The organism is Sphingopyxis sp. GW821-FHT02C12 (genome assembly GCF_059421785.1).
This window is the reverse complement of the sequence record NZ_JBWKVQ010000001.1, coordinates 170153-224953: the sequence shown is the minus strand read 5'-3', so window position 1 is coordinate 224953 and position 54801 is coordinate 170153. Positions and strand designations below refer to the sequence as shown.

The 54801-nt window shown below is 66.3% G+C and carries 59 protein-coding genes and 1 tRNA gene (2 of these 60 only partly in view); 40 read left to right on the top strand and 20 right to left on the bottom strand.

Annotated elements, in window-relative coordinates; all coding sequences use genetic code 11:
- The 6 genes from panB to AC07U1_RS01010 all read left to right on the top strand — a co-directional run.
- On the top strand, positions 1-15 hold the final stretch of the coding sequence (gene panB, locus AC07U1_RS01035) for a 3-methyl-2-oxobutanoate hydroxymethyltransferase (RefSeq protein ID WP_056343565.1). 849 nt of this gene lie to the left of the window's left edge; 15 of the gene's 864 nt are visible here — the last part of the coding sequence; the start codon falls outside the window, past its left edge; its stop codon occupies positions 13-15.
- Positions 16-130: 115 nt separating this feature from the next.
- Positions 131-898 carry a tetratricopeptide repeat protein gene (locus AC07U1_RS01030; protein ID WP_495178622.1) on the top strand — a complete coding sequence of 256 codons (768 nt, stop codon included), beginning with the start codon at positions 131-133 and terminating at the stop codon, positions 896-898.
- Complete coding sequence (locus tag AC07U1_RS01025; protein WP_495178621.1) at positions 898-2229, top strand: outer membrane protein assembly factor BamB family protein; 1332 nt, start codon at positions 898-900, stop codon at positions 2227-2229. Before AC07U1_RS01030 ends, AC07U1_RS01025 begins: the two co-directional genes overlap by 1 nt.
- A 40-nt stretch (positions 2230-2269) precedes the next feature.
- Entirely contained in the window at positions 2270-3658 is a 1389-nt protein-coding gene (der, locus tag AC07U1_RS01020) for a ribosome biogenesis GTPase Der (RefSeq protein WP_495178620.1), read from the top strand.
- A 14-nt stretch (positions 3659-3672) separates the two neighbouring features.
- Positions 3673-3876, top strand: a complete 204-nt coding sequence (locus tag AC07U1_RS01015; RefSeq protein ID WP_262408148.1) for a sulfurtransferase TusA family protein — start codon at positions 3673-3675, stop codon at positions 3874-3876.
- 97 nt (positions 3877-3973) lie between these two features.
- Positions 3974-4396 (top strand): Hpt domain-containing protein, encoded by a 423-nt coding sequence (locus AC07U1_RS01010; RefSeq protein ID WP_056343545.1) that lies wholly within the window; start codon positions 3974-3976, stop codon positions 4394-4396.
- Here the strand turns inward: AC07U1_RS01010 and AC07U1_RS01005 are convergent.
- A complete protein-coding gene (locus AC07U1_RS01005) occupies positions 4390-5646 on the bottom strand; it encodes a DUF418 domain-containing protein (RefSeq protein WP_495178619.1) in 1257 nt (418 codons plus the stop codon). The two genes, AC07U1_RS01010 and AC07U1_RS01005, sit on opposite strands and share 7 nt — an antisense overlap.
- A 192-nt stretch (positions 5647-5838) precedes the next feature.
- Here AC07U1_RS01005 and AC07U1_RS01000 point away from each other — a divergent pair, with 192 nt between their 5' ends.
- Complete coding sequence (locus AC07U1_RS01000) at positions 5839-6618, top strand: Coq4 family protein (protein ID WP_056343541.1); 780 nt, start codon at positions 5839-5841, stop codon at positions 6616-6618.
- Between the two features lie 70 nt (positions 6619-6688).
- Here AC07U1_RS01000 and AC07U1_RS00995 read toward each other — a convergent pair whose 3' ends face one another.
- The 7 genes from AC07U1_RS00995 to AC07U1_RS00965 form a co-directional block, all read right to left on the bottom strand.
- The gene (locus tag AC07U1_RS00995) at positions 6689-7039 is read right to left on the bottom strand and encodes an endonuclease domain-containing protein (protein ID WP_492742725.1); all 351 of its coding nucleotides are present in this window, start codon (positions 7037-7039) and stop codon (positions 6689-6691) included.
- 95 nt (positions 7040-7134) lie between these two features.
- The gene (locus tag AC07U1_RS00990) at positions 7135-7536 is read right to left on the bottom strand and encodes a hypothetical protein (protein ID WP_495178618.1); all 402 of its coding nucleotides are present in this window, start codon (positions 7534-7536) and stop codon (positions 7135-7137) included.
- Complete coding sequence (locus AC07U1_RS00985) at positions 7533-8267, bottom strand: DUF72 domain-containing protein (protein WP_495178617.1); 735 nt, start codon at positions 8265-8267, stop codon at positions 7533-7535. Before AC07U1_RS00985 ends, AC07U1_RS00990 begins: the two co-directional genes overlap by 4 nt.
- A gap of 23 nt (positions 8268-8290) precedes the next feature.
- A complete protein-coding gene (gene purL, locus AC07U1_RS00980) occupies positions 8291-10546 on the bottom strand; it encodes a phosphoribosylformylglycinamidine synthase subunit PurL (protein WP_495178616.1) in 2256 nt (751 codons plus the stop codon).
- 82 nt (positions 10547-10628) lie between these two features.
- Positions 10629-10919 (bottom strand): hypothetical protein, encoded by a 291-nt coding sequence (locus AC07U1_RS00975; protein ID WP_056343528.1) that lies wholly within the window; start codon positions 10917-10919, stop codon positions 10629-10631.
- Between the two features lie 131 nt (positions 10920-11050).
- Complete coding sequence (locus AC07U1_RS00970) at positions 11051-11464, bottom strand: DUF2177 family protein (protein ID WP_495178615.1); 414 nt, start codon at positions 11462-11464, stop codon at positions 11051-11053.
- Positions 11464-12123, bottom strand: a complete 660-nt coding sequence (locus AC07U1_RS00965; RefSeq protein WP_495178614.1) for a hypothetical protein — start codon at positions 12121-12123, stop codon at positions 11464-11466. Before AC07U1_RS00965 ends, AC07U1_RS00970 begins: the two co-directional genes overlap by 1 nt.
- A gap of 83 nt (positions 12124-12206) precedes the next feature.
- Here AC07U1_RS00965 and AC07U1_RS00960 point away from each other — a divergent pair, with 83 nt between their 5' ends.
- The 9 genes from AC07U1_RS00960 to tgt all read left to right on the top strand — a co-directional run bounded on the left by AC07U1_RS00960 (position 12207) and on the right by tgt (position 20597).
- Complete coding sequence (locus AC07U1_RS00960; RefSeq protein WP_187141051.1) at positions 12207-12482, top strand: exodeoxyribonuclease VII small subunit; 276 nt, start codon at positions 12207-12209, stop codon at positions 12480-12482.
- Between the two features lie 5 nt (positions 12483-12487).
- Positions 12488-13405 (top strand): polyprenyl synthetase family protein, encoded by a 918-nt coding sequence (locus tag AC07U1_RS00955; RefSeq protein ID WP_495178613.1) that lies wholly within the window; start codon positions 12488-12490, stop codon positions 13403-13405.
- Complete coding sequence (gene coaD / locus AC07U1_RS00950) at positions 13405-13911, top strand: pantetheine-phosphate adenylyltransferase (RefSeq protein WP_056343510.1); 507 nt, start codon at positions 13405-13407, stop codon at positions 13909-13911. The genes AC07U1_RS00955 and coaD overlap by 1 nt, the downstream gene beginning before the upstream one ends.
- 87 nt (positions 13912-13998) lie before the next feature.
- On the top strand, positions 13999-14724 hold the full coding sequence (locus AC07U1_RS00945) for a peptidylprolyl isomerase (protein ID WP_495178612.1): 726 nt from the start codon (positions 13999-14001) through the stop codon (positions 14722-14724).
- Between the two features lie 13 nt (positions 14725-14737).
- Positions 14738-15763 (top strand): tRNA preQ1(34) S-adenosylmethionine ribosyltransferase-isomerase QueA, encoded by a 1026-nt coding sequence (gene queA, locus AC07U1_RS00940; protein ID WP_495178611.1) that lies wholly within the window; start codon positions 14738-14740, stop codon positions 15761-15763.
- 154 nt (positions 15764-15917) lie between these two features.
- The gene (locus tag AC07U1_RS00935) at positions 15918-18038 is read left to right on the top strand and encodes an EAL domain-containing protein (RefSeq protein ID WP_262408147.1); all 2121 of its coding nucleotides are present in this window, start codon (positions 15918-15920) and stop codon (positions 18036-18038) included.
- 55 nt (positions 18039-18093) lie between these two features.
- On the top strand, positions 18094-18855 hold the full coding sequence (locus tag AC07U1_RS00930; protein WP_495178610.1) for a tetratricopeptide repeat protein: 762 nt from the start codon (positions 18094-18096) through the stop codon (positions 18853-18855).
- 70 nt (positions 18856-18925) lie between these two features.
- On the top strand, positions 18926-19414 hold the full coding sequence (locus AC07U1_RS00925; protein WP_495178609.1) for a hemerythrin domain-containing protein: 489 nt from the start codon (positions 18926-18928) through the stop codon (positions 19412-19414).
- Between the two features lie 46 nt (positions 19415-19460).
- Positions 19461-20597: a tRNA guanosine(34) transglycosylase Tgt gene (gene tgt, locus AC07U1_RS00920; protein ID WP_495178608.1), complete on the top strand. Its 1137-nt coding sequence runs from the start codon at positions 19461-19463 to the stop codon at positions 20595-20597.
- Positions 20598-20603: 6 nt separating this feature from the next.
- Here tgt and AC07U1_RS00915 read toward each other — a convergent pair whose 3' ends face one another.
- Complete coding sequence (locus AC07U1_RS00915) at positions 20604-20714, bottom strand: NepR family anti-sigma factor (protein ID WP_162248534.1); 111 nt, start codon at positions 20712-20714, stop codon at positions 20604-20606.
- Between the two features lie 259 nt (positions 20715-20973).
- Between AC07U1_RS00915 and AC07U1_RS00910 the strand changes: the two genes are divergently transcribed.
- The 9 genes from AC07U1_RS00910 to AC07U1_RS00870 all read left to right on the top strand — a co-directional run bounded on the left by AC07U1_RS00910 (position 20974) and on the right by AC07U1_RS00870 (position 30419).
- Complete coding sequence (locus tag AC07U1_RS00910) at positions 20974-21768, top strand: response regulator (protein WP_495178606.1); 795 nt, start codon at positions 20974-20976, stop codon at positions 21766-21768.
- Positions 21769-21835: 67 nt separating this feature from the next.
- The gene (locus AC07U1_RS00905; protein WP_495178605.1) at positions 21836-24520 is read left to right on the top strand and encodes a bifunctional [glutamine synthetase] adenylyltransferase/[glutamine synthetase]-adenylyl-L-tyrosine phosphorylase; all 2685 of its coding nucleotides are present in this window, start codon (positions 21836-21838) and stop codon (positions 24518-24520) included.
- Positions 24521-24551: 31 nt separating this feature from the next.
- The gene (locus AC07U1_RS00900) at positions 24552-25016 is read left to right on the top strand and encodes a peroxiredoxin (RefSeq protein WP_495178604.1); all 465 of its coding nucleotides are present in this window, start codon (positions 24552-24554) and stop codon (positions 25014-25016) included.
- A gap of 102 nt (positions 25017-25118) precedes the next feature.
- Positions 25119-25910, top strand: coding sequence for a ferritin-like domain-containing protein (locus AC07U1_RS00895; protein WP_495178603.1), 792 nt, complete (start codon positions 25119-25121; stop codon positions 25908-25910).
- Positions 25911-26086: 176 nt separating this feature from the next.
- Complete coding sequence (locus AC07U1_RS00890; protein WP_156377556.1) at positions 26087-26725, top strand: M23 family metallopeptidase; 639 nt, start codon at positions 26087-26089, stop codon at positions 26723-26725.
- A 334-nt stretch (positions 26726-27059) separates the two neighbouring features.
- On the top strand, positions 27060-27401 hold the full coding sequence (gene erpA / locus AC07U1_RS00885) for an iron-sulfur cluster insertion protein ErpA (RefSeq protein ID WP_495178602.1): 342 nt from the start codon (positions 27060-27062) through the stop codon (positions 27399-27401).
- A 39-nt stretch (positions 27402-27440) separates the two neighbouring features.
- Complete coding sequence (xth, locus tag AC07U1_RS00880; RefSeq protein WP_495178601.1) at positions 27441-28211, top strand: exodeoxyribonuclease III; 771 nt, start codon at positions 27441-27443, stop codon at positions 28209-28211.
- Positions 28208-29200 (top strand): cyclic nucleotide-binding domain-containing protein, encoded by a 993-nt coding sequence (locus AC07U1_RS00875; protein ID WP_495178600.1) that lies wholly within the window; start codon positions 28208-28210, stop codon positions 29198-29200. Before xth ends, AC07U1_RS00875 begins: the two co-directional genes overlap by 4 nt.
- 28 nt (positions 29201-29228) lie before the next feature.
- Positions 29229-30419 carry a serine hydrolase domain-containing protein gene (locus AC07U1_RS00870; protein WP_495178599.1) on the top strand — a complete coding sequence of 397 codons (1191 nt, stop codon included), beginning with the start codon at positions 29229-29231 and terminating at the stop codon, positions 30417-30419.
- 194 nt (positions 30420-30613) lie between these two features.
- Here the strand turns inward: AC07U1_RS00870 and AC07U1_RS00865 are convergent, their stop codons facing one another.
- Positions 30614-31135 carry a hypothetical protein gene (locus AC07U1_RS00865; protein WP_187142022.1) on the bottom strand — a complete coding sequence of 174 codons (522 nt, stop codon included), beginning with the start codon at positions 31133-31135 and terminating at the stop codon, positions 30614-30616.
- Positions 31136-31187: 52 nt separating this feature from the next.
- On the bottom strand, positions 31188-33152 hold the full coding sequence (gene acs / locus AC07U1_RS00860; protein WP_495178598.1) for an acetate--CoA ligase: 1965 nt from the start codon (positions 33150-33152) through the stop codon (positions 31188-31190).
- Positions 33153-33342: 190 nt separating this feature from the next.
- Here acs and amaB point away from each other — a divergent pair, with 190 nt between their 5' ends.
- Positions 33343-34842 carry an L-piperidine-6-carboxylate dehydrogenase gene (gene amaB, locus AC07U1_RS00855; RefSeq protein ID WP_495178597.1) on the top strand — a complete coding sequence of 500 codons (1500 nt, stop codon included), beginning with the start codon at positions 33343-33345 and terminating at the stop codon, positions 34840-34842.
- A 10-nt stretch (positions 34843-34852) separates the two neighbouring features.
- On the opposite strand, the gene AC07U1_RS00850 is transcribed toward amaB, so the two are convergent.
- The 4 genes from AC07U1_RS00850 to fsa all read right to left on the bottom strand — a co-directional run bounded on the left by AC07U1_RS00850 (position 34853) and on the right by fsa (position 38923).
- Positions 34853-35731, bottom strand: coding sequence for a YwqG family protein (locus AC07U1_RS00850; protein ID WP_492736318.1), 879 nt, complete (start codon positions 35729-35731; stop codon positions 34853-34855).
- Between the two features lie 83 nt (positions 35732-35814).
- Positions 35815-37317, bottom strand: a complete 1503-nt coding sequence (locus tag AC07U1_RS00845) for an acetyl-CoA acetyltransferase (RefSeq protein WP_495178596.1) — start codon at positions 37315-37317, stop codon at positions 35815-35817.
- Between the two features lies 1 nt (position 37318).
- Positions 37319-38122: an enoyl-CoA hydratase-related protein gene (locus AC07U1_RS00840; RefSeq protein ID WP_056343400.1), complete on the bottom strand. Its 804-nt coding sequence runs from the start codon at positions 38120-38122 to the stop codon at positions 37319-37321.
- A gap of 150 nt (positions 38123-38272) precedes the next feature.
- Positions 38273-38923 carry a fructose-6-phosphate aldolase gene (gene fsa / locus AC07U1_RS00835; protein WP_056343398.1) on the bottom strand — a complete coding sequence of 217 codons (651 nt, stop codon included), beginning with the start codon at positions 38921-38923 and terminating at the stop codon, positions 38273-38275.
- Between the two features lie 220 nt (positions 38924-39143).
- Between fsa and radA the strand changes: the two genes are divergently transcribed.
- Genes radA through AC07U1_RS00815 form a run of 4 tightly spaced genes read left to right on the top strand, consistent with a single transcriptional unit; the run spans position 39144 to position 43393 of the window.
- Complete coding sequence (gene radA / locus AC07U1_RS00830; RefSeq protein ID WP_495178595.1) at positions 39144-40505, top strand: DNA repair protein RadA; 1362 nt, start codon at positions 39144-39146, stop codon at positions 40503-40505.
- A gap of 10 nt (positions 40506-40515) precedes the next feature.
- Positions 40516-41085: a CvpA family protein gene (locus AC07U1_RS00825; RefSeq protein ID WP_495178594.1), complete on the top strand. Its 570-nt coding sequence runs from the start codon at positions 40516-40518 to the stop codon at positions 41083-41085.
- Positions 41082-41510: an iron-sulfur cluster assembly scaffold protein gene (locus AC07U1_RS00820; RefSeq protein ID WP_056343392.1), complete on the top strand. Its 429-nt coding sequence runs from the start codon at positions 41082-41084 to the stop codon at positions 41508-41510. Before AC07U1_RS00825 ends, AC07U1_RS00820 begins: the two co-directional genes overlap by 4 nt.
- Positions 41507-43393 carry a cation:proton antiporter domain-containing protein gene (locus AC07U1_RS00815; protein WP_495178593.1) on the top strand — a complete coding sequence of 629 codons (1887 nt, stop codon included), beginning with the start codon at positions 41507-41509 and terminating at the stop codon, positions 43391-43393. Before AC07U1_RS00820 ends, AC07U1_RS00815 begins: the two co-directional genes overlap by 4 nt.
- Here AC07U1_RS00815 and aroB read toward each other — a convergent pair.
- Positions 43390-44496 carry a 3-dehydroquinate synthase gene (gene aroB, locus AC07U1_RS00810; protein WP_056343385.1) on the bottom strand — a complete coding sequence of 369 codons (1107 nt, stop codon included), beginning with the start codon at positions 44494-44496 and terminating at the stop codon, positions 43390-43392. The genes AC07U1_RS00815 and aroB overlap by 4 nt on opposite strands.
- A complete protein-coding gene (locus AC07U1_RS00805; protein WP_082544812.1) occupies positions 44484-45059 on the bottom strand; it encodes a shikimate kinase in 576 nt (191 codons plus the stop codon). The genes aroB and AC07U1_RS00805 overlap by 13 nt, the downstream gene beginning before the upstream one ends.
- Here AC07U1_RS00805 and AC07U1_RS00800 point away from each other — a divergent pair.
- The 5 genes from AC07U1_RS00800 (at position 45032) to AC07U1_RS00780 (ending at position 50675) form a co-directional block, all read left to right on the top strand.
- The gene (locus AC07U1_RS00800; protein ID WP_200937982.1) at positions 45032-45340 is read left to right on the top strand and encodes a hypothetical protein; all 309 of its coding nucleotides are present in this window, start codon (positions 45032-45034) and stop codon (positions 45338-45340) included. The two genes, AC07U1_RS00805 and AC07U1_RS00800, sit on opposite strands and share 28 nt — an antisense overlap.
- Complete coding sequence (locus tag AC07U1_RS00795) at positions 45337-47148, top strand: hypothetical protein (RefSeq protein WP_495178591.1); 1812 nt, start codon at positions 45337-45339, stop codon at positions 47146-47148. The genes AC07U1_RS00800 and AC07U1_RS00795 overlap by 4 nt, the downstream gene beginning before the upstream one ends.
- 2 nt (positions 47149-47150) lie before the next feature.
- Positions 47151-48092, top strand: coding sequence for a tyrosine recombinase (locus AC07U1_RS00790; protein ID WP_495178590.1), 942 nt, complete (start codon positions 47151-47153; stop codon positions 48090-48092).
- 10 nt (positions 48093-48102) lie between these two features.
- Positions 48103-49050, top strand: coding sequence for an acetyl-CoA carboxylase carboxyltransferase subunit alpha (locus AC07U1_RS00785; protein WP_495178589.1), 948 nt, complete (start codon positions 48103-48105; stop codon positions 49048-49050).
- Positions 49051-49184: 134 nt separating this feature from the next.
- Positions 49185-50675 (top strand): M48 family metalloprotease, encoded by a 1491-nt coding sequence (locus AC07U1_RS00780; protein WP_187142032.1) that lies wholly within the window; start codon positions 49185-49187, stop codon positions 50673-50675.
- A 104-nt stretch (positions 50676-50779) separates the two neighbouring features.
- On the opposite strand, the gene AC07U1_RS00775 is transcribed toward AC07U1_RS00780, so the two are convergent.
- Together AC07U1_RS00775 and AC07U1_RS00770 are read right to left on the bottom strand one after the other, a co-directional pair.
- Positions 50780-50944, bottom strand: a complete 165-nt coding sequence (locus AC07U1_RS00775) for a Flp family type IVb pilin (RefSeq protein ID WP_056343372.1) — start codon at positions 50942-50944, stop codon at positions 50780-50782.
- 146 nt (positions 50945-51090) lie between these two features.
- Positions 51091-51264: a Flp family type IVb pilin gene (locus AC07U1_RS00770; protein WP_492736334.1), complete on the bottom strand. Its 174-nt coding sequence runs from the start codon at positions 51262-51264 to the stop codon at positions 51091-51093.
- Positions 51265-51520: 256 nt separating this feature from the next.
- Here AC07U1_RS00770 and AC07U1_RS00765 point away from each other — a divergent pair, with 256 nt between their 5' ends.
- A complete protein-coding gene (locus tag AC07U1_RS00765; protein ID WP_495178588.1) occupies positions 51521-51904 on the top strand; it encodes a (deoxy)nucleoside triphosphate pyrophosphohydrolase in 384 nt (127 codons plus the stop codon).
- A 4-nt stretch (positions 51905-51908) separates the two neighbouring features.
- Here AC07U1_RS00765 and AC07U1_RS00760 read toward each other — a convergent pair whose 3' ends face one another.
- Positions 51909-52760, bottom strand: a complete 852-nt coding sequence (locus tag AC07U1_RS00760; protein ID WP_495178587.1) for a methyltransferase domain-containing protein — start codon at positions 52758-52760, stop codon at positions 51909-51911.
- Positions 52761-53122: 362 nt separating this feature from the next.
- On the opposite strand from AC07U1_RS00760, the gene AC07U1_RS00755 reads away from it, so the two are divergent.
- The 4 genes from AC07U1_RS00755 to AC07U1_RS00740 form a co-directional block, all read left to right on the top strand.
- Positions 53123-53935 carry a double zinc ribbon domain-containing protein gene (locus AC07U1_RS00755; protein WP_495197728.1) on the top strand — a complete coding sequence of 271 codons (813 nt, stop codon included), beginning with the start codon at positions 53123-53125 and terminating at the stop codon, positions 53933-53935.
- A 4-nt stretch (positions 53936-53939) separates the two neighbouring features.
- Complete coding sequence (grxC, locus tag AC07U1_RS00750; RefSeq protein WP_056343365.1) at positions 53940-54200, top strand: glutaredoxin 3; 261 nt, start codon at positions 53940-53942, stop codon at positions 54198-54200.
- Positions 54201-54203: 3 nt separating this feature from the next.
- Positions 54204-54683 carry a DUF1178 family protein gene (locus tag AC07U1_RS00745; protein ID WP_492736342.1) on the top strand — a complete coding sequence of 160 codons (480 nt, stop codon included), beginning with the start codon at positions 54204-54206 and terminating at the stop codon, positions 54681-54683.
- Between the two features lie 49 nt (positions 54684-54732).
- A tRNA-Arg gene (locus tag AC07U1_RS00740) sits at positions 54733-54801 on the top strand (it continues 8 nt past the right edge of the window).

The following is a 54801-nucleotide window of genomic DNA, read 5'->3' as shown; positions in this document are numbered from 1 at the left end:
ATCTACGCCGGTTGATCCGGCATAAGGCGGTGTGCGCGGGCCAAGTGAAAAGCTTGGCCTTTTCGGGTGCCGTCGCTAAGGAAACCACCGGCGGGCGTCTTCGTGCCTGCCCGGTCTATGGAGAATATGTGTGGCGTTGAGCCCGACGAACAATGCGGCCCTGTTGCAGGAAGTGGATGAGGCTGTCCGCAAGGACCAGCTCGACAGCATCTGGCAGCGGTTTGGCATCTGGATCTTGGTCGGGGTCGTCGCGGCGTTGATCGCGTTCGGCGGCTACCTTTATTGGGGCCATATGCAGGAAACCAAGCGCGGCGAGAATGCCGAGCAGCTGCTCGCGGCCTTCGACAAGTTGAAGGCGGCGCAGCCGACTGCGGCGACCGCCGAGCTGACCAAGATCGAGGCTGACGGCGGCCCCGCCTATCGCGCCGTCGCGCTGTTCCAGCAGGCGAACATGAAGGCCGAACGCGGCGACCTGAAAGCCGCTGCCGCGCTGATGGCCAAGGCCGCCGCCGACACCAAGCTCGACCCGTCGCTGCGTGATCTGGCGCTGATCCGCCAGACCGCCTTCGAATATGACACGCTGAAGCCCGAAGTGGTGATCGCGCGAATGAAACCGATGGTCGATGCCAAGGATCCCGCGTCGAGCTGGTTCCCGAGCGCCGCCGAACTGTCGGCAACCGCGAATTACCAGCTCGGTCAGTTTAAAGAGGCGGGCGCGCTTTACGGCCGGATCGCCGACACCCCCAATATCCCCAAGTCGCTGCAGTCGCGCACCGTCCAGATGGCCGGCATGCTGGGCGTCGACGTCGTCAAGGATCGCGCGGCCGAGAGCGCCGCGAAGGAACAGAAGGGCAGCGTCGCACCGGCGGCCGCCGGACCAGCCGAGGAAAAGAAATAATGCGGAAAGCCAATTTTGTCGGCGTGGCGCTGATTGCGCTGGCGCTTTCCGGCTGCGGCGTGCTCAAGGGCAATGGCGGGCCGAAAACCCCGACCGTCGGCGACCGCGTCTCGATCCTGTCGAACGACAACAGCGTCAAGGTCGATCCCGCCACGGCGTCGGTCGCGGTCGTGCTGCCCGATCCCGTCGTGAACGCGAACTGGGCGCAGTCGGGCGGCAACGCGTCGAAATCGATGGGGCACCCCGCGCTCGGCGCGTCGCGCAGCCAGATCTGGACCGCCAGCATCGCCGGCGGCAACAACAAGCAGCGGCTGGCCGCGGCACCGGTCGTTTCGGACAACCGGCTGTTCGTGGTCGGCACCGATGCTGTCGTGTCGGCTTTTTCGGCCGACACCGGCGCGTCGCTGTGGAGCGCGTCGATCGGCACCACCGGCAAGGATTTCAAGGATTCGCTGTTCGGCGGCGGCGCGTCGGTCGACGGTAGCGTCGTCTATGCGACCAGCGGCGTCGGCGATGTCGCCGCGCTGAACGCGGCCGACGGATCGATCCTGTGGAAGGTGAAGCCCGCGGGGCCGCTGCGCGGCGCCCCGACGATCGCCTTCGGCGGCGTCTATGTCATCACCCAGGACAATCAGATCATCGCGCTCAACGCCGCCGACGGCGCGGTGCTGTGGCAGGCGACGGCGTCGCTCGAAGCCGGCAGCATCTTCGGCGCCGGATCGCCCGCCGCGGGGCAGGGCACGATCGTCGCCGGCTTCTCGTCGGGTGAGGTGCAGGCCTATCGGTACGAGAATGGCCGCGACCTTTGGGAAGATGCGCTGGCGCGCACCTCGATGGCGCTGTCGGTGTCGACCTTGTCCGACGTCGATGCCGACCCGGTGATCGACCGCGGCCGCGTCTTCGCGCTCGGCCAGGGCGGCCGCATGGCGAGCTACGAACTCGTCACCGGCCAGCGCAGCTGGGAAATTTCGATCGCCGGCATTTCGACGCCCTATGTGGTCGGCGAATGGGTCTATGCGATGACCGACGACGGCAAATTGTTGTGCGTCGCGCGCGGCACCGGCAAGGTGCGCTGGCTCCAGCAGCTCGCACGTTTCCGCGTCGAAACCGAAAAGAAGAAGAAGGACCCGATCCGCTGGACCGGCCCGATCCTCGCCGGTGGCCGCCTGATCGCGGTGAACAGCGAGGGTCAGCTTTCCGAATTTTCGCCCGCCGACGGGTCGCTGATCGCGACGACCGAGTTCAAGACGTCGCTGTCGCAGTCGCCGATCGTCGCGAACAATGTCCTCTATATCCTGGCGGACGACGGACGCATCACCGCCTGGCGCTAAATTAAATAGGGACTGTCCCTATTTATTGAAGGAATATGAAATGGCGCGATCCGCAACGATCGCCATTGTCGGCCGACCCAATGTCGGCAAATCGACGCTGTTCAACCGGCTCGTCGGCAAGCGCCTGGCGCTGGTCGACGACCAGCCGGGGGTGACGCGCGACCGGCGCGAAGGCGACGGCGAACTGCTGGGACTGAAATTCACGATCGTCGATACCGCGGGGTTCGAGGATTATGACGCGGCGACGCTGCCCGGCCGGATGCGTGTGCAGACGGAGAAAGCGGTGCGCGAGGCCGACGCTGCGCTGTTCATGATCGACGGCCGCGCCGGCGTGACTCCGCTCGACGAGGAAATCGCGCGCTGGCTGCGCAGCGAGGACACGCCGATCATCCTCGTGGTCAACAAGGCCGAGGGCAAACAGGGCGAAAACGGCCTCAACGAAAGCTATTCGCTCGGCTTCGACAATCCGATCGCGCTCAGCGCCGAACATGGCGAGGGCATCGTCGACCTGTTCGACGCGCTGCGCCCGATCGTCGAGGGATTCGATGCCGCCGCGGCTGAAGTGCTGCCACCGCCCATCGAAGGCGAAGAGGATGAAGATGCGCCGCTCGGTCCGCTGAAGCTGGCGATCGTCGGCCGCCCCAATGCGGGCAAATCGACGCTGATCAACCGCATGATCGGCGAGGACCGGCTGATCACCGGACCCGAGGCGGGGATCACGCGCGATTCGATCCGCGTCGACTGGCGGTGGGAAAATGACGGGGAGGTCCACGAGATCCAGCTGTTCGACACTGCGGGCATGCGCAAGCGCGCCAAGGTGCAGGACAAGCTGGAGAAACTGTCGGTGATGGACGCGCTCCACGCGGTCGATTTCGCCGAGGTCGTGGTACTGCTGCTCGACGCCACCAAAGGCCTGGAATCGCAGGATCTGCACATCGCCGACCGGGTACTGCAGGAAGGCCGCGCGCTGATCGTCGCGCTCAACAAATGGGACGTAGCCGAGGACCCGTCGTCGCTGTTCAACGGCGTCCGAGGCGCGCTCGAGGACGGACTCAGCCAGGTCAAGGGCGTCCCGGTACTCACCATTTCGGGCGCGACGGGCCGGGGAATCGACACGCTTGTCCGTGTCGCCTTCGAACAGCGCGCGATCTGGACCAACCGCGTCTCGACCGCACGGCTCAACCGCTGGTTCGAAAGCGCGGTCGAAAACAACCCGCCGCCCGCGCCCGGCGGCAAGCGCATCAAGCTACGCTATATCACCCAGGCGCGCACCCGCCCGCCGACCTTCGTCGTTTTCGGCACGCGCACCGACTCGCTGCCGGGCAGTTACGAGCGCTATCTGGTCAACGGCATGCGCAAGGAACTGGGGTTTCAGGGCGTGCCCGTGCGGCTGAATTTCCGCAATTCGCGCAATCCCTATGACGAATGACGGCCGCTGAAAACTTGGATACGGTAATCGTCGATGCGCGCGGCATGAAATGCCCATGGCCGGCGCTACGGCTCGCCCGCGCGATGCGTACCGATCCCGCTGTGATCCTGCTCGCCGACGATCCGCAGGCGGAGCGCGAAGTCGCGGCGCTGGCGGGCGAACATGGCTGGACCGTCACGACCGAAGCCGCAGGCCGCTGGCTGGTCCGCCGCACCTGACCCAAAACGGGCCGCATCGGAAGCGGACGTCCCCATCGTAACGGCTTTTTTACCGGATTCGCGGCATGACGGGGCTGGGACCAAAGACCGAATTTTGATGCCAAGGGACAAACGAGTGGACGATATCCTGGTCGATTGGGATGAATTCCGCGCGACGCGCACGCAGCTCGGCGCTGCTTTCGTGCGGATATTGGGCTATTTTCGCGAAGACGGCACCAAATCGGTCGTCGCGATCGAGGAAGCGATGCGCGCCCGCGACGCACGCGGGCTCGTCATGCCCGCGCACACGCTGAAGGGCGAATCGCGTCAGTTCGGAGCCGAAAAACTCGCCGACCTTGCCGAAGATATCGAAACCTTCGCGCGCCATTGCATCGAAAGTCAGGTCAGCCCCGAAGAATATCTGCCACGCGTGGTCACGCTGCGCCCGCTGTTCGAGGAAACGCTGGCTGCGCTGGAAAAGGAAGCCAATCCGCTTGTCCAGCGCCGCGCTCCCGGTTTCGGGCGCGCCGTCGGTTACTGAACCGCCGCGCCTTTCCGCATCGGTTGCAGGCTGAAGCGCGACAGGCTGCGCCACAGCCATTCGAGCGGCCCGTAGTGGAAGCGGGCGAGCCAGGGTTTCGACCAGAACAGCATCGCCGCCCACATGCCGAAGCAGAACAGGTAAAGTCCGGCGCGCCCGACGCTGCCGAACAGGCCCAGTCCATAGCCGTAGAAGATCGTCGTCATCACGATCGTCGTCACCAGATAATTGGTGAAGGCCATGCGCCCCGTCGCGGCGAGGCGCGCCCGGACCGCGGCGCTGGCGCGGGTCTGGATCAGCAGCATGATCAGCGCCGCCCAGCCGACGGTCATCAGGATGTCGAACGGCGTCGAGAAGACGAGGCTGGTTCCGAACACCGTCATCGTCGCGAAGCCCGTCTGCGCGCTGTGCCACGCCATCCATGCCAGCACGGGTGCCGCGATCGCGAAGCAGGCGGTGGCCCATTTGGTGTAGCGCTCCGGGCTCCATTCGCCGGTCAGCATGCGCGACTTGAACAGCGCCATACCGATCAGCATCAGCGCCATGCTCTCCCACAGGGACAGCATGACCTGCACCAGCGGTTCGGCGGCGTCGGAACCCATGCGGGTGCCCGCGATCTCGCGATAGCTGCCGAGGAAATGGGCGACGTCGGCGGCATAGGTCGGCGAGTTCGGTCCCATCATCGCGTTGAATTCGGCCATCTGCTGACCCATGGCGGCGGCGGTTTCGGGCGGGAGATTGCCGGTGTCGAGCATCGCGATCGACAGCCAGGTCGATCCCAGGAACAGCAGCGAGACGAACAGGAAGGCCATCGCCCAGATAAGCAGGGCGCGGATCGACAGGTTTCGGAACAGGAACAGCAGCAGCCCGCACGCGGCATAGAGCGACAGGATGTCGCCGAACCAGAAGAGGTAATAGTGGGCGAGGCCGAACAGCCCGAGCCAGAACATTCGCGCATAATGCGTACCGGCCGCGCCGCGCCCGCTCGCCTCGGCGCTCTGGATCACCAGCAGGGTGCTGGCGCCGAACAGCACCGAAAACAGCCCGCGCATCTTGGAATCGACGAACACAAAATTGAACGCCCAGGTTGCAAGGTCGCTCGTGCCTGGCGCTCCGCCGGCGGCGGGATTGAAATAGGCGCTCATCGGCAATGCGAAGGCGACGATGTTCATCGCCAATATGCCCATCACAGCGACGCCGCGAATGGCGTCGAGACTTTCGTAACGCGTTGCTGCCGCTTGCCCGTTCATACCGTTCCCCTGTCGATCGAAGGTCTTCGCAACTTCTCGATCATCGCGCACATCGCCGATGCTGTATTATGATGGTATAACGGTTCGGAGGCCAGTCCGTCCAGCCCGTCGAGACGCTATTGACATGTATGTCAGTAATGCTATCTGGACAGCGTCAGATGATTCGCCAGAGTCCGCCGAAAGAGAGCCGCCATGACCCCGACCATCTTCTCCCATCCCGCCCGCCAGCCCGCTAAGTTCCGCCCGTTCAAGGCGCTGTCGCACTTTCGCAAGCTGATCAAGGACAAGGAAGACACCGAGCAGGTCTTCCACATCTTCGAGAATCTTCCGCGCAAGGGCTTCATGGATGATGCGCGCGCCTTCGTCGAAAGCGATTTCGGCCAGCGGCTGATGGCGAGCGAGCCCTATCTGCCCGATCTGCTCGACGATCATGGCTGGATCGACGCACTGCCCGAAGGCACGGTGGGCCACGCCTATGTCACCTTCATGCGCCGCGAAGGCCTGTCGGCGGCCGGCCTGGTCGCCGAGGCCGACAAGATGGGGCGCCCGAAGTTCGACGACCAGGTGCAGTGGTATGCCAACCGCCTGCGCGACACGCACGACCTGTTCCACATCCTGACCGGCTATGGCCGCGACGCACTCGGCGAGCAGTGCGTGCTCGGCTTCACCTATGGCCAGACGGGCAATTACGGCAATTTCTTCATCGCCTATGCCGGCGGTTACGAACTGAAGCGCAGCGTCAAGGGCGACGCGCCGGTGATGGGCGCGATCCGCCAGGGCCAGCGTCACGGCAAGGCGTCGAAGGCGATCATCGAGCAGGATATCCGCTCGCTGCTCGCCGAACCGCTCGACGCCGCACGCGCGCGGTTGGGGATCGGGGAACCGACGCTTTATAAGGAAGCGCACCGGGCATACCGCAGCCGCGGCATCGACCCCTATAATTTCCTCGCGGCGCAGGCCGCGGCGGCGTGACCGAATAGATCCTCCCCTTGGCGAAGCCATGGGGAGGGGGACCGCTCGCGTAGCGAGTGGTGGAGGGGTTTTACCTCTCGGTACAGAGCCGCACGATGCTGTCTGCGACAGCGACGGGGTTGGCGAGGACGTCCTTCGCGGCGATACGCAGCATCCGCACTCCTTGCGATTCAATCCACTGGTCGCGCGTCTCATCGCGGTCGGGCCTGTCGCCCATGTCGTGGGCGATGCCGTCGATCTCGATCGCGAGCTTTAGTTCCAGCACATAGAAGTCCAGCACATATCGGCCGATCGGGTGCTGGCGCCTGAATTTGATATAGCCGGGCTGCTTTCTGAGGATTTGCCAGAGCAGCACTTCGGGGAGCGACATCTTGCGGCGCAACCGTTTCGCGTTCCTGTAGGCGTTGTTGCTTGGCGGCACGCGCGACCCCTCCACCACGCCCTGCGGGCGCGGTCCCCCTCCCCAACGCTTCGCGAAGGGGAGGATCTATTTAGCCCGACCGTCGCTTTTGTCGATCAGCGCAGCTTTTTCCGCACCATCAGCTTCAGCCCCGACCAGACCGCGTCCACCGCGCAGACCTTCACATCGACCCAGCCCATCGGCAGGCAGATGTCACGGATGACGTCCTCGCTGATGTCAGTGGGGACCTTCGAGGCTTTCTTGGGCCAGCTAACCCAGACGAAACCCGCAGGATCGATGAGGGTGCGCAGTTCGCGGAGCATCCGGTCGAGTTCGGCGCGTTCCGTCGTGAAGATATGCGCGGCCTGCAGGCCCGCCTCGGGCGCGGCGCGTTCGTCGAGCGCGACATCGCCGATCTCTTCGCGCACGCTGGCGGGCATCGCGTGGAACCACGCGGTCATCCCGTCCTTCAGCGACAATTTCTTCGCGAGCGGGGTGCCCGAATAGCCGGCACTCATAGCCGCGCGATCAGCGCCTGTGCGGCCACGGGATTGCGGACCTTCGCGCCCGAGATGAAGAAGAGGAAGACGTCGCGGTCGCCCTTGGTCCAGTCCTTCGCCTGGGCAGCCCATTTGCCTAGCGCCGCCGCGTCGTAGCCGGTTTCGACATCCTCCTGGCTGCGTTGCAGGCGGGCGTAGGTGAAGTCGGCGGTCTGCTCGTCGATGCAGGGGAATTCGTCGCTGTCGGCATAGACGACCGCCATGTTGCGCTCGCGCAGCATGGCGGTGAAGGCAGGGTCGCGGAAGCTTTCGTGTCGGACCTCGATCGCGTGACGGAGGGGGAGGCCGTCCTGGCTGTCGGGCAGCAGGTCGAGGAAGCCGGCGAAATCGTCGCGGTCGAACTTCTTGGTTGCCATGAACTGCCAGTGGATCGGGCCGAGACGGTCGCCGAGCCGCGTCAGCCCCTGCGTCAGGAATTTCTCGATCGATCCGGCGCCTTCGGCCAGTATCTTGCGGTTGGTGGTGAAGCGCGAGGCCTTGACGCTGAACTTGAAGCCGTCGGGGACCGAGGCCGCCCAGCTCGCGAATGTCTCGGGCTTCTGGCTGCCATAATAGGTGCCGTTGATCTCGATGCCGGTCAGATGCTGGCCGGCATATTCGAGCTCGCGTTTCTGTGCGAGGCCGGCGGGGTAGAAGGGGCCGCGCCACGGTTCGAAGGTCCAGCCCCCGATTCCGACATGGATGCTCATCGGCCCCTCTCTTTCGTGACTGGTTATGCGAGCGCCGCGTCGGCCCCCATCAGCGTCGGGAAGAAACCTTCATGCGCGTCACGCAGCTCGGCGAGCGTCACGCTATGGTCGCTGCCTTCCAGTTCGAAGACGATGCGGTCCTTGATCGTGCGCCCGACCGGATCGACGGGCACATCGGCGCGGCCGGCAGCGTCGAGGAAATCGGCGAGGCAGGTGTCGCAGACGGTGACGAGGTAGAGGCCCTGATCCTCGCCGAAGAAGCTTTCGGCGACGCCGAAAGGCTGTTCTTCGCTGACCAGCACGCCGATGTTCGACTTGAGCGCCATTTCGGCGAGCGTCACCGCCATACCGCCGTCGGAGACGTCGTGGCAGGCGGTGATCCAGCCAGCGTTGATCGCACCGCGGATGAAATCGCCGGTGCGCTTTTCGGCGCGCAGGTCGACGGGCGGCGGCGGACCTTCCTCGCGGCCCAAAATTTCGCGCAGCCAGACCGACTGGCCGAGATGGCCGGCGCGCTCGCCGACCGCCAAGACGATGTCGCCGGTGCGCTTGAAGCCGATCCCCACGGCGCGGTTCAGATCCTCGATCACGCCGACGCCGCCGATCGCGGGGGTGGGCAGGATCGCGCTGCCGCCGCCGGTCGCCTTGCTCTCGTTATAGAGGCTGACGTTGCCCGAGACGATCGGATAGTCGAGCGCGCGGCACGCCTGCGCCATGCCGTCGAGGCAGCCGGTGATCTGGCCCATGATTTCGGGGCGCTGCGGGTTGGCGAAATTGAGGCAGTTGGTGATCGCCAAGGGCGTGGCGCCGACCGCGCTGATGTTGCGCCAGGTTTCGGCGACCGCCTGCTTGCCGCCCTCGACAGGGTCGGCGTAGCAATAGCGCGGGGTGCAATCGGTCGACATGGCGAGCGCGCGGTTGGTGCCATGGATACGAACAAGCGCGGCGTCGCCACCGATCTGCAGCGTGTCGCCGCCGACCTGGCTGTCATATTGTTCGTAGATCCAGCGGCGGCTGGCGATGTCGGGGGTGCCCATCAAGGTCTTGAGGTCGGCGGCGACATCGGTCGTTTCGGGGACGTTCGTCAGTTCGGGCTGCTTCGGCGTCGGGACGTGCGGCCGGTCGTAGAGCGGCGCGTCGTCGGCGAGCGGGGCGAGCGGAATGTCGCAGACGATCTCGCCCTTATGCTCGAGCACCATGCGGCCGGTGTCGGTGACGGTGCCGATGACCGCGAAATCGAGTTCCCATTTGTGGAAGATCGCGGCGGCGAAATCCTCGCGGCCGGGCTTCAGCACCATGAGCATGCGTTCCTGCGATTCGGACAGCATCATTTCATAGGCGGTCATGCCGGTTTCGCGCTGCGGCACATCGTCCATCTTGAGGTGGAGGCCAACACCGCCCTTCGACGCCATTTCGACCGACGACGACGTAAGCCCCGCGGCGCCCATATCCTGGATCGCGACGATCGCATCCGACGCCATCAGTTCGAGGCACGCCTCGATCAGCAATTTCTCGGTGAAGGGGTCGCCGACCTGCACGGTGGGGCGCTTTTCCTCGGCATCCTCGCCAAAGTCGGCCGATGCCATCGTCGCGCCGTGAATGCCGTCGCGGCCGGTTTTCGACCCGACATAGACGATCGGATTGCCGACGCCGCTGGCGGCCGAATAGAAGATCTTGTCCTGTTCGGCGATGCCCACGGTCATCGCGTTGACGAGGATATTGCCGTCATAGGCCTTGTGGAAATTGACCTCGCCGCCGACCGTGGGGACGCCGACGCAATTGCCGTAACCGCCGATGCCGTGGACGACGCCCGAGATGAGGTGCTTCATCTTCGGATGGTCGGGGCGGCCGAAACGCAGCGCGTTGAGGTTCGCGACGGGGCGCGCGCCCATGGTGAAGACGTCGCGCAGGATGCCGCCGACCCCGGTCGCGGCGCCCTGATAGGGTTCGATGTACGACGGGTGGTTGTGACTCTCCATCTTGAAGATCGCGGCGAGCTTCTTGCCGCCTTCGCCTTCGCCGATGTCGATGACGCCGGCATTCTCGCCGGGACCGCAGATCACCCACGGCGCTTCGGTGGGCAGTTTCTTGAGGTGGAGGCGCGAGCTTTTATAGCTGCAATGCTCGGACCACATGACCGAGAAGATGCCGAGTTCGACAAGGTTCGGCTCGCGCCCGAGCGCGTGCAGGACGCGCTCATATTCTTCCGGAGACAGGCCGTGTTCGGCGACGATCTCGGGGGTGATGACGGAGGCGGGCGCGGCTGCTGTCTGAGTCATGGCGCGCCTTTAGCCGCGTGCGCGCGATAGGAACAGACCCCATAGTGCATTTCGCACCATGGGGTCTGCGGTCGAAGACGGATCAGCGCGCGGCGAGGACGGTGACCGTGGCCTTCAGCGGCTCGACGTCCTTCAGCGAGAATTCGACCTGCTGCGAACCGACGGTGCCGCGGACCTTATGGGTGCCGACGCGAAGCGAGAAGCGCTTGCCGCTCGCCTCGTCGACGCCATCGATGATGCGGCGTTCGCCGACGGTCTTGATCGTGTAGCTGTAGATGCGACCCTCATGTTCGAAACGGCGCGCTTCCTCGGCATGCGCGGCGGCGGGCAGGACGGCGAACAGGGTCAGGATAGGGAGGAGAAACTTTTTCATGATGCAAGTCCTTGTTTAACGAACAAAACTTGCCTTTACGCCCCTCTCTCTTGTGCGGTGCAGCATGATGCGACATGCCACATTCGGCAATTGCAAAAAACGGAAACGTGATTGCGCGCGGTGGAGCGCGCTCAGGCGCTGCGCGGCAGCAGCGCCAGCACCAGCCAGGCGGCGGCGCCCGCCGACAGCCCGGTCGCGCAGGTGCCCCAGGCGATGTCGGCGAGAGTGATTTTGGTCGACCAGATCTTCATCGTCGCATGGTTGGTAAGGTCGTAGGTCATGTAGCAGAAGAAGCCGAACAGCGCCCCGTAAGTCGCCGCGACGTGCCATTTTCCCGCTGCGAGCGCGGGCTGGACCGCGAAAATCTGGATACCGAGCATATAGAGGGCGTAAAAGATGAGCGCGGGCGCGGGGCGCCAGCCGTCCATCAGCAGTTCGCCGATTTCCGGCCGATAAAGTTTCGGTCCCACCTTCGTCAGCCACAAGGCGTCGAGAATCCCGAAGATCAGGGCGGTGAAGCCGTATCCGGCCGCGGCCTGCAGCATCAGGGCATCGTCCCCGCGACACGGCGGTTGGCGCCCGCCCAGGCGGCGGTCGCGGCGAGCAGCGCATAAGCGAAAAGCATCGTCGCCGGGATCGCGAGCGAATAGACCGGTTCCTTCGGCCCGAACCAGTCGACCGCCTGCGCGAAGGCGAGCAGTCCGGCGAGAATCCACAGCCGCCGGTTGCTCGTCGGCGCCTGTGTGCGGCGGGCGTAGTAGATCAATGCGGCGCCGATGAAGGCGATCTCCAGCGGCATCGCGATCGCCGGATGATCCCACAGGCCGAGCCCGAGCCTGGGCGGCGCGCCATAGAGCGTCAGGTCGGGAATATGGACGAGCAGGTCGACGAACCAGTGCGACACGACGACCAGCGCAGCGCCGATCGCCGCCGCGCGCCGCTTCGTCGCGAACCAGACGAGCGCCCCGAACCCCGCAGCCCAGAGCAGGCTGCCGAGCAGGCTGTGGGTGTAGGGCATATGAAAGAGGTCCATCGGGTTCATCGCGGTGATGCCGGGGGCGATGCGCATCGCCTCGATCCCCGGGATCAGCAGCGCTGCGAAGCCGATATCCACAAGCTGTGCGGCGACGAAGAGCGTCCCGAGGCCTGCCGCTTTTGGCCGGGCGGCGGCGACCAGCGCCGGGGCGAAATGGCCGATGAACATCGCGCGAGCCTAGTGCGCCGCCGGGCGACGTCAAGCTTGACCGCACTTGACCATCGGGTGCCGAAAGGGCCAAAGCAGGTGCCATGACGGACACCCCCGCACCCGCCCCGGAAACCTCTGGCGCCCCCGCCATCGCCGCGCTCTCGTTCGAAGCCGCGATGGGCGAACTCGAAACGATCGTGCGGCGGCTCGAAAGCGGCGACGTCAGCCTCGAGGAATCGGTGGCGCTCTACGAACGCGGCCATGCGCTGCGCGGCCATTGCGAGGCCCGGCTCGCCGCGGCGCAGGCGCGCATCGAACAGGTCAGCCTCGGCGCCGACGGCCGGCCGGCGGGTACGACGCCCTTCGGCGAAGGCTGAACCGGATGACGGTCGCGGAAGGGGATATCGACGGCGGCCGCCTGCTCGCGGATGCGCAGTCCGAGGTGGTCGAGGCGACCGACCGGCTGTTCGACCAGCTGCTGCAAATCCCCGACGATCCGCGCGAGCGTCTCTATCAGGCGATGCGCCACGCCGCGATCGGCGGCGGCAAACGGCTGCGTCCCCTGCTCGTCCGCGCGGCGGGCGATCTTTATCATGTCGACCGCAATCTCTCGCTGCGCGTCGGCGCGGCGGTCGAGGCGATGCATGTCTATTCGCTGATCCACGACGACCTGCCGTGCATGGACGATGACGACCTGCGCCGCGGCAAGCCGACGGTGCACAGGGCCTATGACGAGGCGACCGCGGTGCTCGCGGGCGATTCGCTCCACGCGCTCGCGTTCGAATGGCTCGTCGATCCCGCGACCCACGCCGATCCCTTCGTGCGCAGCGAATTGATTCGCGAACTCGCGCGTGCCGCCGGACCGGCGGGCATGGCGGGCGGGCAGATGATGGACCTTGCGGCGGAGACCGCGCAGTTCGATCTGCCCACGGTGACCCGGCTGCAACAGCTGAAGACCGGGGCGCTGATCGCTTTCTCGGTCGAGGCCGGCGCGATCCTTGCGCGCATCCCGGCCGAGGGACGCACGCCGCTGCGCGGCTATGCGCGCGACATCGGGCTCGCCTTCCAGATCACCGACGACATCATGGATGTCGAGGGCGACGAGGAACTCGCCGGCAAGGCGCTGCACAAGGACGCGGCGGCGGGCAAGGCGACGTTCGTGACGCTGATGGGGCTCGACCGGGCGCGCGAACAGGCGGTCGCGCTTGTCGACCAGGCGATCGGCCATCTGGCAGGTTTCGGGGAAGAGGCGACGCTGCTGCGCGCCATCGCCCATTATATCGTGGAAAGGGACCGCTGATGCGCGTGGGGGTTTATCCGGGGACGTTCGATCCGATCACCCTGGGACATATGGACATCATCCGGCGCGGCGCGAAGCTGGTCGACCGGCTGGTCATCGGGGTGACGACCAACATCACCAAATCGCCCTTGTTCGACGACGAGGAGCGGATCGAGATGGTCCGCCGCGAGGTCACGAGCATCGGCGGCGATATCCGTGTGGTCGGTTTCAACTCGCTGCTGATGGACTTTGCCGAACGCGAGGGCGCGAGCGTGATCGTGCGCGGGCTGCGCGCCGTCGCCGACTTCGAATATGAATATCAGATGGCGGGCATGAACCAGCAATTGAACGACCGGATCGAGACGGTGTTCCTGATGGCCGACGTCGGATTGCAGCCGATCGCGTCGCGGCTGGTCAAGGAAATCGCGATCTTCGGCGGCGACATCCACAAGTTCGTCACTCCGGCGGTGAAGGACGCGGTGACGGGGCGCATCGCCGAACGCGGGCTGCGCCAGGGCGACGCCTGATCGCGATCATTGAGCGTTCAGCTTTTTCCCGCTAGGGCCGCGCCAGACGGGGCGCATAGAGCATTTCATCACAAAGGCCGATCCAGCATGACATTCACCTTCCGCCCCCTGATCCTGACGGCGATAGCGCTCGGCCTTGCGGCTCCGCTCGCGGCGCAGGAAACGCCCCCGGCGGAGGCGCCCGCGACGGCACCGCCCACGGGCGAAACCACGGTCGCCCCGGCGGTGCCGGCGATGACGCCCGACCAATATATCAACAACCCCGAATATATGCTCAACATCGACCTTTCGACCGGTGGGCGGATCGTCGCGCAGCTCTATCCGAACGTTGCCCCCAACCATGTCGAACGTGTGAAGCAGCTTGCGCGTGCGGGATTCTATGACGGGGTGAAATTCCACCGCGTGATCGACGGCTTCATGGCGCAGACGGGCGATCCGACCGCGACCGGGCAGGGCGGCTCGCAGCTTCCCGACCTCAAGGCCGAATTCAACCCGACGCCGCATCTGCGCGGAACGCTGTCGATGGCACGCGCCGAGAGCGAGGACAGCGCGAACAGCCAGTTCTTCATCATGCTCCAGCCGCGCTTCAGCCTCGACCGCCGCTACACCGCCTTCGGCCGCGTGATTTCGGGCATGCAATATGTCGATGCGATCCACAAAGGCGAACCGCCGGAAGTGATGTCGCGAATGGTCCAGGTGTCGGTCGCCGCCGACAACAAGCCGATGCCGCCGGCGTCGATGCTGACAGACACGGTGCCTGCGCCCGCCGCGGCGCCGATCACCGCCGACCAGCTCAACGCACCGATCCGGTAAGGAGAGGCGCGCGATGCGCGTCGACGCCTTCGATTTCGACCTCCCTGCCGAGCGTATCGCGCTCCGCCCGGCGCGTCCGCGCGACGCGGCGCGGATGCTCGTGGTCGAGGGACAGGCAATGTCCGACCGGGGTGTGCGCGACCTGCCGGCGCTGCTTCGTGCGGGCGACTGCCTCGTTTTCAACGACACGCGGGTCATCCCGGCGCAGCTCGAAGGGAAACGCGGCGAAGCGAAAATCGGCGCGACGCTGCACAAGCGCATCGACCTGCGCCGCTGGCAGGCCTTCATCCGCAATGGCAAGCGGCTTCGTGTTGGAGAAAGCGTCGATTTCGGTTCGGGCGTCGCAGCGGTTGCCGAGGACCGGCTCCCCGACGGCAGCTTCATCCTAGCCTTTGCCGGCGACGAGCCCGTCGAAATCCTGCTCGAACGCGCCGGCACGATGCCGCTGCCGCCCTATATCGCGGGCAAGCGCGGGACCGACGAGGCCGACCGCAGCGATTACCAGACGATGTTCGCGAAGGAAGACGGGGCGGTGGCGGCACCGACCGCAGCGCTGCATTTTACGCCCGAACTGCTGGAATCGCTCGCCGAAGCCGGGGTAAAAAGCGAAACGCTCACGCTCCACGTGGGAGCGGGAACCTTCCTGCCGGTCAAGGCCGACGATACCGACGATCATGTCATGCATGCCGAATGGGGCCGCATCGATGCCGACACTGCCGGGCGGCTGAACGCGGTGCGCGCGGCGGGGGGACGCGTCATCGCGGTGGGCACGACCAGCCTGCGCCTGCTGGAAAGCGCGGCGCGGGAGGATGGTATCATCGCGCCCTTTGCGGGCGACACCGCGATCTTCATCACCCCGGGCTATCGCTTCCGCGCCATCGACGGGTTGATGACCAATTTCCACCTTCCCAAATCGACCCTGTTCATGCTGGTCAGCGCGCTGATGGGACTCGACGCGATGCAGGCGGCCTATGCCCACGCCATCGCGTATGACTATCGCTTCTACAGCTATGGCGACGCGAGTCTGCTGCTCCCCTGATCTGACTCCCCGTCATTTACTGATTCGCAAGGGATTTCAGGCAAATGGTCTCAATTGGTGGGGACCAGCACGATGATGCGACATGGGTAAGCCGGTGCTGCGCCCGGACGACCGGGGGAAATAGAGAGTGCCAGACGGCGGTGGGCGAGGGTTTTTGGGCAAGTTCAGCGCGCGCGCGGCGACGCCGCGCCCTGAAGTCGTTCCCAGCATCCACACCAAGGAAGCGTTGCTCCTCCTTCAGAATTACGAGGAAAGCGGCCAGGGCTGGTTCTGGTCGACCGATGCCGACGGTCGGCTGACCTATATCACCCATCATGTCGCGCAGCAGATGGGGCGGACTGCCGCCGCGATGCTCGGCGCCACTTTTTCCGACCTGTTCCTGCCGGTCGACAGCCATGGCGAGCGGCAGCGCACTCTGCCCTTCCTGCTCACCAAACAATCGAAATTCGACGAATTGCCGCTGCGCGGCGCGTTCGAGGGCGACCAGCGTTGGTGGGCGGTGTCGGGACGCCCGCACTTCGACGGCGGCGGCCGCTTCACCGGCTATCGCGGCAGCGGCATCGACATCACCGAGCAGCGCCGGTCGGCCGAGGATGCGTCGCGGCTCGCGATGTATGATTCGCTGACCGGGCTGGCCAATCGCTTCAACATTTCGAAAAAGCTCGATACGACGCTCGCCGCCTTCACCCAGCAACAGCGATCGTGCGCGATCATGCTGCTCGACCTCGACCGCTTCAAACAGGTCAACGACACGCTGGGCCACCCCGCCGGCGACGCGCTGCTCAAGCAGGTCGCCGAACGGCTGCTCAAGATCGTGGGAGACAAGGAAATGGTCAGCCGCCTGGGCGGCGACGAATTCCAGATCATCCTGCCCGACGTCGAGGATCGCGGCAAATTGGGCGACATGGCGTCGGACATCATCAACAGCCTGTCGCAGCCCTATTCGGTCGAGGGTAGCCGCTGCATCATCGGCGCCTCGATTGGCGTTGCGATCAGCCCGTTCGACGGCGACAACAGCGACAATCTCGTTCGCAACGCCGACCTCGCGCTCTATGCGGCCAAGGGCAATGGGCGCGGCCGGTTCAGCTTCTATTCGAGCGACCTGCACCAGTCGGCGGAAGACCGCCGCGCGCTTGAGGAAGATTTGCGCGATGCGCTTGCACGCGGCGAGATGGAGCTTTCTTACCAGCCGATCGTCAACGCGAAGACCGATACCGTCACCGGCATGGAGGCGCTGATCCGCTGGACGCATCCCGAGCGCGGACCGATCTCGCCGGCGCTGTTCATCCCGATCGCCGAGGAAGCCAACCTCATCTGGACGCTCGGCGAATGGGTGCTGCGCAAGGCGTGCGACGACGCGTCGCGCTGGCCGGGCGAGATGCGCGTCGCGGTCAATGTCTCGCCGATCCAGTTCGCCAACGCCGAATTGCCGAAAATCGTCACCCATGCGCTCGCCGCCAGTGGCCTGCCGCCTGAACAGCTCGAACTCGAAATCACCGAAAGCGTCTTTCTCGGCGATTCGGCCGAAACCAGCCAAATGTTCAAGGCGCTGAAGGCGATCGGCGTCCGCCTCGCGCTCGACGATTTCGGCACCGGCTATTCGTCGCTCGGCTATCTGCAGTCGGCGCCGTTCGACAAGATCAAGATCGACCAGAGCTTCGTACGCGGTGCGACCCAACCGGGTTCGCGCAACGGCGCGATCATCGCGGCGATCGTCGCGCTCGCCGAGGCGCTCGAAATGGAAACGACCGCCGAGGGTATCGAATCGCTCGACCAGCTCGACCTGATCCGCAAACTCAACGTCAGCCATGTGCAAGGGTATGTGTACAGCAAGTCGGTGTCGAACGACGAACTGCTCGGCCATGCCGAATCGGGAAACTGGACGATCAAGCCAGCGGGTCCGGCGCGTCAGCGCAACGATCGTTTCCAGATGTTCCGCAATGTCGGTGCGATCCACGACAATTACCGCTATACCGTCGTGATGCGTAACCTGTCGGCGACCGGCGCCTTTATCGAAGGGATCATGGACGTGCCGATCGGCACCCAGTTCGTGATCGACTTCGGCGAAGGCCAACTTGCCACCGCAACCGTCCGCCGGACCAAGAAGCACCAGCAGGGCATCGAATTCGAACAGTCGATGGTCAGTGACGGCAATGGCGGGCTGTGCACCCGGCACCGTGTGTCACCCTATCTCATCGCCGCCGCCACGCAGCAGACCGCGACCTCGCTGGCGCTGCCGTCGTTTACCACGACGACGGACTGGACGGGCAACTGACACGGTCGCGCAGGTAGCGCTGGCGCCGACGCTGCGTCTTTGCCAAAAGGCACCCATGTTCAGCACAGCACATCATATCAAGCGCGTCGCGATCGTGGGATTGGCGTGGGTCGCGCTCACCGCCGCATCGACCGGCGAGCAGGTCGCCGACTTGATCGAGGCGGGCAAGCCGATCGAGGCTTTTGCGCTCGCGCAGGAAAAGGCGGGCGAGGGTGACCCCGAGGGGCAGTTCGCGCTCGGCTGGTTCTATGACAATGGTGAGAATATCACTGCCGACAAGGCGAAGGCAGCGGGGCTGTACCGCAAATGCGCCGACAAGGGGCTTAGCCAGTGCCAGTGGCGCCTCGGCGTGATGTACGACACCGGCGAGGGTGTGGCCGAGGATCCGAAGGCTGCGTTCGGCTGGCTGAAGAAGGCGGCGGCGCAGGATAATCTGGCGGCGCAGGTCAGCTTGGCCGTGATGCACGCCAATGGTCGCGGCACGCCGGTCGATTTCGCCAAGGCGATGGACTATTATCAGGCGGCGGCAAGAAAGCGCGAGCCGCACGCCTTTTACGGCATCGGCATCCTCTATCTCGAAGGGCAGGGCGTTGCGGCCGACAAGGAAACCGCCGCCGCGTGGTTCTCGGTCGCGGCTGCACTCGGCGACGAATCGGGGAGGGCGATCACCGATCGGATGCTTGCGGACCAGAAGACCGAGGTGCTCGACCGCGTCGCGGCCAAGGCGACCGCGCTCTATTCGGATTATGTCGAACCGGTGCGGCCTTTGCCGACGCAGCCTGCCGAGGCGCCGACCGAAGCCCCCAAGGGACCCTGACTTCGCCGCAGCGGAACCGCTGCCGTCATAAGCCGTTATCCGTTCGAGGGATCAGCGAACGGAGACGATCATGGCGGAAGCAAAGATATTCGCGCGACTCAAGGCCGATCACGACCGGCATCGCGACCTGCTCGACCGGATCGACGACACCCATGGCGACAGTCCCGAGCGCGAGCAATTGTTCGAGGCATTCCGCATCGAGGTGACCGCGCACGCGGCGTCCGAGGAACTCTCGCTTTATGCGACGATGATGGGCCAGCCCGACCTTCGCGAGGACGCCCAGCACAGTGCGAGCGAGCATAAGGAAATCGACGAGATGCTCACCGAACTTTATGAGATGGACTTTGCCTCGACCGGCTGGCTGACGCGATTCCGGACGATGAAGCATCGCTATCTCCACCATATCGACGAGGAAGAGGAAGAGATGTTTCCCGCCGCCGAAGAGGGGCTGACCGCGGCGCGGAAGAAGGAACTGGCGGAAATCTTCGCGAAGGAAAAGCCGAAGGAAAAGGCGAAGGCGGCTGCCGATGAACCATCGAGCGAGGACGAGCGCGAATAGGCGCGGCGCTCGACTTTCGCGCGCCCGCCCGCCATAGGCGCGCGCCATGACCACAAGATTCACCTTTTCGGTCGCCGCGACCGATGGCGCAGCGCGAACCGGCGTCATCGCGATGCAGCGCGGCGACATCCGCACCCCCGCCTTCATGCCCGTCGGCACCGCCGCGACGGTGAAGGCGATGCGCCCTGCGGACGTTCGCGCGACCGGCGCCGACATCATCCTGGGCAACACCTATCATTTGATGTTGCGCCCCGGCGCCGAGCGCATGGCGCGGCTGGGTGGTTTGCACAAATTCATGGGGTGGGACCGGCCGATCCTGACCGACAGCGGCGGCTATCAGGTGATGAGCCTGTCGGCGCTGACCAAGCAGAGCGAGGAAGGCGTGGCGTTCCAGAGCCATCTCGACGGATCGCGTCACATGCTAACGCCCGAACGCTCGATGGAGATCCAGCGGCTGCTCGGCAGCGACATCGTGATGGCGTTCGACGAATGCCCGCCGAATGGCGTCGATGCCAGGCGCGCCGAGGCGAGCATGGAACGATCGATGCGTTGGGCCGCGCGCAGCCGCGCGGGCTTCGACGCCGGCGAGGAACATGCGGCGCGTTCGGCGCTGTTCGGAATCCAGCAGGGCTCGCTCGACGAGACGCTCCGCGCACGCTCAGCGGCGGCGCTGACCGACATCGGCTTCGATGGCTATGCGATCGGCGGCCTCGCGGTGGGTGAGGGTCAGGAGGCGATGTTTGGCGTGCTCGACTATGCGCCGAGCCAACTGCCCGCCGACCGGCCGCGCTACCTGATGGGGGTCGGCAAGCCGGACGATCTGGTCGGTGCGGTCGCGCGCGGTGTGGACATGTTCGACTGCGTGCTGCCGACGCGTTCGGGGCGTAACGGGCAGGCCTTCACCTGGAGCGGTCCGGTCAACATCCGCAATGCAAAGCATGCCGAGGATCAGGCGCCGCTGGACGAGGCCTGCGGCTGCCCGGTATGCTCGACCTGGACGCGCGCCTATCTCCATCATCTCGTCCGCGCGGGCGAGATGCTTGGCGCGATGTTGATGACGCAGCACAACCTGCATTTCTATCAGGATCTGATGCAGGGGATGCGCGATGCGATCACCGAGGGGCGCTTCGCGGCTTTCCAGTCGGATTTCGAGAGTCGGTATCAGCGTGGCAAGGCCGGGTGACGCGACTCAGTTGAGCTTGTTGAGCAGGTCCATCATCGAATCGGGGATCGTCTCGTCGACCGCAGACTCATAGGCGCGACGCAGGGCGATGTTCACGTCCTGCGCCTTTCTGGTCATTTTCTTGTCACCGTCTTTTCCGGTTCGCTTCTGTGAAGGGGACCCGGATTCAGACGGCATTATCATGATATCCAATGGACATGGGGCCTGTAGCTAACCGCGCCTTCAACAAAGAGCAATGGCGCGTTTCTTCTTCCCCATGAAACCAATTTGCCGTTAGATCGTTCCACGTCGGCGCAATAATATCGGGCGCGGGCGGAGCATCGTCCGATTCCGGCGGGTTTCGAGGCAGGCATGGACCTGTATCAGGAGGTAAACTATGTCATTGGGTCAGGCGATCGCGCCGCATCTTCCCTATCTGCGCCGCTACGGCCGTGCAATTTCGGGAAGCCAGCGGAGCGGCGATGCTTTGGTCGCGGGCTTGTTGCAGACTTTGGTCGCAAACCCGGCGGCGGTCGATACGCGCGCCGACCTGCGCATTCAGCTCTATCGCATGGTGCATGACAATTTCGGGCTCGCCAGCGAGCAACAGGGGAAATCGGACGAACCCGCCGCCGCCGACATCGCGATCGCCGACGCGCGGCTGCGCCGCATTCCCTCGCTCGCGCGCCAGGCCCTGCTGCTGACGGCGGTCGAAGGCTTCAGCGAAGATGAGGCCGGACGCATCATCGGCCGCGACGCCGCGACGGTGCGCGGGCTGATCGACGAGGCGATGGCCGAGATCGACCGCCAGACGCGTGCGCGCATCCTGATCATCGAGGACGAGCCGATCATCGCGATGGACATCGAAATGATCGTTCGCGACCTGGGGCATGACGTCGTCGCGGTCGCAACCACGCACAGTGAGGCGGTCGCCGAGGCGCAAGCGCACACACCGAGCCTCGTCCTCGCCGACATCCAGCTTGCCGACAACAGCTCGGGGATCGAGGCGGTGCAGGAAATCCTGACCGGGCTGAAGGTACCGGTCATCTTCATCACCGCCTTCCCCGAACGGCTGCTCACCGGCGATCGCCCCGAGCCGGCCTTCCTGCTCACCAAACCGTACCAGCCCGCGACGCTGCGCGCCGCGATCTCTCAGGTGCTGTTCTTCGACGAGAGCACGGTTCCGGCCTGAGGTCATCCCTTCGCTATTGCGCGCTATGGGTTGCGAGCTTGGCCGGAGCAGGTGATAGGGCGGGGCGATGACTTCCCAACGCCAATCGGCGCTCGATCGCCTGACTGCCAATGCGCCCTTTCTCGCGCGGCTGGCCGAGTTGCAGCCCGATGATGTGACGCGCTTCCTGACCGACGGCACCGACGCCGCGCTGGCGGCGGTCGCCGCGCCGCCGATGGATGACGATATCATGGTGAGCCTGCGCCAGTGGCGCGGGCGCATCGCCTTGTTGCTTGCGCTCGGCGACCTGTCGGGCGAGCATGATGTCGCGACGACGACGCGGCACCTGTCGGCCTTTGCCGACGCCGCCTGCGATGCCGCGCTTGCTGCTGCCTTTGCCGAGCGCGTGCCCGGCGAGGCACCGCGCGGGTTGTCGGTGATCGCGCTCGGCAAGCTCGGCAGCCACGAACTCAATTACTCTTCGGACATCGACCCGATCCTGATCTTCGATCCGGAGACGATGCCGCGTCGCCAACGCGACGACCCGACCGAGGCGGCGGTGCGGATCGCGCGGCGGATGACCGAAATATTGTCGGCGCGTACGGCGAACGGGCATGTGCTGCGCGTCGACCTTCGGCTGCGCCCACACCCGGAGGTGACGCCGATCGTGCTGCCGGTCGATGCCGCGATATCCTATTATGAATCCGAGGCGCTGGCGTGGGAGCAAGCCGCGTTTATCAGGTCGCGCGCGTCGGCTGGCGACCGCGCATTGGGCGCCGAATTCCTGGCGGCGATCCAGCCTTTCATCTGGCGCCGCAGCCTCGATTTCCGCCAGCTCAAGGAAATCGGCGCGATGAGCGACCGAATCCGCGACCATTTTGCGCAGGGGCAGGCCTTCGGGCCGGGATATGACCTCAAGCGCGGGCGCGGCGGCATCCGCGAGATCGAGTTTTTCGCGCAGGTCCACCAGTTGATCTATGGCGGGCGCGACCCGTCGCTGCGTGTGCCGGCGACAGTCGACGCGCTTGCGGCGCTCGCTAAAGCCGGGCGGATCGGCGCCGATATCGCCGAGCGGCTGACCGGCCATTATGCGGTGCTGCGGCGGATCGAACATCGGTTGCAGATGATCGAGGACCAGCAGACGCATGGCTTGCCGCTGCAGCCCGCCGCGCTGGATGCGGTGGCGCGGCTCGACGGGCATGACGACGGCGCGGCGTTGCTCGCGATGCTCCAGCCCGTCACCGCCGAGGTCGCCGCCTGTTACGACCGGCTCGTCCTCGAACGGGCGGCGACCAGCGGGCTGCCGCGCGACGAGGGCGAACTTGCCGGGGCGCTGATGGCGGCGGGTTTCGAACCGCCCGAGCCGGCATTGCGCGTGATCGCCGAATGGCGAGGGGGCAAGCTGCGCGCGCTGCGCACCCCGGCGGCGCAGGACGCGCTCGAGACGGTGCTGCCCGAACTGGTCAAGGCGCTGGGCGCCGCACCCGATCCCGAAGCGGCGCTGATCCGTTTCGACAAGCTGGTGTCGGGGTTGCCGAGCGCGATCAATTTTTTCCATCTGCTCGCCGCGCAGCCCGAACTCGCGAAGGTCGCGGTGCGCGTGCTGACGCTGGCACCGACGCTTGCCGAGGCGCTGGGCGTGCGGGTCGAACTGATCGAAGGGCTGATCGACAAACGCGCTTTCGATGCGCCCGCCGACAAGGCCCAGTTGCGGGCCGAATGGGCGCCGGGGCTCGCGGGGCTCGATTACGAACGCCTGCTCGACCGCGTGCGCGACCGGGTCGGCGAGCGGCGCTTCGCGTATGGCGTGCAACTGATCGCGGGCGCGAGCGACCCGATGGTCATTGCGCGCGGCTATGCCGAGCTTGCCGAGGCGGCGCTGCAGGTGCTCGCCGATGCGACGGTCGCCGAATTCGTCGAGGCGCATGGGCGGATCGCCGACAGCGAATTGGTGGTCCTCGCGCTGGGGCGGCTCGGTGGACGGGCGCTGACGCACGCGTCGGACCTCGATCTGATCTATCTGTTCACCGGCGATCATCTCGCCGAATCCGACGGGCGGCGGCCGCTCGGCGCGACGACCTATTACAACCGCCTCGCGCAGCGGGTGACCGCGGCGATGTCGGTGCCGACCGCGGCGGGCAAGCTCTACGACGTCGATACCAGGCTGCGGCCGCAGGGTGCGCAGGGGCCGCTGGTCGTCACGCTCGACAGCTTTGAACGCTATCAGCGCGAGGAGGCCTGGACGTGGGAGCATATGGCGCTGCTCCGCGCGCGGCCCGTCTATGGATCGGACGGTGCGAAGGCCGAGGTGCAGTGCGTCATCGACACGCTGCTCGCGGCGCCGCGCGATGCGATGAAACTGACGCAGGACGCCGCCGAGATGCGCGACAAGATGGCGGCACACAAGCCGCCGAAGGGCGCGCTCGACATCAAGGGCGGGCCGGGCGGGCTGGTCGACCTCGAATTCGCGATGCAGGTGACCCAGCTCGCCAGCGGCGAATGCCATGACCCCAATATCGCGGCGGCGCTCGCTTGCCTGAAGGGCAAGGGCCTCGCACCGCCCGAAGTGTGCGAGGCGCATGCGCTGCTCGCGCGCATGCTGGTGATGCTGCGGCTGACCGCACCCGAGGGCGAGCCCGCGACCGCCGCGGCGCGGCAATTGGTGGCGAGCCAGTGCGGCGAACCGGGCTGGCCGCAACTGCTTGCCGCGCACGACGCCGCGCGGCAGGAGATTACAAACTGGTGGGCGTCGATTCGCGATCGCAGCCAATAGGGACTGTCCCTATTTATTGAGGAGACGAACGATGACCCTCGCAATCGGCGATGCCATTCCCGCGGTGCCCCTGCTCGATGCCGATGGCGCGGCGATCGACCTTGCGGGCCTGACGGGCGCGCCGCTGGTCGTCTATTTCTACCCCAAGGCCGACACGCCGGGTTGCACCGTCGAAGCGCAGGATTTCACGCGGCTTGCCGACGACTTCGCGAAGCTCGGCGCGCAGGTGCTGGCGGTGTCGCGCGACGCGCCGGCAAAACTGTGCAAGTTCCGCGACAAATATGGGCTGACCGTCCGTCTCGCGTCCGACGAGGATGGCGCGCTGTGCGAGGCGTTCGGCACCTGGGTCGAAAAGCAAAATTATGGCCGCAGCTATATGGGGATCGAACGCTCGACCTTCCTGTTCGGCGCCGACGGCAAGCTCGCGCGCGAATGGCGCAAGGTACGCGTGAAAGGCCATGCCGAAGCGGTGCTGGAGGCGGCGAAGGCGCTTTGATGATTATTGCCCCTTTTTCCGTTCGCGTCGAGCGCAGTCGAGACGCTGGGCCGGACCGAGGGGCGTCTCGACTTCGCTCGACGCGAACGGGATAGGGAATCCATGAACTCCTTGGGCGAAGCTGCGCGGGCGGTGCTGCTGACCGCCGATCCGCACGCCAAAAGGCGCGCGGCGCGCGAACTGGCGCGCGCCTGGCGGCGCGGCGACCTCGCCCATCGCTGCGACGTCGCGATGCCCGATCGGCCGGCCTGGCCCGAACATCCCCAGCTGCTGCCGCCCAACCGCATGCCGAGCCGCCGCAAGGGAGGTTCCGAGCGCGGACGCATCGCGATGCTCCACGCGCTCGCGCATATCGAGTTCGTCGCGATCGACCTTGCGGTGGACCTTGTCGGACGCTTCGGGGGAGAATTTCCGCGCGCCTTCGTCGACGACTGGGTCGGGGTGGCGGCGGACGAGGCGATGCATTTCGCGCTGCTCGACCGGCGGCTGCGCACGCTCGGTAGCCACTATGGCGCGCTGCCCGCGCATGCCGGATTATGGGAGGCGGCCGAAGCGACGAGCGACGATGCGCTGGCGCGGCTGGCGATCGTGCCGATGGTGCTCGAAGCGCGCGGGCTCGACGTCACGCCGGCGATGATCACCCGGTTCGAGGGCGCCGGCGACACGGTTTCGGCGACGATCCTGCGGCGCATCTATCGCGACGAGATTCGCCATGTGAGCGCGGGCACAGACTGGTTCAACCGGGCGTGCGATGAACGGGGATTCGCGCGTGCATTAACCTGGCAAAGCCTCGTAAAATCGCGATTTCGAGGAGGGCTGAAGCCGCCGTTCAACGACTCAGCGCGCCATGACGCCGGTTTAACGCAAGAATACTACGCCGTTGTTGCTTCGTAAGGATTGACCCCGCAGACAGGCTCGCGGGCGGATGATCAATCATCCAATGCAGACTAAACCGGCACCACCGGAAAATTTTTCCGTTGGCGACAAGGCAGATGCGGGGTCGTTAAGTGATAAACACTCTTCTGGCGCAAAAGTTTCGTTTTGGGCTGATTTTTTGTGCCACCGCGCTGATGGGCTTCACTGCCCCGGCTGTTCAGGCTGCCGATACCAGCGCCGATGCGGGCATCGTCGTTCCCGACGAACCCGATGACGACAGCTTCACCGCCGGCGTTCCGCAGACCAGCGAAGATACCGAGGCCCGGGCGATTTTCCAGGCGTGGAAGCGCCTCGACACCGGCCTGACCGCCAATATCGGCGTCGCCATCCCGTCGCGGGTTCCGATCGAGAATATGTCGCTGTCGTCGTCCTACGGCATGCGCGTCCACCCGATCACCGGCAAGGTCGCGCGCCACAATGGCGTCGATATTCCCGCGCCGCACGGTACCCCGATCTATGCGACCGCCGACGGCATCGTCGGTCGCGCCCAGCGCCTCGGCGGCTATGGCAATTATGTCGAAATCGAACATGGCAACGCGATCCAGACGCGCTACGGCCATATGTCCTCCTACATCGTGGCCCCGGGCCAACAGGTGAAGAAGGGGCAGGTCGTCGGTTACGTCGGTTCGACCGGCCGTTCGACGGGCAACCACCTTCATTATGAAGTCCGCATCGAAGGCGCGCCGGTCAATCCGATGCCCTTCTGCCGCCAGGACAGCATGGCGATCGCCGCGATCACCGGCGACAAGCTGGCGATGGGCGGTCCCGAATAAAAAGCTTTTCAGGGTCGGAGAGGAGGGGGCGCCCACCGGTCCAAGCCGGGGCGCCCTTTTCATTTGGGCGGTATGCCTCGGTTGGACGCAAGATCCTCCCCACGCGAAGCGATGGGGAGGTGGCAGCCCGCAGGGCTGACGGAGGGGTTCAAACCTCTCGCTATGACGCACCGTACCGACCCCTCCACCACCGCTTCGCGGCGGTCCCCCTCCCCAACGCTTCGCGATGGGGAGGATCTTCAGGGTCGCCACCCACACCAAAGCCGACAAAACGCCGCGATCCATCGTCACCACACCCCCTTCCATTCGTGCCCGCACGCCCTATCTTGGCACCATGGCCACGCAGCTTTCCGATATCACCCTGTCCCCCGCCGCCGCGGCGCGCGTCCGCTGGATCGCCAACCGCAAGGGCGAGAGCGAGGCGGCGCTGCGCCTCGCGGTCGATGGCGGCGGCTGTTCGGGCTTTACCTATCGTTTCGGGCTCGCCGAAGGCATCGATGCCGAGGATATCGTCACCGAGACCGACGGGGTGAAGCTGGTCGTCGATCCCGTCAGCATCGACCTGGTGCGCGGCTGTATCGTCGATTTTGTCGATTCGCTCGGCGGGTCGTCGTTCAAGGTCGAAAATCCCAACGCGGCCTCGGGCTGCGGCTGCGGGTCGAGCTTCTCGATCTGACGCCTTTCGTCGCGACCCCGTTGCTGCCATAGGTGCGGCATGAAAATCGCGACCTTCAACATCAACGGAATCAAGGCGCGCCTGCCGCGTCTCGTCGAATGGCTGGAGGAAACCCAGCCCGATATCGCCTGTCTGCAGGAGCTGAAGTCGAGCGACGAGACGATGCCGACCAAGGAGATTGAGGCCGCGGGTTACGGCTTCCTCTATCACGGGCAAAAGGGCTTCAACGGCGTCGCGATCCTCGCCAAAGGCACGACGCCGGTCGAGGTGCAGCGCGGGCTGGCGGGCGAAGCCGAGGACGAGCAGTCGCGTTACCTGGAGGCCGACGTGCACGGCGTGCGCGTCGCGTCGATCTACCTGCCCAACGGCAATCCCCAGCCGGGGCCGAAATTCGATTATAAATTGCGTTGGATGGCGCGGCTGCGCGAGCGCGCGAAGGCGCTGCTCGCCGCCGAGATCCCGACGATCCTGACCGGCGACTACAATGTCATCCCGCACGACGACGATGTGTGGGACCCGCGCGCGATGTCGACCGACGCGCTGATGCAGCCCGAATCGCGCGACGCCTGGTTCCGCCTGCTCGGTGACGGCTGGACCGACGCGATCCGCAGCCGCCATCCGGCGGGCGGGGTGTGGACCTTCTGGGACTATCAGGCCGGCGGCTGGCAGCGCGACCATGGTTTTCGCATCGACCATCTGCTGCTCAGTCCTGCGCTCGCCGACCGGCTGGTCGACGCCGGAGTCGACAAGGACCATCGCGGGCGCGAGAAGGCGAGCGACCATGCGCCGACATGGGCGGTGCTGGCTTGAGCGCGCTGTCCGCCAGCCGGCTGGCGGACGTGCCGCTGTTCGCGGACCTCGACGACGCCGCGCGCGCCGAAATCGCCGACGCCTTCACGGTGCGCCATTTCGCCGATGGCGAGGCGCTGCTCGTCCAGAATGAGCGCGCCGAGGGCCTGTATCTGATCGACGAGGGCCGGGTCGATATCGGCAAACGCCTGCCCGGCGGCGGGCTGGCCTTGCTCGCGCAGGTCGGCCCGGGTGAGGTGATCGGCGACATGGCGTTGATCGGCCGCGACATCAAACGATCGGCGATGGGCATCGCACGCGGACCGGTGCGCAGCTGGTATATGCCCGCCGATCAGTTTCGCGCGGCGTTGTCGCAGCTTCGCCCCGCCTCGCTGCAATTGCAGACCGCGCTTGGCCGGCTGGTCGCGGCGCGGGTTGCGGGCAAGACGCGCGATATTGCCGCGATGCTGTCCGAAAGCCCCGATAGCTTCACGCCGCGCCCGCAGCGGGCGCTGCCGCCGGTGAGCGAGGAGGATTTCGCGGCCGAGGCTTTTCTCGCCAAGCTCCCCTGTTGCGCGGCGATGACGCCGGGCCAGCGGCGGGCCTTCTGGGATGCGGGGGAGCGGATAGACCTTGCCGCCGATACCGACCTTGCGGGGGTCGGCGCATCGTCCGACCGGATTTGGCTCGTGGTTCGCGGGGCGGTGCGCAGCGGCCTGCCGCACGGGGAGGGTATCTATCAGCTGACCGTCACCGGTCCCGGCCAGCTTGTCGGTCTGTCGCCGATGCTATCGGGCATGGCACACGACCGGCTGCTGCGGACGAGCGAGCAGGCGACGTTGCTGGCCTTCGACCGCGCGACCTTTGCCGAAATGCTCGGGACCGGCGATGCGCTGAGCCGCGAACTCGGGGCGTCGGTCAACGCCGACCTCGTCACCGCGCTCGACGCGCTCGATCAGGTCGAGGCGCGCATCCTCGCGATGCAGCGCGGGCACGCGGTGGCGGCCTGATATTTCGATGAAGAGACGGGGGATTGCCATGTCGCGCTGGATTGCCGTCGCCCTTTGCCTGACCGCAGCCCCGTCCGCCGGGGCGGACGAGGGCGGTTTCGACGCCGCGCTGCGTGACTTTCGCCAGCTCCATCGCGCCGAAACGCGCCGCGCGAATATTGCCGGGAGCAGCTTTTACGTCGTGCGCGACGGGCAGGTTGTCGCGGCCGACCATCTCGGCGAGCAGGACGCCGACGCGCATGTCCCGGTCGATGCGCGCACCATCTATCATTGGGCGTCGGTGACCAAGACGATGACGGGCATCGCGATCATGCAGCTGCGCGATCGCGGGCTGCTGTCGCTCGACGACCCGATCGTCAAATATGTCCCCGAACTGGCGGCGGTGCATAACCCTTATGGTGACACGGGCGCGATCACGCTGCGCCAGCTGATGAGCCACAGCGCGGGGTTCCGCAGCGGCACCTGGCCGTGGCGCGAGCATGACTGGCAGCCGTTCGAACCGGCCAACTGGTCGCAGTTGTTGGCGATGCTGCCCTACACGCGGGTCGAGTTCGAACCCGGCAGCCGTTTCGGCTATTCGAACCCCGGCATCGTCTATCTCGGCCAAGTCATCGAGCGGCTCTCGGGCGAGGATTATGAAGTCTATATCGACAAGAACATCCTGAAGCCGCTCGCCATGCACGAAAGCTATTTCGACCGGACGCCGCCGCACCTGCTGCCGCATCGGTCGCACAGCTATACCATCAGCGACGGCAAGCGCGTCGCGGCGCCCTTCGATGTCGATACGGGCGTCACCGTGTCGAACGGTGGGCTCAACGCGCCGATGCCCGACATGGCGAAATATGCCGCCTTCCTGCTCGGCGAGCCTGCGCGGCAGGCGGACTATGATCTGGTGCTGAAGCGCTCGTCGCTCGAGGAAATGTGGGTGCCGCAAATCGCGGCGGGCGAGGATTTCACGCAGGGCCGCATGGCGAAGACGACCCAGAGCGGGCTATCCTTCTTCGTCGACCGCGGCGCGGGCGTGCGCTTCATAGGTCACAATGGCGACCAGAACGGCTTTCGTGCCTATCTCAGTCTCTGCCCCGACCAGCGGGCGGGAACGTTGCTGGCGTTCAACACCGAAACGAAGGGCGTCGAGAATAGCCCGGCCAATCGCGATACCGCCGAATCGCGCATCGCGCTGGCGACCGATCGTCTGTGCGAGGCGCTCGCGAAGTAGCTGTGTTGCGGTTCTCCCGTTTGGGCGGAAATATTCTATGTTTTTAGCTAGTTGGTGCATTCGTCTGGCGATAACATGTCGAGCAGGGTTGGCAGCGCGGCCATGTCGCCTGGACTGTGCGCCCCGCCCGCTCACCGCCGATCGAGCCCGCTCCTCGGGAAGGCCCAATCGATTCCATCAACGGGAAATCAACGCTAAAACTCGCAATTCGGCACAGGAAGCACTTTCATATCCTCTGGCGTTCGGCCTGTAGAAACTTCCTTCACATCCATCGAGCAACTGCGAACAGGATTGTTGCCGTCCGGTATCTGGGTGATGTTATATGTCGCATTGGCTTTTGGCGTGAATTCGATAACGTTTATGCAAGACGAGTAAAGCTGAGAATTATAGCCTCCGTAGGTTTGCTTCATGGTAAAGCCCAATATCTCTACCTTCTTTCCGGCTTCAATTTTTATCGGTTTTTCTTTTGTATTTCGACCAATTCCAGCGCTATAATCAATAAGCTTTTGAGATAACTGACATTCATCGCCTTTCATGGTCCGGTAATATTGATAATCTCCGCTGAAAACGGATAGTCTCAAGCCTCCCTTAGGAAAGATAAATGTTGCGGTCTCTGTTGCGCCGGTAGGGACTTTGTATTTTTTCTGGCCAAGCTCGTTTCTATCGACTGATCCTCCGAGCACAACGGCAAGAATTAGGGCAAATGCTATTCTCATTTGTCAATATTCCCTGAAACTTCGTAAATTCATTATATTGTCGGGGCCGCGCCTACCGGTTCTTGCGCCCCTCGATGAGTCCGTCGACGAGGCTGGGGTCGGCGAGGGTCGAGGTGTCGCCGAGCGAGACGAAGTCATTCTCGGCGATCTTGCGCAGGATGCGGCGCATGATCTTGCCCGAGCGCGTCTTGGGGAGCCCCGGGGTCAGGTGGATATGGTCGGGGGTGGCGATCGGGCCGATTTCCTTGCGCACCTGCTGCTTGAGGGCGGCGACCATGTCTTCGGTCGCCTCGACCCCGGCGTTGAGCGTGACATAGGCGTAGATGCCCTGGCCCTTGATGTCGTGCGGGAAGCCGACGACCGCGGCCTCGGCGACGTCCGCGTGGAGGACGAGCGCGCTTTCGACCTCGGCGGTGCCCATGCGGTGCCCCGACACGTTGATGACATCGTCGACGCGGCCGGTGATCCGCCAGTATCCGTCCCCGTCACGGCGGCAGCCGTCGCCGGTGAAATACTTCCCCTTGTAGGTCGAGAAATAGGTCTCGGCGAAGCGCGCGTGATCGCCGTAGATCGTCCGCGCCTGTCCCGGCCAGCTATGGGTGATGCAAAGGTTGCCCTCGGCCGCGCCGCCGCTCTGTTCGTCGACGAGCACGCCGCCTTCGGCATCGACGAGTTGCGGGCGGATACCGAAGAAGGGCTTGCCGGCGCTGCCGGGCTGCGCGGGATGCGCGCCGGGCAGGGTGGTGATCATGATGCCGCCGGTCTCGGTCTGCCACCAGGTGTCGATGACGGGCACGCGGCCCTTGCCGACGATGTCGCTGTACCAGCGCCAGGCCTCGGGGTTGATCGGCTCGCCGACGCTGCCGAGCAGGCGGATCGACGACAGGTCGTGGCGGGTGACATAGTCATCGCCCTCGCGCATCAGCGCGCGGATCGCGGTTGGCGCGGTGTAGAGGATGTTCACCCGGTGCTTGTCGACGACCTGCCAGAAACGGTCGTGGTCGGGGTAATTGGGGACGCCCTCGAACATCAGCGTGGTCGCGCCGTTCTGGAGCGGGCCATAGACGACATAGGAGTGTCCGGTGACCCAGCCGATGTCGGCGCTGCACCAGAAGATCTCGCCGGGGCGATAGTCGAAGCCGTACCAGAAGGTGCTGGCGGTCCAGACGCTATAGCCGCCGACGGTGTGGAGGACGCCCTTGGGCTTGCCGGTCGAGCCCGAGGTGTAGAGGATGAACAGCGGGTCCTCGGCGTTCATCGGCTCGCACGGGCAAGTGTCGCCGACATCGGCCGACAGCGCGTCGTACCAATGGTCGCGGCCTTCGGTCATCGCGACGTCGCCGCCGGTGTGGGCGATGACGAGCACCGCCTTGACGTCGACGCGTTCGAGCGCCTTGTCGACATTGGCCTTGAGCGGAACGGTCTTGCCGCCGCGCAGCCCCTCGTCGGCGCAGATCACCCAGTCGCTGGCGCAATCCTCGATGCGCCCGTGGATCGCCTCGGGCGAGAAGCCGCCGAAGACGACGCTGTGGACCGCGCCGATGCGCGCGCAGGCGAGCATCGCGACCGCACCCTCGGGGATCATCGGCATATAGATGGTGACGCGGTCGCCCTTTTGGACACCCAGCTTCTTGAGCGTGTTCGCGAAGCGGATGACGTCGGCGAGCAGTGCGGCATAGCTGATCGTGCGCGTCTCGCCATCGGGGGCGTCGGGCTCGAAGATGATCGCGGTCCGGTCGCCATGGCCGGCGGCGACATGGCGGTCGACGGCGTTGTGGCAAAGGTTGAGGACGCCGTCTTCAAACCATTGGATCGACACCGGATCGTAGGACCAGTTGGCGATCTTCGTCGGCGGGCTGATCCAGTCGATCCGCTTCGCCTGTTCGGCCCAGAAGGCATCGGGGTCGGCGATGCTCTGGGCATAGAGCCGGTCGTAATCGGCGGCAGTGCAATGGGTGTTCGCGGCGGCGTCGGCGGGGACCGGGACCAAAGGTTCGGAGGGGGGTAGGTCGGACATGTTGCTTCTCCCGCTTTTCAGGCCCGTCGCTTAGGCCGCGAATCTTGTCAGTCCCTCCTTATCCGTTCGCATCGAGCGAAGTCGAGGTGCCCGTCGGTCGCATACGACTTCGGGGTGTCTCGACTTCGCTCGACACGAACGGGTGGAGGGGATTAGAGGCGGCACGAGATCGCAATGGAAAGGACTATCGATGACCGGGATCGGCGAAGAGGTCGGGCGGCTGCTCGACGGGCTGGGCGTAGACCGGGCGTTGTGGACCGACGGATCGATGCCGTCGGTGACGCCGCTGACCGGCGAGCCGGTCGCGATGCTGCGCGTCGCCGACGCGGCGGTGATCGACGAGACGCTGGACAAGGCGGTTGGTGCCTTTCGCGCGTGGCGCAACGTTCCGGCACCGCGGCGCGGCGAACTGGTACGGCTGTGGGGCGAGGAATTGCGCGCGGCCAAGGACGATCTGGCGAAGCTGGTGACGATCGAGGCGGGCAAGATTCCGTCCGAGGGCGCGGGCGAAGTGCAGGAGATGATCGACATCTGCGACTTCGCGGTCGGGCTGTCGCGCCAGCTTTACGGCCTGACCATCGCGACCGAGCGGCCAGGGCACCGGATGATGGAGGTGTGGCATCCGCTGGGCGTTGTCGGGGTGATTTCGGCGTTCAACTTTCCGGTCGCGGTGTGGACGTGGAATGCGGCGCTGGCGCTGGTGTGCGGCAACAGCGTGGTGTGGAAACCGTCGGAAAAGACGCCGCTGACCGCGCTCGCCACGCAGGCGATTTTCGCGCGCGCGGTCGCGCGGTTCGGCGACGCGCCGGAGGGCCTGTCGCAACTGCTGATCGGCGGGCGCGAGGCGGGCGAGGCATTGGTCGACGACAGGCGCGTGGCCTTGCTGTCGGCGACGGGGTCGACGCGCATGGGCCGCGCGGTCGCGCCGCGATTGGCCGAACGCTTCGCGCGCGCGATCCTCGAGCTTGGCGGCAACAATGGCGTGATTGTCGCGCCGTCGGCCGACCTCGACCTCGCGCTGCGCGGGGTGGCGTTCGGCGCGATGGGGACCGCGGGGCAGCGCTGCACGACGACGCGGCGATTGTTCCTGCACGACAGCATCTACGACGGTTTCGTCGCCAAGCTGAAGGCGGCCTATGCGAGCGTCGGGGTTGGCAATCCGCTGGCGGGCGAGGTGCTGGTCGGGCCGCTGATCGACCGCGCAGCGTATGAGATGATGCAGGAGGCGCTGGCGGCGGCCAAGGCAGCGGGCGGCGTTGTGCAGGGCGGGGAGCGCGTCGGCGAAGGCGCGAGCTTCTATGTGCGGCCCGCGCTGGTCGAGATGCCGGGGCAGGTCGGACCGGTGCTCGAAGAGACCTTCGCGCCGATCCTTTATGTCATGCGCTATGACGACCTCGATGCGGTGATCGACGAACATAATGCGGTCGCTGCCGGCCTGTCGTCGGCGATCTTCACCACCGACATGCGCGAGGCCGAACGCTTCCTGGTCGCCAGCGACTGCGGGATCGCCAACGTCAACCTCGGCACCAGCGGCGCCGAGATCGGCGGGGCGTTCGGCGGCGAGAAGGAGACCGGCGGCGGGCGCGAGAGCGGGGCGGACAGCTGGCGCCAATATATGCGGCGCGCGACGAACACGGTGAATTATTCGGACGCGCTACCGCTGGCGCAAGGGGTGTCGTTCGACATTTAGGCCGCTGTGCTCAGTAGCAGTCCCATTGGTAGAAGATCTTGCTGAAGTCGCGCTTGAGCAGGTCTTCGCGGCGGATCATGAATTGGCCCTGCCCGGAGTCGCCCCACATGATGTGGTCGTCGCTCCACAGGTTGAGGAGGACGCGGTCGACGTCCTGATAGCGCTTGTCCGCGCGCCAGTCGGACTGGGTAAAGCCGGGGTGGCCGCCGACATGGTGGCCCTGGGTCGCCAGTTCGATCTGCTTGTCGGCGAAGGCATAGATGCGGTCGCTCTTGGCGCGGTCGTTGAGCAGCGTGGCGAGGTCGCGTTCGGCGAGCCAGGATTCGACCGAGGGGACCTGATCGGTCCGTTTCGGCTTCAGCGCGATGCCTCGCGCGACGGTGGCGTCGTAGAGCGGGGAATAATCGTCGATCCCGCGGTCGCCCGCTGGCCGCCCGCTGTGCAACTGGCCGGGGCCACCCAGCTTTTCGCGCCAGATGACACGAAACTTGCCGGCCTCGGGCTTCTCGAAATTCGCGCCATACAGGTCGTCGCGGGCGAGGAAGAATTGCAGCACGCCGCTGGTCGGATAGTCGGGCAGCGGCGGCAGTTCGGCAAAATCGACCTGCGCCAGGAAGGACATCGGTCGTCCTTCGGGGTCGGCGGGCCACGCTTCGCCGGCCGCCAGCCAGACCGGGCCGCCGATGCGTGTGCCCCCCGCCGTGGCGGGGGCCGGACCCGCCGGCTCGAGTTCGATCGCGGGGAGGCTGTGTTTTGCCTGCCAGGCGGCAAATTCGGACACCGCCGGATCGCGTAGCAATTCCTGCATCGTCGGCTCGGCGGGTATCGCCGGTGTGCAGCCGAACATCGTCGCGGCTGCGAGGGCCGCAGGGAGCAGGAGCCTTTTCATGTGGTGGAGCCTATCGGCTTAGCCGATCGTGCGCGAGTGAATTTGGGACGATGTTCCCCTCCCGCTTGCGGGAGGGGAGAGGCTTATGCGCGCCAGCCGAAGCGATCCTCGCCCAGCGCCACGACCGCGCCCGCCGTGCCGACCGGCTCGGCCTTGCCGTCGGTCAGGAACGCCAGCATCGCGGCATCGCTGACATCGACATGCGCCAGCGTGCGCTGGCCATCGGGCGTGCGCGCCACCACCACGCCGGCTTTCGGCGCGCCGTCGCGGCCATAGAAGACGGTGTGGCTTTCGATCGTCGCCGGCCCCGCATAGTCCTTGACCAGTTCGGGGACGGGGCCGCGCTTTTCCTCGGCTTCGGCCTGATAGTCGAAATCCTGCGGGAAGCTGGCGGCGGCGATCGGTTCGCTGCCGAGGACGATGCAATGATTGTCGGTCGCGAAGCCGCCATTGGCGAACAGGAAGCCGTAGCGGCCCTCCTTGCGCAGCTTTTCGACCATCGAGACCACCGCGTGGCTCATGTAATTGGCGATCGGGCCGCCGCCGAAGGTCAGGCCGCCGAAAACGGTCGCGGGCTTGTCGACCGACCAGCCGAGCGTACGCCGCGCCATCTTGGGCACGCAGGGGAAGCAGCTGTAGAGTTCGACGCAATCGAAATCCTCGACGGTCATGCTGTTGAGCGCGAGCGTGCGGTTGATGCTCGTTTCCATGCTGACGCTGCCGTCGTAGCGGTCGCGGTGGAGGATGTTGGCGGGTTCTTTCGCCGCCGCGCCCATGCCCACGTAAATGAGCCGGTCCTCGGCGATGCCGCGGCGCCGCGCTTCGGCGAGGCTGGTCACGAGGAAGCCCGCACCCTGATTCACCGACGAATTGGCGACCATCAGCTTCGAGTAAGGAAAGGCGATCGGGCGGTTGCGTTCGTCGACGGTCAGGATGTCGGCCGGCGTCGCGGGCTTGCGGATCCACGCGCCATCGTTGGCGGCGGCGACTTCGGAAAAACGCGACCAGATCGCGGCGCTTTCGTCCTGTGCCTCGGTCAGCGTCTGGCCCCAGGCGGCGCGGGTGGCGTTTTCGTAGAGCGGATAGACATCGACCGGGGCCGAGAGCCCGTGCAATTGCGAATAATTGGGTTCGCGACGGGTCGCGACCTGGCGGATCGCGTTATAGCTTTTGTCTTCGCCTTTCGCGGCCTTGGCGGCGCGGCCGGCGGCGGTGCGCAGCGCTTCTGCACCGACGATCGCGGCGAGTTTGATCTCGCCGGCGCCGATGCGGTTCGCGGCCTCGTTGAGCAGGCGGATCGGGGTGTCGCCGTGCGGCGCCGCCGACTGGTAGTTGATCGCAGGGGTCGCACCGATCGCGGCGGCGAGCGGTTCGGGAAGCTTGCCGAGGCTGTGGAAGCTGATCTGGTCGACGATCGCGAGGCTGTCGATTTCGGTCAGCGACACGCCCGCGTCTTCGGCGGCGACCTTCAGCGCCGCGACCATCAGGCCAAGCGAATCGAGGCCCTGGTCGGGATCGGCGGGGCGGTCGTTGACCTGCCCGACGCCGATGATGACGGGGATAAGTTCGGGATCGGTCATTGTCATCCTAGCGTGCCTTCCACTCGGGCTTGCGCTTCTGCGCGAAGGCGAGCGGGCCTTCGCGCGCGTCCTCGCTGCGCATCAGCCGGTTGCGTTCGAGGGTGTTCGCCTCCCACGCCGCCGCGTCTGACGCGATACGGCCTTCGTGGATGCCGAGCGCGACGCGTTTCGACACCTGCACCGACAGCGGCGCGTTGGCGGCGATCTTTTCGGCGAGCGCGATGGCGGTCGGCATCAGGTCGGCGAGCGGGACAACCCGATTGGCGAAGCCATAGCGATGCGCGGCCTGTGCATCGAAGGGGTCACCGGTGAGCAGATGCTCCATCGCGAGCTTTTGCGGCAGCTGGCGCGCGATGCGAAAGGCGCCGCCGGCGGCGGCGAACAGCCCGACCTTGACCTCGGGCAGGCCGAATTGGGCGGTTTCCGCAGCGACGACGATGTCGCTCATCAGCGCGATCTCGCAGCCGCCGCCAAAAGCGAAGCCGTTGACCGCCGCGATGATCGGTTTCGAGATCGGGTGCGCGACCATGCCCGCGAAGCCCCACGCCTGCTGCGCCTCATCGTCGGGTGCGAGCTTGCCGCCGCGCGACAGTGCGACAAGGTCGGCGCCGGCGCAGAAGCTCTTGTCGCCCGCGCCGGTGATCACGACGACGCGGATCTCGGGGTCGTTCTCGGCCTCTTCGAGCGCGGTGCCTATGCCGACATGGACGTCGGCATTGACCGCGTTGCGCGCCTCGGGCCGGTTGATCGTGATGATCAGGATATGGCCCTGACGCTGCGTCAGAACGGCGGGGGCGGCGGTGTCGGTCATCGAATCTCTCCCTTTGTCGTAGGGGAGTATCGGCGTGAGTTGACGTTTACGTCAACTGGAAAGGCATATCGTCGCCCCCGCGAAGGCGGGGGCCGCCATCGGTGTCGCGCAAGGTGGCCAGCGGCCCCCGCCTTCGCGGGGGCGACGGTTTCAGATCGACTGCCCGGTCTTCGCCCAGTCGGCGAGGAAGCCTTCGATGCCCTTTTCGGTCAGGATATGCTTGAACAGTCCCTTGATGACCGATGGCGGCGCGGTCATCACGTCGGCGCCGATCTTGGCGGCTTCGAGGACGTGGATGCCGTGGCGGACGCTGGCGACGAGGATTTCGGTCTCATAGCCGTAATTGTCGTAGATCAGCCGGATGTCCGAAATCAGCTGCATGCCGTCGAAGCCGTTGTCGTCGTGGCGGCCGACGAAGGGCGAGACGAAGGTCGCGCCGGCCTTGGCCGCGAGCAGCGCCTGTGCCGCCGAGAAGCAGAGGGTGACATTGACCATCGTGCCGTCGCCGGTCAGCGCCTTGCACGTCTTGAGGCCGTCGATGGTCAGCGGCACCTTGATGCAGACGTTGGAGGCGATCTTGCGGAGGATTTCGGCCTCTTTCATCATCGTTTCATGGTCGAGCGCGACGACCTCGGCCGACACGGGGCCGGTGGTGAGGGCGCAAATCTCGCGCGTCACTTCCTTGAAGTCGCGGCCCGACTTGGCGATCAGCGAGGGGTTGGTGGTGACCCCGTCGAGCAGGCCGGTCGCGGCGAGTTCCTGGATGTCGGCGATTTCGGCGGTGTCGGCGAAGAATTTCATGGTGCGGGGGATCCTTGTGCGGGGCGATTCGGTGGTTGGTTATCGCCCTAGAGCAGTGCGCGAGAAAACTGAACCGTCACCCGCTGTTCGTCATTGCGAGCGAAGCGAAGCAATCCAGAGCGGCCTTGCACAGCCCTGGATTGCCGCGTCGCTTCGCTCCTCGCAATGACGGGGGAGGAAAGGGCTAGCGTTCCGCGTTTGTTCCGATTATGCGAGCCCCATGGCCAAAGCGAAACGCCAATATGTCTGTCAGAATTGCGGCTCCGCCACCTATCGCTGGCAGGGGCAGTGCGCCGATTGCGGCGAGTGGAACACGCTGGTCGAGGAGGCTGGCGAAACCGCCTTTTCGGCGAAGCACGACCTCAGCAAAGGCGGACGGACGATCGCGCTCGAAGCGCTCGACGCGCACAGCATCATGCCCGAGCGGATGCTGTGCGGCATCGCCGAGTTCGACCGCGCGCTCGGCGGCGGCTTCGTCGCGGGGTCGGCCACGCTGATCGGCGGCGATCCGGGGATCGGCAAGTCGACGCTGTTGTTACAGGCGGCGGGGCGGCTGGCGCTGGCGGGCAAGACGGTCGTCTATATCAGCGGCGAGGAAGCCGCGGCGCAGGTGCGGCTGCGCGCGCAGCGGCTGGGGCTCGGCAAGGCGCCGGTGCAGCTGGCGAGCGCGACCTCGGTGCGCGATATCCTCGCGACGCTGGGCGGGAGCGATCCCGATTTCATCGTCATCGATTCGATCCAGACGATGCACAGCGACCTGATCGAAGGCGCGCCGGGCACGGTGAGCCAGGTCCGCGCCTCGGCGCAGGAGCTGATCCGCTATGCCAAGGACAGCGGCGCGGCGCTGGTGCTCGTCGGCCATGTCACCAAGGACGGGACGATCGCGGGGCCCCGCGTGCTCGAACATATGGTCGACACGGTGCTGGCGTTCGAGGGCGAGCGCAGCCACCAATATCGCATCCTGCGCGCGGTCAAGAACCGTTTCGGCGGCACGGACGAGATCGGGGTGTTCGCGATGGGCGAGGGCGGGCTGGGCGAGGTCGCCAACCCGTCGAGCCTGTTCCTGACCGACCGCAGCCGCGACGTGCCGGGGTCGGTGGTGTTCCCCGCGCTCGAAGGCACAAGGCCGGTTCTGGTCGAGGTGCAGGCGCTGACCGTGCGGCTGGCGAGCGGCGCGACGCCGCGCCGCGCGGTGGTCGGCTGGGACAGCGGACGGCTCGCGATGGTGCTCGCGGTGCTGGAGGCGCGCTGCGGGCTGCAGCTTGGCGGGGCGGAGGTCTATCTGAACATCGCGGGCGGTTATCGGCTCACCGATCCCGCCGCCGATCTCGCGGTCGCGGCGGCGCTGATCTCGGCGTTCAGCGAGCGGCCGGTGCCCGCCGATGCGATCGTGTTCGGCGAATTGTCGCTGTCGGGCGAGGTGCGCCCGGTGTCGCACGACGGGCTGCGGTTGCGCGACGCGGCGAAGCTCGGTTTCTCGACCGGCTGGGGTCCCAAGGGGATGAAGGGCGTCGGCGGGATTTCGGTCACCGGTTTCGGCCGATTGGGCGAACTCGTTGACCTGATGCTCGGGCGCGACTAGCGACCGGCAAATGGGAAGTCTGACGGCTCTGGATATCGTCGTGCTCGTGCTGGTCGGCGGCGGCGCGGTGCTCGGTTTTACGCGCGGCCTGGTGCAGGAGGTGACGACCCTCCTCGCCTGGGTGCTGGCGATCGTCGCGGTGCGCCTGTTTCACGGCATGGTGACCGGCCTCGTCAGCGGCTGGGTCGGGACCGAGGGCGGCGCGGCGGTGCTGGCCTTCGTGCTCGTTTTCGGCGGGGTGTTCGCGCTCGCCAAATGGGGATCGCGCGCGATGGGCAAGCGCAGCCGCGCCTCGCTCGTCGGCGGGTTCGACCGCGGGCTGGGCGCGGGCTTCGGTGCCGTGAAGGGGCTGCTGATCGCTTCGATCGGCTTCCTGCTCGTCACGCTGCTGTATGACATCGGCTATGGCAATGCGCAGCGTCCGGCGTGGATGACCGACAGCCGTACCTATCCGGCGCTGAGCGCGACGAGCGCGGCGATGAGCAAGGTCATCGCCGAGCGCCGCGCCGCGGCGCGCGAGGCCGAGGCAAACGGCAGCGCCAAGGACAACAAGGACGCGTCCGCCGCGGGCGCGAAATGAGCGCGCCGCTCTATAACCGCGACATTTTGTCGCTCGCGGTCGCGACCGCCGAATATCTGCCGCTGCCCGATGCGCGCCATCACGCCTCGCTGCGCGCGCCGCTCTGCGGCAGCCGGATCATCCTCGATCTCGATACCGACGGCGATGGCCGCGTGACCGCCGTGGGCCTGCATGTCGAGGCCTGCGCGCTCGGACAGGCGTCGGCGGCACTGCTCGCGCGCCATGCGAAGGGGCGAAGCCTCGACGATATCCGCGCCGCGCGCACAGCCATAGCGGGCTGGTTTGGCGGCACCGGCGACCAGCCCGACTGGCCCGGCTTCGATCTGCTGGCGCCGGCGAAGGATTATCCCGCGCGGCACGGCGCCATCCTGCTGCCCTTCGATGCGGCGATCGCGGCCTATGAGGCGGAGACCGCGGGCGCATGAGCCTGTTGCTGCTCGCGACCGCCGCGTCGGACATCGCGGCCGGCAATGGTATCGCGACCGACACGATGTTGTTCGAAGGGGCGATCCTGCTCGGCGTCGCGACCCTGTTCGTCATGATTTTTCGCCGCCTCGGCCTCGGCGCGGTGCTCGGCTATCTGATCGCGGGCGCGCTCGTTGGCCCGCATGGGCTGGGGCTGGTCGGTGGCGGCGAATCGAAACTCGCCTTCGCCGAGATCGGCATCGCCTTCCTGCTGTTCCTCGTCGGGCTCGAACTTCACCCGCGCCGCCTGTGGGAACTGCGCCGCGCGATCTTTGGGCTGGGCATGGCGCAGGTCGTGGTGAGCGGGCTGATCCTCACCGCGCTGATCCTCGCGACGCTGGGGTTCAGCTGGCAGGCGGCGCTGGCGCTCGGCCTGCCGCTGGCGCTGTCGTCGACCGCGCAGGTGCTGCCCAGCCTCAAATCTTCGGGTACGATCAATTCGCCCTTCGGCGAAAAGGCCTTTTCGATCCTGTTGTTCCAGGATCTCGCGATCGTGCCGATGATCACCATCGTCGCCGCGCTGTCGCGCGCGCCCGCCGACCCGTCGGCGCCGCCGGGGTGGCAGATGGGGCTTTATACGGTCGGCGCGATCGCCGCGCTGGTTCTGGTCGGACGCTTCATCGTCAACCCGTTGCTGCGCCTCGTCGGGCGCTATGGCGAGCGCGAGCTGTTCGTCGTCGTCGGGCTGCTGGTGGTGCTGGCGAGCGCGGCCTTCATGCACAGCCTGCATCTGTCGACCGCGCTCGGGGCCTTCATCGCGGGTGTGATGCTCGCCGACTCGCCGTACCGGCACGAGATCGAGGCCGATGTCGAGCCCTTCCGCCTCGTCCTGCTCGGCCTGTTTTTCCTTGCGGTGGGCATGGTGCTCGACGTCGGCGCGGTGATGGAGCGGCCCTGGCTCGTCCTCGGCCTCGCGGCGGGGCTGGTCGCGGTCAAGGTCGGCGTTCTCACCGGGATCGCGCGCGTGTACGGCATGTCGTGGAAGGCCGCGCTCGGCCTCGGTCTGCTGCTCAGCCAGGGCGGCGAGTTCGGTTTCCTGCTCTTCACCCAAGCGTCGGACGCGCTGCTGATCGCCCCCGAGGCAGCGAGCCTGTTCAGCGCGGTGGTGACGCTGTCGATGGTGTCGACGCCCTTCCTGATGCTGTTCGCGCGCAACCTGGAATTCGCGCCTGACCGCGATGGCCAGGAGCTCGCCGGTCCCGAGGATGCGCCTCGCGGATCGGCGCTGGTGATCGGTTATGGGCGGTTTGGACAGATCGTTTCGCAGATGCTGCATGCGGTCGATTGTTCGGTGACGCTGATCGACAAGAAGCCGAGCCAGATCGAGCTGTCGGAACGGTTCGACACCAAGGTCTATTTCGGCGACGGGCTGCGGCTCGACCTGCTGCGCCGCGCGGGGGCCGATGACGTCAAGCTGATTGTCTATTGCATCGACGATCGCAGCGTCGATGCCGCCGCGCTGCGCCCGGTGGTCGAGGCCTTCCCCAATGCGAAGGTGCTGATGCGCGTGTTCGACCGCCGCCAGTTGATGGCGATCGACGGGGCGGGAGCGAGCGGCGCGGTGCGCGAGGTGTTCGAAAGCTCGATCGCGCTGGGGTTGATGGCGCTCGAACAGCTCGACATCGACCGGCGCGAGATCGAGGATGTCGAAGCGGCGCTGCGTCACCTCGACGAGGTGCGGCTCGATGCGCAGCTGGTCGATGGCGACCTGTCGGCGGGCATGGACCATCGTTTCCAGCCCGGGGGTAGCCGCGAGGGGACGAGCATCCTCGAGAAACTGCGCGAAACGCGCCGCGCGGCGAAGCTGGCGAAGGAAGAGGCCGAGGGTGAGCCGTTCGCCTAGGCGGCGTCGGCGCCGTCCAGAAACGCCGCGACCTTGTCGAGGCCATAGTCTTCGGTCACGAAGCTTTGGCCGATGCCCCGCGTCAGGATCAGCGGCAGCTTGCCGCCGCGCACCTTCTTGTCGTGCGCCATGTGCGCCGCGAGCGTCGCGCCGTCGCTGTTGACGCCGGCGCTCGCGAGGCTGTGCGGCAGGTCGACGCTGGCGAGATGGTCACGGACGCGGGCGGCGTCCTCCGGCGGGCAGAGGCCGTTCGCGGCCGAAAACTGATGCGCCAGCACCATGCCCGCGGCGACCGCTTCGCCGTGGAGCAGCCGGTCCGAATAGCCGGTCTCGGCCTCGAGCGCGTGGCCGAAGCTGTGGCCGAGGTTGAGCAGCGCGCGGATATCCTGCGTTTCGCGCTCGTCGGCGGCGACGATGCGCGCCTTGGCCGATACGCTGTGCGCAATCGCCTTGTGCCGGGCGGCGCTGTCGCCCGCGAGCAACGCGGCGCCGTTCGCCTCGCACCAGGCGAAGAAGGTGGGATCGTCGATCAGGCCATATTTGACGACTTCGGCATAGCCCGCGCCGAGTTCGCGGCGCGGCAGCGTTGCGAGCGTCGTCGGATCGATCAGGACGAGCGCGGGCTGGTGGAAGGCGCCGATGAGATTCTTGCCCGCCGCGACGTTGATCGCGGTCTTGCCGCCGACGCTGCTGTCGACCTGCGCCAGCAGCGTGGTCGGCACCTGTACGAAGGCACAGCCGCGTTTGACGATGCTGCACGCGAAACCGACGAGGTCGCCGATCACCCCGCCGCCGAGCGCGATGACATGGTCGCTGCGTTCCACGCCCTCGCCGATCAGCCATTCGGTGAGGCGGCCGAGGCCGGCCCAGCTCTTGCTGCCCTCGCCCGCCGGCAGGACCAGCGAGGAGAAGGAAATGCCTTCGGCGCCGAGCGAGGCGCCGACTGACGTCAGATAGTGCTGCGCGACATGGTCGTCGGTGACGATCATCGTGCGCGGGCGCTTGAGCAGCGGCGCGACATGAGTGCCGATGTCGCGGATCAGGCCGTCGCCGATCAGGATCGGATAGCTGCGGCTGCCGAGTTCGACGGTCAGGCGTTCCATTGCGAAAGGGCCTCCAAAATCGCGCGCACCGTATGGTCGTGCGGGCTCGACGCCGAGCTGACGCGGATATGCGCCTCGGCATAGATCGGGTTACGGACGACGGCGAGTTCGCGCAGCACCTCGCCCGGATCGCGATTCTTGAGCAGCGGGCGGTGGCTGCGGCGCCCGACGCGTTCGACGAGGGTCGGAATGTCGGCGTCGAGCCAGATCGACAGGCTGGCCTGCTTGATCAGCGCGCGCGTTTCTTCGTTCATGAAGGCGCCGCCGCCGGTCGCGAGGACGAGCGGCTTGCCGGTCAGCAGGCGCGCGATGACGCGGCGCTCGCCGTCGCGGAATTGCGCCTCACCGAAGCGCGCGAAAATCTCGCTGATCGTCATGCCCGCCGCGCGCTCTATCTCGTCGTCGGCGTCGGCGAAGCGCATCCCGAGCCGTGAGGCGAGACGGCGGCCGATCGTCGACTTGCCCGATCCCATCAGCCCGACGAGAACGATCGGCCGCTCGCGGATCGCCGCGGACAGGGCCCCCGAGGAAATCGGTGCCGGGCTTTTCGGGTTTCGCGTCATGCTGGGCGCGGCTATACCGGCTGGACCGCGCGGGACAATGGTTTTGCTGCGCCGCGCAAAACGGGCTTCTGGTCGGCAAAGGATGGCATTGGATATTGCGCAGGCGGGGCAGATCGGGGAAAGGCCGCTGGGTCGGTCGATTGGTCGTGTTCTTGTTGGTGCTGCTGGTTTTCTGGCTGCTGCTGATTTTCCTGGGCCGGCCGATCGAACCGCGAATGATTGAGGTGGATGTGACCGACAAGATTGCCGACAGCGCGACGCCCGAAAGCCGCCCGCAATGAAGACGCGGCTGGTATCGCTGACGCTGGGCCTGTCGGGCGCCGCTCTCGCCGCCGCGCTGGTCCTGCCCGCGCTCGCGCAGGAATCGCTGCTGCCCGAAGGTTTCGGCAATCCGGCCCCGACGCCGAGCCCGTCGCCGACCCCCGCGCCGACCGCGACACCGACCCCTTCGTCGACGCCGAAGGCCGGGCCGGTCGCCCCGACCGTCACCGCGACGCTCCCCGGCACCGCCACGACCGCAACTGCGACCGACGACGAGGAGGTCGAGGACGGCGAAGAGGTCGAACCCGGCACGCTGAAATACGACCTGCCGCCCGGTGCGCGGCGCCTGCTTACCCGCATCGGCCCGCTGACGCCGGAAACCGGCGGCCTTGGCCCCGATGCATTCGGCGTGCGCGGCCAATATGCCGCCGCGATCATGCGTTCGACGCGCGGGCCGCTGGCGTCGCGCTGGGGCGCGATCCTGCTGCGGCGTTCGCTCGCCTCCGCCATCGACACCCCCGACACGATCAACGGCGCCGACCTCGCCGCCGACCGTGCTGCCTTGTTGCTGCGCATGGGCGAGGCGAATATCGCGCGCACGATCGTCCAGTCGGTCGATTACGACCGCGCGAGTCCGCGGCTCGTCGCGACGGCGCAGCAGGTTTTCCTCGCCAACGCGGATCCTGCGGGCATGTGCCCCTATGTCCCCGCCGGCCTCGCGCATGGCGACGAACAGGCGTGGCGGCTCGCCGCCGGCATCTGCGCCGGCCTGTCGGGCGAGGCGGGTCCCGCCGGCTGGGCGATGAGCCGCGTGCGATCGAGCGGCAAGGTATCGAATTTCGACATTTTGCTCGCCGAACGCGTGCTCGGTGCGAGCGGCGCGGGCGGGCGTTCGATCACGATCCAGTGGGACAAGATCGACAAATTGACGAGCTGGCGCTTCGGCATGGCGACCGCGACCGCGACGCCGATTCCGGCGCCGCTGCGCGGCACCGCCACCCCGGCGATGCGCGCCTGGACCGTGCTCGCGCCGATGAGCGAGATGGCCGACCGCGTCGCCGCCGCGCCCGACGCCGCGGCACGCGGGGTGTTGTCGAGCGAAGCCTATGTCTCGCTGCTCAGCGCCGCGGCGAGCGATGAGGAACCGCCCGAAAGCCTGGCGGCGCAGACCGATCTGTTGCGCAGTGCCTTTGGCGGCGAAACGGCGGCCGATCGCTATGCGGCGATGGAAAGCCTGTGGGGCCGAGGCAGCAATCCGGTCGATCGTTACGCGGCGCAGGTCGCGACCGCTCGCGCCGCCGCGGCGTTGCCGGTCGGCACCGCGGTCGGCAGCGATCCCTGGCAGCTGATCGGGTCGATGCTCGCGGGCGGTTACGACAATCGCGCGATCGATTGGGTGCCGACGGTCAATGTCGGCAGCCGCGCCTGGGGGGTCCTCGCGGTCGGATCGCCACGCGCGCTCAACGGCACGACCGCGAGCGCGGTGTCGAGCTTTTCGGGCGATGACGATAGCGCCGATTATCAGCGCAGCAAGCTGCTGCTCGCGGGGCTGGCCGGTCTCGGGCGCATCGACAGCGGCCAGGCGGCGTCGGCAGCGAGCGATCTCGAGGTGAACCTCGGCAAGCAGACGCGCTGGACGCGCGCGATTTCGGACGCCGCGGCGCGCGGCGAACCGGGCATGGTCGCGCTGCTCGCGGCAGCGGGGATGCAGGGCGACTGGTCGACGATGCCACCCTATCATCTCTATCATATCGTGAAGGCGTTGCGCGAAGTCGGGCTGGCGTCGGAGGCGCGGATGATCGCGGCCGAGGCGCTGGTTCGGGTCTGACCATGCGCGACGGCGACGGCGCGCTGATCGACCGTTTCCTCGAAATGATGGCCGCCGAACGCGGCGCGGCGCGCAACACGCTCGTCGCTTATCGCCGCGATCTGGAGCAGGCGGCAACGATGGCGCCGCACGGGCTGGCGAATGCCGACACCGACGCGCTGCGCACGATCATGGCCGGTTATCAATCACTTGCGGCGAGCAGCGCGGCGCGCAAATTGTCGGCACTGCGGCAATTTTACGCGTTCCTGCGCGACGAGGGCGAGCGGGCCGATGACCCGGCGCAGCCGCTGGCGCGGCCGACGACGCGGCGGCCCCTGCCGCGCATATTGACCTATGACGATGTCGAGCGCCTGTTCGCGCAGGCGGGCGGGGAGGCCGATGGGGCCGCGCCGCCCGCCGCCGCGGTGCGGATGTTGCTGCTGCTCGAACTGCTTTACGGTTCCGGGCTGCGCGCGAGCGAATTGGTGTCGCTGCCGCGGCGGGCGATCACGGGCGAGCGGCTCTATCTGATCGTGCGCGGCAAGGGCGACAAGGAACGGCTGGTCCCGCTGTCGGAGCGTGCGCGGGGGGCGCTCGATCGCTGGCTGCCGTTGCTCGCCGACGGCGCGCCGTGGCTGTTCCCGTCGGGCAAGAGCCATGTTTCGCGGGTGCGCCTGTTCCAGATGCTGCGCGATCTGGCGGCGCGTGCCGGGATCGATCCGACCGCGGTGAGCCCGCATGTGCTGCGCCACGCCTTTGCGACGCACCTGCTGGAGGGCGGCGCCGATCTGCGCGCGCTGCAGCTGATGCTCGGCCACGCCGATATCGCGACGACCGAAATCTACACCCATGTCGACAGTCGTCGCCTCGTCGAACTCGTCAATCGCCGCCATCCGCTCGCGCGCATGGATATCGGGACGGGCGGGGTGGCGGCGAACGTTGACGTTGCGGCGCCATCGTCCTAACCGCGCACAGATGACAGCCTTTCTGGACTTCGAAAAACAGGTCGCGGCGCTTGATCGCCAGATTGCCGAATTGCGCGAAATGGGCGACGATCCGACGCTCAATATCGACGGCGACATCGCGCGGCTCGAGGACAAATCCTCGAAGATGTTGCGTGATATCTATGCGAAGCTGACGCCCTGGCAAAAGACACAGGTCGCACGCCATCCCGACCGCCCGCATTTCAAACATTATGTCGCGGGGCTGTTCGACGACTGGATGCCGCTCGCCGGCGACCGCAATTTCGGCGACGATCAGGCGATCCTTGGCGGGCTCGCACGTTTTCGCGGTCGCCGCGTGATGGTGATCGGGCATGAAAAGGGCGACGATATCCCGTCGCGGATGAAGCATAATTTCGGCATGGCGAAGCCCGAAGGCTATCGCAAGGCGATCCGCCTGATGCAGCTCGCCGACCGCTTCGGGCTGCCGGTGATCACACTCGTCGACACCTCGGGCGCCTTTCCGGGGATCCAGGCCGAGGAACGCGGGCAGGCCGAGGCGATCGCACGCTCGACCCAGCAATGCCTGGCGCTCGGCGTGCCGATGGTCGCGACAGTGGTCGGCGAAGGCGGATCGGGCGGCGCGATCGCGATCGCCGCGGCGAACCGCGTGCTGATGTTCGAACATGCCGTCTATTCGGTGATTTCGCCCGAGGGCTGCGCGTCGATCCTGTGGCGCACCGCCGACAAGGCGGCCGACGCGGCGGCGGCGATGAAAATGACGCCCGAGGACCTGCTCGCGCTCAAGATCATCGACCGCATCGTTCCCGAACCCGTCGGCGGCGCCCATCGTGCGCCCGAAATCGCGATCAAGGCGCTGGGCGACGCGATCGCGCAGGAACTCGACGCGCTGTCGGGCCTGCCGCGCGATGCGATCCTTGCCGCACGCGAGGAGAAATTCCTCGCCATGGGCCGCGGCTAGACGGCTTCTTTCCGGAACCCGATCGCGGGCCCGACGTTTTCCCTGTCAATTGCCTGAGCCGGATGTTCATGGCGCGTCTTTTCGTGCGCGGATATAGGCTTATGGTATCGCGGACAGGACCAAGGGAGATCAACATGACCCGGACAAAATTGGCGATGGCGGCGTTGCTCGCCAGTGCGGTGACGATCGGCGGTATCGCCGATGCGAAGACCAAGACGATCAAGACGGCGACCAGCATCACCGCGAGCGAGCGCAAGCAGGGCAGCGACGCGCACCCCGAACTGGTGCAGGAGTTCGGCGGCACCTACGCCGGACCGCAGGCCGCCTATGTCGGGCGCGTCGGACAGGCTATCGCGGTGCAATCGGGCCTTTCGAACGCGCGTAGCGACTTCACCGTCACCCTGCTCAATTCGCCGGTGAACAACGCCTTCGCGATCCCCGGCGGCTATATCTACGTCACGCGCCAGCTGATGGCGCTGATGAACGACGAGGCCGAACTCGCGGGCGTGCTCGGCCACGAGGTCGGCCATGTCGCGGCCCAGCATAGCAAGAAGCGGCAGTCGGCGGCGACGCGCAATTCGATCCTCGGCGTCCTCGCCGGGGTGCTTGGCGGCGCGATCGGCGACAATGGCGGGTTGCTCGGTGGTCTCGGCGGGCTGCTTCAGAACAATGCCATGAAGGTCGCACAGCTCGCGACCCTGGGATTCTCGCGCAGTCAGGAACTGGAGGCCGACCAACTCGGTGTCCAATATCTGCGCAAGGCGGGCTATGATCCGCTGGCGCTGTCGACCGTGCTCGCCAGCCTCGCCAACCAGACCAACCTCGATGCCCGGCTGTCGGGCGGCGACGCGCGCGCGCTACCCGAATGGGCGAGCACTCACCCCGACCCGGCGTCGCGCGTGCGCAACGCCCAGACGCTCGCTTCGGGTGCGGGAACCGGCGGCGTACGCAACGCCGATGCCTTCCTCGCGTCGGTCGACGGCGTGCTCTATGGCGACGATCCGGCGCAAGGTGTCGTCGAGGGCAATGAATTCCTCCACCCCGACCTGCGGCTGAAATTCGCGGTGCCGAGCGGTTACGGGATGCAGAATGGCGCGGCCGCGGTGTCGGTCAGCGGCACCGGCGGGCAGGCGCAGTTCACGACGGCGGCCTATAACGGCGACATGAATGCCTATGTCGCCGCGGCGTTCAAATCGGTGGCGGGCAACACCGCGCTGACACCCAGCAGCATCCAGCGCACGACGGTGAACGGAATCCCCGCTTACACTTCGACCGCGCGGGCGAACACCCAGTCGGGCCAGGTCGACGTGACGGTCTTTGCCTATGAATTTTCGCGGACCAGCGCGTTTCACTTCGTTGCGCTGACCAAGGCGGGCGGCGGCAGCGTGTTCAATACGATGTACAACAGCGTGCGCCGCCTCAGCACGGCGGAAGCCACCGCGATCAAGCCGCGCCGCATCGATGTGGTGACGGTCGGCCGCGGCGACACCGTCGCGACGCTCGCGCGGCGTATGGCGTACAGCAATTACCAGACCGAGCGGTTTCAGGTGCTCAACCGGCTGACCGCGACAAGCCGTCTGACGCCGGGGCAGAAGGTCAAGATCGTGGTGTATGCGAGCCGCTGAACCGGCGCGGACTTTTCGACCGGACAGCAAAAAGGGCGGTGGATTGCTCCACCGCCCTTTCTATTGGATTGCCGGCCGGCGGACCGGTCGGCGAAATCGCAATATTAGGTCGTGAGCGCGGTGTTCACGTTGTTGAACGTGCCGCTGACGCTCTTGCCGACCGAGGTCATCGCGGTGATGCCGGCGACGGCGATCAGAGCGGCGATCAGGCCGTATTCGATGGCGGTCGCGGCCTTGGTGTCGCGAACGAATTTCTTGAGAAACTTCATGTCTGGTCTCCTGATAAGTCACTTACCCTGTTGACGGTCTGGTCGGGTCAACATTTGCACTTCTACGGCGAATTGGTTTTGAATTTCTTAATGCGCCGCCGGCTCTTGGCCGCTTTCGTCAGTCCCATTTTCGGACAGCCGAAATCTCACATCGCGTTCGTCGACGCGGTCGATACATTGTTCCACATGCTGATGGTCGAATTGCCGACATTGGTGATCGCGGTCATCGCCGCGATAAAGATCAGGGCCAGTATCAGCCCATATTCGACAGCCGTCGCGGCGCTGGTCGACCGCAGCAACTTGGCAATCTTGGTCATCATTCTGCCCCTGCCTTTTTTCCAGGCTCAGCATTCCCGAATCGCCGGACGACCGTCCATGGCCGTGACGTGCGCGCGATGCCGCACTGGTCCGTGCCGCAATCGCGCCATGGGTCCGAGACGATAGAATCGTTCGAACCTCGGCCGTGCAATTCGGGGATTCTGGTCCTAGAGTTCCCGAGGATTCCGGATTTCGCATATCAGGGTTAATAATTTGTCCTCTGTCCCATCAATAAAAGCCGCCGAAAACTGTCTCATTGTGGTCGCCGCGGCGCTGGTTGATCGCGACGGGCGCGTGCTCGTCCAGCAACGTCCCGAAGGCACGGCGATGGCCGGTTTGTGGGAGTTTCCGGGCGGCAAGATCGAACCCGGCGAGACCCCCGAGGCGGCGCTGATCCGCGAACTCGACGAGGAACTGGGGATCGTGGTCGATCATGCCTGCCTCGCCCCCGCCTGTTTCGCGAGCGAGCCGCTGGGCGACCGGCATTTGCTGCTGCTCGTCTATGCGCTGCGCAAATGGCAAGGCGTGCCGGTGGCGCAGCACGCCACGGCGCTGCGCTGGGTGCGGCCGGTCGAGCTTTACGGCCTCGACATGCCGCCCGCCGACCGCCCGCTGATCGGGCTGCTCGAAGCCTTGCTCTAGGACCCTAGTCTTTCGGTTTCAGCGCGTCGGCGAGCGACGCGGTGCCGCTGCCGCGTCGCGCGGGTTTGGGCTGATCGGGATGCGGTGCCCAGCCGCTGAAATGGATCAGTCGGAAATGTTCGGCGACGCGGCCGTCGGGGTCGGCCTGCGCCGCAAAGGCGACCGCGATGTGCGTCGCCTCTTCGCGCGTCAACGGCGGCGGCGCGGGGGATAGCCGGCTCGACAGGCCTGCGGCGCGTAGATCGCGGACGAGCGCGAACCAGTCGCCATAGCGCACGCTCAGCGCGTCGACGTCGACCACCGGCATGGTGAAACCGGTGCGCTGGAGCAGATTGCCCATCGCCGCGAGGTCGATCTGTGGATGCAGGCGGGCGATCGAGCGCACCCCGTCGGTCATCGCCGCGCGCCGTAGTCGCGCCAGGCTGCCGTCGCCGACGAAGGCGCCGAGCAGCAAGCCATCGGGCGCGAGCAGCGCGCGCAACCGGACGAGCGCGCCGGGCACGTCGTTGACGCTGTCGAGTCCGCCGGGCCAGACGATCAGATCGAAACTGGCGAAGGGCAGGTCGATCGCATCGGCCTCTCCCACGATCGCGCCCGTCGCGGCGGCCAGTGCCGGCCCCGCCTCGAATATCGTCAATTCGGTGCCCGTCGCGCGCAGATGGTCGGCGAGCGCGCCGTCATGGGCACCGATCAGCAGGGTTCGCGGGAAGCGGCGCGTCACCATCGACAGGCGGTCTAGCAGTGTTTCGGCGATGATCGGCGCGAGAAAATTGGCCTCGGCGGGCAGGTGCGCCAGGCGATCGCGCTGGGCGCGGTGGCGCGCGGAGGAAAAAAGCGGGGCGGGGGGCTGCGACATGCGGCGCTTGTGCCGCCTCGTGCGATGCTTCACAAGTCGGACATGGCCAGGGGTCAGGATCTGCTAGCTGCGCGATCGAGGTTTGAAGCGATTTTGCTCAGGGCTAGGAGGAAAGGCGCTGGGATATGTCGATATCTCAAGACTTTCCGACGACGCCGCGGGCAAAATCGGTCAAATCCCGAAGGGACGCCGAAATGGCTTCGATCTCGCGCCCGCGCGGCCTTGCGGGTAGCGGTGCTACCCCTGCACCCGCCCGAACGCGATATCTTCGCCATTTCGACGCCTCGAACGTGCAACTAGCAGATCCTGACCCTATCGCGGCGGGGCAGGTCGAGAGCGAAACGCCGGCGCGGGCCGCAAGCCTGCTGCGCGGCCTCCGTCACGCGGGCCGGGCGATCGTCGACTATGCCTTGCCGCCGCGCTGTCCCGCCTGCGGGATCATCGTCGCCGGCGACCGGCAATTCTGCCTGGCCTGCTGGCAATCGCTCGATTTCCTCGATGGTCCCGCCTGCGCCCGCTGTTCGATCCCCCTGCCGCGGGCGCTGGCGGGCGCCGATTTGCAATGCGGCGCCTGTCTCGCGAATCCGCCGCCCTTCGATGGCGCTCCGGCGGCGGTCGCTTATGGCCCCGCGGCGCGCACCGTCGCGCTGCGGCTCAAATATGGCCGGCGGCTCGGTCATGCCCGGCTGATGGCGCGCCTGATGGCGCGGCCGTTGACGACCCTGGCGGACGGGGGAGAGGCTCTGCTCGTGCCGATCCCGCTCCACCGCCGGCGGCTCTGGTCGCGCGGGTTCAACCAGGCGGCGCTCGTCGCCGACGAACTGACGCGGCTGACCGGCGCCCCGCACGATCATCATCTGTTGCTGCGCGCCAGGGCGACCGCGTCGCTGCGCGGCAAGTCCCGGCGCGAGCGCGAGAAGATCGTCGCGGGCGCGTTTGCGCTGGCCCCCGATGCCAAGGCGAGAGCCGCGGGACGTCACCTGATCCTGATCGACGATGTCCATGCCAGCGGGGCGACCTTGCGCGCCGCCGCCAAGGCGCTCCGGCGCAGCGGTGCGGTGCGCGTTTCGGCGCTCAGCTGGGCGCGGGTCGTCCCCGAAGCGCTGATGACCGGCAACATATTTGACTTTGCCACGTTGGATTCCGATATCAGCGATCAGATCATGACAGGATAGCCATATGGCCAAAATCGAAGTCTTTACGAAATTTTTCTGCCCTTACTGCTCGCGCGCGAAGGCGCTGCTCGACCGCAAGGGCGCCGACTATCAGGAAATCGACCTGACGATGGATCGCGCGGGGTTCGAAGCGATGGTCGAACGCGCCGGGGGCAGCCGCACGGTGCCGCAGATTTTCATCGACGGCCGCCATATCGGCGGCAGCGACGACCTCGCCGCGCTCGATGCGAAGGGCGGGCTCGATCCGCTGCTCGGAACGGCCTGACCTTTGATCGTGTTCGATCTTTGCTGCGCCGCCGGCGACCACCGGTTCGAGGCCTGGTTCGCCAGCAGCGATAGCTTTGCCGGTCAGCAGGCGCGCGGGCTGATCGCCTGCCCGATCTGCGGCGACAGCGATGTGCGGAAAGCGGTGATGGCGCCGCGCATCGGGGCGAAGTCGAACCAGCTTGCCGCGCCGTCGGCTCCGGCGCCGACCGAGGCCCAGCACGGCCATGCCGGTGAAATCTCGCCCGAACTCGTCCGCAAGGTGATGGCGGGGATCGCGGCGAAACAGGCCGAGATGCTGCCGCAGTCGCGCTGGGTCGGCCGCGACTTCGCCGACGCGGCGCGCGCGATGCACGAAGGCCGCGCCGCCGAGGACCTGATCCACGGCCAGACCTCGCCCGAGGAAGCTCAGTCGCTACGCGACGACGGCATCGCGGCGATGCCGTTGCTGGTTCCCTTCGTGCCGCCCGATGCGCTGAATTGATCGCGGCCGATTGACGCTTTGCGGGCCACGCCGCTACACGGACGGCGGCGCACCCGTAGCTCAGCAGGATAGAGCATCAGATTCCTAATCTGGGGGCCACAGGTTCGAATCCTGTCGG

Excerpts from the sequence above, each read along its gene's own strand:
- AC07U1_RS01025 (WP_495178621.1), top strand. The coding sequence starts at position 898 with ATGCGGAAAGCCAATTTTGTCGGCGTGGCGCTGATTGCGCTGGCGCTT.
- der (WP_495178620.1), top strand. The coding sequence starts at position 2,270 with ATGGCGCGATCCGCAACGATCGCCATTGTCGGCCGACCCAATGTCGGC.
- AC07U1_RS01010 (WP_056343545.1), top strand. The coding sequence starts at position 3,974 with ATGCCAAGGGACAAACGAGTGGACGATATCCTGGTCGATTGGGATGAA.
- AC07U1_RS01005 (WP_495178619.1), bottom strand. The coding sequence starts at position 5,646 with ATGAACGGGCAAGCGGCAGCAACGCGTTACGAAAGTCTCGACGCCATT.
- AC07U1_RS01000 (WP_056343541.1), top strand. The coding sequence starts at position 5,839 with ATGACCCCGACCATCTTCTCCCATCCCGCCCGCCAGCCCGCTAAGTTC.
- AC07U1_RS00990 (WP_495178618.1), bottom strand. The coding sequence starts at position 7,536 with ATGAGTGCCGGCTATTCGGGCACCCCGCTCGCGAAGAAATTGTCGCTG.
- AC07U1_RS00985 (WP_495178617.1), bottom strand. The coding sequence starts at position 8,267 with ATGAGCATCCATGTCGGAATCGGGGGCTGGACCTTCGAACCGTGGCGC.
- purL (WP_495178616.1), bottom strand. The coding sequence starts at position 10,546 with ATGACTCAGACAGCAGCCGCGCCCGCCTCCGTCATCACCCCCGAGATC.
- AC07U1_RS00975 (WP_056343528.1), bottom strand. The coding sequence starts at position 10,919 with ATGAAAAAGTTTCTCCTCCCTATCCTGACCCTGTTCGCCGTCCTGCCC.
- AC07U1_RS00970 (WP_495178615.1), bottom strand. The coding sequence starts at position 11,464 with ATGCTGCAGGCCGCGGCCGGATACGGCTTCACCGCCCTGATCTTCGGG.
- AC07U1_RS00965 (WP_495178614.1), bottom strand. The coding sequence starts at position 12,123 with ATGTTCATCGGCCATTTCGCCCCGGCGCTGGTCGCCGCCGCCCGGCCA.
- AC07U1_RS00960 (WP_187141051.1), top strand. The coding sequence starts at position 12,207 with ATGACGGACACCCCCGCACCCGCCCCGGAAACCTCTGGCGCCCCCGCC.
- AC07U1_RS00955 (WP_495178613.1), top strand. The coding sequence starts at position 12,488 with ATGACGGTCGCGGAAGGGGATATCGACGGCGGCCGCCTGCTCGCGGAT.
- coaD (WP_056343510.1), top strand. The coding sequence starts at position 13,405 with ATGCGCGTGGGGGTTTATCCGGGGACGTTCGATCCGATCACCCTGGGA.
- AC07U1_RS00945 (WP_495178612.1), top strand. The coding sequence starts at position 13,999 with ATGACATTCACCTTCCGCCCCCTGATCCTGACGGCGATAGCGCTCGGC.
- queA (WP_495178611.1), top strand. The coding sequence starts at position 14,738 with ATGCGCGTCGACGCCTTCGATTTCGACCTCCCTGCCGAGCGTATCGCG.
- AC07U1_RS00930 (WP_495178610.1), top strand. The coding sequence starts at position 18,094 with ATGTTCAGCACAGCACATCATATCAAGCGCGTCGCGATCGTGGGATTG.
- AC07U1_RS00925 (WP_495178609.1), top strand. The coding sequence starts at position 18,926 with ATGGCGGAAGCAAAGATATTCGCGCGACTCAAGGCCGATCACGACCGG.
- tgt (WP_495178608.1), top strand. The coding sequence starts at position 19,461 with ATGACCACAAGATTCACCTTTTCGGTCGCCGCGACCGATGGCGCAGCG.
- AC07U1_RS00915 (WP_162248534.1), bottom strand. The coding sequence starts at position 20,714 with ATGACCAGAAAGGCGCAGGACGTGAACATCGCCCTGCGTCGCGCCTAT.
- AC07U1_RS00910 (WP_495178606.1), top strand. The coding sequence starts at position 20,974 with ATGTCATTGGGTCAGGCGATCGCGCCGCATCTTCCCTATCTGCGCCGC.
- AC07U1_RS00905 (WP_495178605.1), top strand. The coding sequence starts at position 21,836 with ATGACTTCCCAACGCCAATCGGCGCTCGATCGCCTGACTGCCAATGCG.
- AC07U1_RS00900 (WP_495178604.1), top strand. The coding sequence starts at position 24,552 with ATGACCCTCGCAATCGGCGATGCCATTCCCGCGGTGCCCCTGCTCGAT.
- AC07U1_RS00895 (WP_495178603.1), top strand. The coding sequence starts at position 25,119 with ATGAACTCCTTGGGCGAAGCTGCGCGGGCGGTGCTGCTGACCGCCGAT.
- AC07U1_RS00890 (WP_156377556.1), top strand. The coding sequence starts at position 26,087 with ATGGGCTTCACTGCCCCGGCTGTTCAGGCTGCCGATACCAGCGCCGAT.
- erpA (WP_495178602.1), top strand. The coding sequence starts at position 27,060 with ATGGCCACGCAGCTTTCCGATATCACCCTGTCCCCCGCCGCCGCGGCG.
- xth (WP_495178601.1), top strand. The coding sequence starts at position 27,441 with ATGAAAATCGCGACCTTCAACATCAACGGAATCAAGGCGCGCCTGCCG.
- AC07U1_RS00870 (WP_495178599.1), top strand. The coding sequence starts at position 29,229 with ATGTCGCGCTGGATTGCCGTCGCCCTTTGCCTGACCGCAGCCCCGTCC.
- AC07U1_RS00865 (WP_187142022.1), bottom strand. The coding sequence starts at position 31,135 with ATGAGAATAGCATTTGCCCTAATTCTTGCCGTTGTGCTCGGAGGATCA.
- acs (WP_495178598.1), bottom strand. The coding sequence starts at position 33,152 with ATGTCCGACCTACCCCCCTCCGAACCTTTGGTCCCGGTCCCCGCCGAC.
- amaB (WP_495178597.1), top strand. The coding sequence starts at position 33,343 with ATGACCGGGATCGGCGAAGAGGTCGGGCGGCTGCTCGACGGGCTGGGC.
- AC07U1_RS00850 (WP_492736318.1), bottom strand. The coding sequence starts at position 35,731 with ATGAAAAGGCTCCTGCTCCCTGCGGCCCTCGCAGCCGCGACGATGTTC.
- AC07U1_RS00845 (WP_495178596.1), bottom strand. The coding sequence starts at position 37,317 with ATGACAATGACCGATCCCGAACTTATCCCCGTCATCATCGGCGTCGGG.
- AC07U1_RS00840 (WP_056343400.1), bottom strand. The coding sequence starts at position 38,122 with ATGACCGACACCGCCGCCCCCGCCGTTCTGACGCAGCGTCAGGGCCAT.
- fsa (WP_056343398.1), bottom strand. The coding sequence starts at position 38,923 with ATGAAATTCTTCGCCGACACCGCCGAAATCGCCGACATCCAGGAACTC.
- radA (WP_495178595.1), top strand. The coding sequence starts at position 39,144 with ATGGCCAAAGCGAAACGCCAATATGTCTGTCAGAATTGCGGCTCCGCC.
- AC07U1_RS00825 (WP_495178594.1), top strand. The coding sequence starts at position 40,516 with ATGGGAAGTCTGACGGCTCTGGATATCGTCGTGCTCGTGCTGGTCGGC.
- AC07U1_RS00820 (WP_056343392.1), top strand. The coding sequence starts at position 41,082 with ATGAGCGCGCCGCTCTATAACCGCGACATTTTGTCGCTCGCGGTCGCG.
- AC07U1_RS00815 (WP_495178593.1), top strand. The coding sequence starts at position 41,507 with ATGAGCCTGTTGCTGCTCGCGACCGCCGCGTCGGACATCGCGGCCGGC.
- aroB (WP_056343385.1), bottom strand. The coding sequence starts at position 44,496 with ATGGAACGCCTGACCGTCGAACTCGGCAGCCGCAGCTATCCGATCCTG.
- AC07U1_RS00805 (WP_082544812.1), bottom strand. The coding sequence starts at position 45,059 with ATGACGCGAAACCCGAAAAGCCCGGCACCGATTTCCTCGGGGGCCCTG.
- AC07U1_RS00795 (WP_495178591.1), top strand. The coding sequence starts at position 45,337 with ATGAAGACGCGGCTGGTATCGCTGACGCTGGGCCTGTCGGGCGCCGCT.
- AC07U1_RS00790 (WP_495178590.1), top strand. The coding sequence starts at position 47,151 with ATGCGCGACGGCGACGGCGCGCTGATCGACCGTTTCCTCGAAATGATG.
- AC07U1_RS00785 (WP_495178589.1), top strand. The coding sequence starts at position 48,103 with ATGACAGCCTTTCTGGACTTCGAAAAACAGGTCGCGGCGCTTGATCGC.
- AC07U1_RS00780 (WP_187142032.1), top strand. The coding sequence starts at position 49,185 with ATGACCCGGACAAAATTGGCGATGGCGGCGTTGCTCGCCAGTGCGGTG.
- AC07U1_RS00775 (WP_056343372.1), bottom strand. The coding sequence starts at position 50,944 with ATGAAGTTTCTCAAGAAATTCGTTCGCGACACCAAGGCCGCGACCGCC.
- AC07U1_RS00770 (WP_492736334.1), bottom strand. The coding sequence starts at position 51,264 with ATGATGACCAAGATTGCCAAGTTGCTGCGGTCGACCAGCGCCGCGACG.
- AC07U1_RS00760 (WP_495178587.1), bottom strand. The coding sequence starts at position 52,760 with ATGTCGCAGCCCCCCGCCCCGCTTTTTTCCTCCGCGCGCCACCGCGCC.
- grxC (WP_056343365.1), top strand. The coding sequence starts at position 53,940 with ATGGCCAAAATCGAAGTCTTTACGAAATTTTTCTGCCCTTACTGCTCG.